58 protein-coding genes and 1 tRNA gene (1 of these 59 running past the window's edge) are annotated in these 54872 nt (G+C 64.1%); 24 read left to right on the top strand and 35 right to left on the bottom strand.

Features of this window, described 5'->3' with window-relative positions; all coding sequences use genetic code 11:
• Positions 1 to 235, bottom strand: the 5' portion of a protein-coding gene (locus tag IVA98_RS06090; protein ID WP_247275741.1) for a hypothetical protein. Its footprint begins 140 nt before the window's first position; the window shows 235 of its 375 coding nt (coding positions 1-235); the start codon lies at positions 233 to 235; the stop codon falls past the left edge of the window.
• A gap of 284 nt (positions 236 to 519) precedes the next feature.
• On the opposite strand from IVA98_RS06090, the gene IVA98_RS06085 reads away from it, so the two are divergent.
• The gene (locus tag IVA98_RS06085) at positions 520 to 777 is read left to right on the top strand and encodes a hypothetical protein (protein WP_164940018.1); all 258 of its coding nucleotides are present in this window, start codon (positions 520 to 522) and stop codon (positions 775 to 777) included.
• A 20-nt stretch (positions 778 to 797) separates the two neighbouring features.
• Here IVA98_RS06085 and IVA98_RS06080 read toward each other — a convergent pair whose 3' ends face one another.
• The 6 genes from IVA98_RS06080 to IVA98_RS06055 form a co-directional block, all read right to left on the bottom strand.
• The gene (locus IVA98_RS06080) at positions 798 to 986 is read right to left on the bottom strand and encodes a hypothetical protein (RefSeq protein ID WP_247300725.1); all 189 of its coding nucleotides are present in this window, start codon (positions 984 to 986) and stop codon (positions 798 to 800) included.
• Positions 987 to 999: 13 nt separating this feature from the next.
• Complete coding sequence (locus IVA98_RS06075; RefSeq protein WP_247300724.1) at positions 1000 to 1329, bottom strand: four-helix bundle copper-binding protein; 330 nt, start codon at positions 1327 to 1329, stop codon at positions 1000 to 1002.
• A gap of 103 nt (positions 1330 to 1432) precedes the next feature.
• Positions 1433 to 2332 (bottom strand): NAD(P)/FAD-dependent oxidoreductase, encoded by a 900-nt coding sequence (locus IVA98_RS06070; protein ID WP_247300723.1) that lies wholly within the window; start codon positions 2330 to 2332, stop codon positions 1433 to 1435.
• On the bottom strand, positions 2329 to 3405 hold the full coding sequence (locus tag IVA98_RS06065) for a flavodoxin family protein (protein ID WP_247354458.1): 1077 nt from the start codon (positions 3403 to 3405) through the stop codon (positions 2329 to 2331). The genes IVA98_RS06070 and IVA98_RS06065 overlap by 4 nt, the downstream gene beginning before the upstream one ends.
• A 65-nt stretch (positions 3406 to 3470) precedes the next feature.
• A complete protein-coding gene (locus IVA98_RS06060; RefSeq protein WP_247300721.1) occupies positions 3471 to 3677 on the bottom strand; it encodes a hypothetical protein in 207 nt (68 codons plus the stop codon).
• Positions 3674 to 3880: a hypothetical protein gene (locus IVA98_RS06055; protein ID WP_247275735.1), complete on the bottom strand. Its 207-nt coding sequence runs from the start codon at positions 3878 to 3880 to the stop codon at positions 3674 to 3676. Before IVA98_RS06055 ends, IVA98_RS06060 begins: the two co-directional genes overlap by 4 nt.
• A gap of 270 nt (positions 3881 to 4150) precedes the next feature.
• On the opposite strand from IVA98_RS06055, the gene IVA98_RS06050 reads away from it, so the two are divergent.
• Together IVA98_RS06050 and IVA98_RS06040 are read left to right on the top strand one after the other, a co-directional pair.
• Positions 4151 to 4435, top strand: coding sequence for a hypothetical protein (locus tag IVA98_RS06050; protein WP_247300720.1), 285 nt, complete (start codon positions 4151 to 4153; stop codon positions 4433 to 4435).
• A gap of 588 nt (positions 4436 to 5023) precedes the next feature.
• Positions 5024 to 5266, top strand: coding sequence for a hypothetical protein (locus IVA98_RS06040; protein ID WP_247354457.1), 243 nt, complete (start codon positions 5024 to 5026; stop codon positions 5264 to 5266).
• Positions 5267 to 5400: 134 nt separating this feature from the next.
• Here IVA98_RS06040 and IVA98_RS06035 read toward each other — a convergent pair whose 3' ends face one another.
• The 5 genes from IVA98_RS06035 to IVA98_RS06015 all read right to left on the bottom strand — a co-directional run bounded on the left by IVA98_RS06035 (position 5401) and on the right by IVA98_RS06015 (position 11252).
• Positions 5401 to 5571: a hypothetical protein gene (locus IVA98_RS06035; RefSeq protein WP_247300717.1), complete on the bottom strand. Its 171-nt coding sequence runs from the start codon at positions 5569 to 5571 to the stop codon at positions 5401 to 5403.
• Positions 5572 to 5793: 222 nt separating this feature from the next.
• A complete protein-coding gene (locus IVA98_RS06030; RefSeq protein WP_247354456.1) occupies positions 5794 to 6540 on the bottom strand; it encodes a Crp/Fnr family transcriptional regulator in 747 nt (248 codons plus the stop codon).
• A complete protein-coding gene (locus tag IVA98_RS06025) occupies positions 6540 to 9707 on the bottom strand; it encodes a CheR family methyltransferase (protein ID WP_247354455.1) in 3168 nt (1055 codons plus the stop codon). The genes IVA98_RS06030 and IVA98_RS06025 overlap by 1 nt, the downstream gene beginning before the upstream one ends.
• A 269-nt stretch (positions 9708 to 9976) precedes the next feature.
• The gene (locus IVA98_RS06020; RefSeq protein ID WP_247300714.1) at positions 9977 to 10234 is read right to left on the bottom strand and encodes a hypothetical protein; all 258 of its coding nucleotides are present in this window, start codon (positions 10232 to 10234) and stop codon (positions 9977 to 9979) included.
• 10 nt (positions 10235 to 10244) lie between these two features.
• The gene (locus IVA98_RS06015; protein WP_247300713.1) at positions 10245 to 11252 is read right to left on the bottom strand and encodes a chemotaxis protein CheB; all 1008 of its coding nucleotides are present in this window, start codon (positions 11250 to 11252) and stop codon (positions 10245 to 10247) included.
• A gap of 86 nt (positions 11253 to 11338) precedes the next feature.
• Here IVA98_RS06015 and IVA98_RS06010 point away from each other — a divergent pair, with 86 nt between their 5' ends.
• The gene (locus tag IVA98_RS06010; protein WP_247300712.1) at positions 11339 to 11743 is read left to right on the top strand and encodes a response regulator; all 405 of its coding nucleotides are present in this window, start codon (positions 11339 to 11341) and stop codon (positions 11741 to 11743) included.
• 308 nt (positions 11744 to 12051) lie between these two features.
• Here the strand turns inward: IVA98_RS06010 and IVA98_RS06005 are convergent, their stop codons facing one another.
• The 8 genes from IVA98_RS06005 to IVA98_RS05970 all read right to left on the bottom strand — a co-directional run bounded on the left by IVA98_RS06005 (position 12052) and on the right by IVA98_RS05970 (position 18468).
• The gene (locus IVA98_RS06005) at positions 12052 to 12660 is read right to left on the bottom strand and encodes a cysteine hydrolase family protein (protein ID WP_247300711.1); all 609 of its coding nucleotides are present in this window, start codon (positions 12658 to 12660) and stop codon (positions 12052 to 12054) included.
• A 162-nt stretch (positions 12661 to 12822) separates the two neighbouring features.
• Positions 12823 to 13032: a hypothetical protein gene (locus IVA98_RS06000; protein ID WP_247300710.1), complete on the bottom strand. Its 210-nt coding sequence runs from the start codon at positions 13030 to 13032 to the stop codon at positions 12823 to 12825.
• A gap of 159 nt (positions 13033 to 13191) precedes the next feature.
• A complete protein-coding gene (locus tag IVA98_RS05995; RefSeq protein WP_247300709.1) occupies positions 13192 to 15072 on the bottom strand; it encodes a response regulator in 1881 nt (626 codons plus the stop codon).
• Between the two features lie 39 nt (positions 15073 to 15111).
• Positions 15112 to 16602, bottom strand: coding sequence for a circadian clock protein KaiC (gene kaiC, locus IVA98_RS05990; RefSeq protein WP_247300708.1), 1491 nt, complete (start codon positions 16600 to 16602; stop codon positions 15112 to 15114).
• Entirely contained in the window at positions 16599 to 16883 is a 285-nt protein-coding gene (locus IVA98_RS05985) for a circadian clock KaiB family protein (RefSeq protein ID WP_247354454.1), read from the bottom strand. Before IVA98_RS05985 ends, kaiC begins: the two co-directional genes overlap by 4 nt.
• Positions 16884 to 17047: 164 nt before the next feature.
• Positions 17048 to 17695, bottom strand: coding sequence for a response regulator transcription factor (locus IVA98_RS05980; protein ID WP_247300706.1), 648 nt, complete (start codon positions 17693 to 17695; stop codon positions 17048 to 17050).
• Between the two features lie 269 nt (positions 17696 to 17964).
• Positions 17965 to 18049: transfer RNA gene (locus IVA98_RS05975), tRNA-Leu, on the bottom strand.
• Positions 18050 to 18225: 176 nt separating this feature from the next.
• Positions 18226 to 18468, bottom strand: coding sequence for a FliM/FliN family flagellar motor switch protein (locus tag IVA98_RS05970; RefSeq protein ID WP_011088012.1), 243 nt, complete (start codon positions 18466 to 18468; stop codon positions 18226 to 18228).
• 97 nt (positions 18469 to 18565) lie between these two features.
• Here IVA98_RS05970 and lipB point away from each other — a divergent pair, with 97 nt between their 5' ends.
• Both lipB and IVA98_RS05960 read left to right on the top strand, forming a co-directional pair.
• Positions 18566 to 19315, top strand: a complete 750-nt coding sequence (gene lipB / locus IVA98_RS05965; RefSeq protein ID WP_247354453.1) for a lipoyl(octanoyl) transferase LipB — start codon at positions 18566 to 18568, stop codon at positions 19313 to 19315.
• A 169-nt stretch (positions 19316 to 19484) separates the two neighbouring features.
• Entirely contained in the window at positions 19485 to 20198 is a 714-nt protein-coding gene (locus IVA98_RS05960; RefSeq protein WP_247300704.1) for a DNA helicase, read from the top strand.
• 57 nt (positions 20199 to 20255) lie between these two features.
• Here the strand turns inward: IVA98_RS05960 and IVA98_RS05955 are convergent, their stop codons facing one another.
• Positions 20256 to 20678: a tautomerase family protein gene (locus IVA98_RS05955; protein WP_247300703.1), complete on the bottom strand. Its 423-nt coding sequence runs from the start codon at positions 20676 to 20678 to the stop codon at positions 20256 to 20258.
• Between the two features lie 110 nt (positions 20679 to 20788).
• On the opposite strand from IVA98_RS05955, the gene IVA98_RS05950 reads away from it, so the two are divergent.
• A complete protein-coding gene (locus IVA98_RS05950; RefSeq protein ID WP_247300702.1) occupies positions 20789 to 21643 on the top strand; it encodes a LysR family transcriptional regulator in 855 nt (284 codons plus the stop codon).
• A 157-nt stretch (positions 21644 to 21800) separates the two neighbouring features.
• Complete coding sequence (locus IVA98_RS05945; protein ID WP_247354452.1) at positions 21801 to 23321, top strand: PAS domain-containing hybrid sensor histidine kinase/response regulator family protein; 1521 nt, start codon at positions 21801 to 21803, stop codon at positions 23319 to 23321.
• Between the two features lie 259 nt (positions 23322 to 23580).
• On the opposite strand, the gene IVA98_RS05940 is transcribed toward IVA98_RS05945, so the two are convergent.
• The 4 genes from IVA98_RS05940 to IVA98_RS05925 all read right to left on the bottom strand — a co-directional run bounded on the left by IVA98_RS05940 (position 23581) and on the right by IVA98_RS05925 (position 28077).
• On the bottom strand, positions 23581 to 23880 hold the full coding sequence (locus IVA98_RS05940; RefSeq protein ID WP_247300700.1) for an acylphosphatase: 300 nt from the start codon (positions 23878 to 23880) through the stop codon (positions 23581 to 23583).
• A complete protein-coding gene (locus IVA98_RS05935) occupies positions 23877 to 24743 on the bottom strand; it encodes an isocitrate lyase/PEP mutase family protein (RefSeq protein ID WP_247300699.1) in 867 nt (288 codons plus the stop codon). Before IVA98_RS05935 ends, IVA98_RS05940 begins: the two co-directional genes overlap by 4 nt.
• A gap of 60 nt (positions 24744 to 24803) precedes the next feature.
• Positions 24804 to 26819 (bottom strand): acetyl-CoA carboxylase biotin carboxylase subunit, encoded by a 2016-nt coding sequence (locus IVA98_RS05930; RefSeq protein WP_247334197.1) that lies wholly within the window; start codon positions 26817 to 26819, stop codon positions 24804 to 24806.
• A gap of 187 nt (positions 26820 to 27006) precedes the next feature.
• Positions 27007 to 28077, bottom strand: a complete 1071-nt coding sequence (locus IVA98_RS05925; protein ID WP_247300697.1) for a zinc-binding metallopeptidase family protein — start codon at positions 28075 to 28077, stop codon at positions 27007 to 27009.
• 208 nt (positions 28078 to 28285) lie between these two features.
• Between IVA98_RS05925 and IVA98_RS05920 the strand changes: the two genes are divergently transcribed.
• From IVA98_RS05920 to IVA98_RS05905, 4 genes are all read left to right on the top strand, one after another.
• Positions 28286 to 30763, top strand: coding sequence for a PAS domain-containing hybrid sensor histidine kinase/response regulator (locus IVA98_RS05920; protein ID WP_247354451.1), 2478 nt, complete (start codon positions 28286 to 28288; stop codon positions 30761 to 30763).
• Between the two features lie 188 nt (positions 30764 to 30951).
• Positions 30952 to 31392, top strand: coding sequence for an EamA family transporter (locus IVA98_RS05915; protein ID WP_247300695.1), 441 nt, complete (start codon positions 30952 to 30954; stop codon positions 31390 to 31392).
• Between the two features lie 83 nt (positions 31393 to 31475).
• Positions 31476 to 32759 carry an MFS transporter gene (locus IVA98_RS05910; protein ID WP_247300694.1) on the top strand — a complete coding sequence of 428 codons (1284 nt, stop codon included), beginning with the start codon at positions 31476 to 31478 and terminating at the stop codon, positions 32757 to 32759.
• 26 nt (positions 32760 to 32785) lie between these two features.
• The gene (locus tag IVA98_RS05905; RefSeq protein WP_247300693.1) at positions 32786 to 34036 is read left to right on the top strand and encodes an arsenic transporter; all 1251 of its coding nucleotides are present in this window, start codon (positions 32786 to 32788) and stop codon (positions 34034 to 34036) included.
• Positions 34037 to 34217: 181 nt separating this feature from the next.
• On the opposite strand, the gene IVA98_RS05900 is transcribed toward IVA98_RS05905, so the two are convergent.
• Positions 34218 to 35582 (bottom strand): MFS transporter, encoded by a 1365-nt coding sequence (locus IVA98_RS05900; protein WP_247300692.1) that lies wholly within the window; start codon positions 35580 to 35582, stop codon positions 34218 to 34220.
• Positions 35583 to 35606: 24 nt separating this feature from the next.
• Positions 35607 to 36374 (bottom strand): GntR family transcriptional regulator, encoded by a 768-nt coding sequence (locus tag IVA98_RS05895; protein ID WP_247300797.1) that lies wholly within the window; start codon positions 36372 to 36374, stop codon positions 35607 to 35609.
• 172 nt (positions 36375 to 36546) lie between these two features.
• On the opposite strand from IVA98_RS05895, the gene IVA98_RS05890 reads away from it, so the two are divergent.
• Genes IVA98_RS05890 through IVA98_RS05880 form a run of 3 tightly spaced genes read left to right on the top strand, consistent with a single transcriptional unit; the run spans position 36547 to position 39583 of the window.
• Positions 36547 to 37746, top strand: coding sequence for a mandelate racemase/muconate lactonizing enzyme family protein (locus tag IVA98_RS05890; RefSeq protein WP_247300691.1), 1200 nt, complete (start codon positions 36547 to 36549; stop codon positions 37744 to 37746).
• Positions 37747 to 37757: 11 nt separating this feature from the next.
• A complete protein-coding gene (locus tag IVA98_RS05885; RefSeq protein WP_247300690.1) occupies positions 37758 to 38525 on the top strand; it encodes an SDR family oxidoreductase in 768 nt (255 codons plus the stop codon).
• A gap of 26 nt (positions 38526 to 38551) precedes the next feature.
• Positions 38552 to 39583, top strand: a complete 1032-nt coding sequence (locus IVA98_RS05880) for an L-idonate 5-dehydrogenase (protein ID WP_247300689.1) — start codon at positions 38552 to 38554, stop codon at positions 39581 to 39583.
• Here IVA98_RS05880 and IVA98_RS05875 read toward each other — a convergent pair.
• The gene (locus tag IVA98_RS05875; RefSeq protein WP_247354450.1) at positions 39573 to 40457 is read right to left on the bottom strand and encodes a DUF3280 domain-containing protein; all 885 of its coding nucleotides are present in this window, start codon (positions 40455 to 40457) and stop codon (positions 39573 to 39575) included. The two genes, IVA98_RS05880 and IVA98_RS05875, sit on opposite strands and share 11 nt — an antisense overlap.
• A 195-nt stretch (positions 40458 to 40652) precedes the next feature.
• Here IVA98_RS05875 and IVA98_RS05870 point away from each other — a divergent pair, with 195 nt between their 5' ends.
• Both IVA98_RS05870 and IVA98_RS05865 read left to right on the top strand, forming a co-directional pair.
• Complete coding sequence (locus tag IVA98_RS05870; RefSeq protein WP_247300687.1) at positions 40653 to 42035, top strand: histidine kinase; 1383 nt, start codon at positions 40653 to 40655, stop codon at positions 42033 to 42035.
• Positions 42032 to 42694 (top strand): response regulator, encoded by a 663-nt coding sequence (locus IVA98_RS05865; RefSeq protein ID WP_247300686.1) that lies wholly within the window; start codon positions 42032 to 42034, stop codon positions 42692 to 42694. Before IVA98_RS05870 ends, IVA98_RS05865 begins: the two co-directional genes overlap by 4 nt.
• A gap of 4 nt (positions 42695 to 42698) precedes the next feature.
• On the opposite strand, the gene IVA98_RS05860 is transcribed toward IVA98_RS05865, so the two are convergent.
• On the bottom strand, positions 42699 to 43541 hold the full coding sequence (locus IVA98_RS05860; RefSeq protein WP_247334189.1) for a hypothetical protein: 843 nt from the start codon (positions 43539 to 43541) through the stop codon (positions 42699 to 42701).
• A gap of 211 nt (positions 43542 to 43752) precedes the next feature.
• Here IVA98_RS05860 and IVA98_RS05855 point away from each other — a divergent pair, with 211 nt between their 5' ends.
• Positions 43753 to 44634, top strand: a complete 882-nt coding sequence (locus tag IVA98_RS05855; protein ID WP_247300684.1) for an IclR family transcriptional regulator — start codon at positions 43753 to 43755, stop codon at positions 44632 to 44634.
• Positions 44635 to 44671: 37 nt separating this feature from the next.
• Complete coding sequence (locus IVA98_RS05850) at positions 44672 to 45646, top strand: Bug family tripartite tricarboxylate transporter substrate binding protein (RefSeq protein ID WP_247354449.1); 975 nt, start codon at positions 44672 to 44674, stop codon at positions 45644 to 45646.
• Between the two features lie 3 nt (positions 45647 to 45649).
• On the opposite strand, the gene IVA98_RS05845 is transcribed toward IVA98_RS05850, so the two are convergent.
• A complete protein-coding gene (locus IVA98_RS05845; RefSeq protein WP_247300682.1) occupies positions 45650 to 45919 on the bottom strand; it encodes a hypothetical protein in 270 nt (89 codons plus the stop codon).
• A gap of 123 nt (positions 45920 to 46042) precedes the next feature.
• On the bottom strand, positions 46043 to 46540 hold the full coding sequence (locus tag IVA98_RS05840; RefSeq protein ID WP_247300681.1) for a ferritin-like domain-containing protein: 498 nt from the start codon (positions 46538 to 46540) through the stop codon (positions 46043 to 46045).
• 208 nt (positions 46541 to 46748) lie between these two features.
• On the opposite strand from IVA98_RS05840, the gene IVA98_RS05835 reads away from it, so the two are divergent.
• A complete protein-coding gene (locus IVA98_RS05835; protein WP_247300680.1) occupies positions 46749 to 47084 on the top strand; it encodes a hypothetical protein in 336 nt (111 codons plus the stop codon).
• A gap of 195 nt (positions 47085 to 47279) precedes the next feature.
• Here IVA98_RS05835 and IVA98_RS05830 read toward each other — a convergent pair whose 3' ends face one another.
• On the bottom strand, positions 47280 to 47771 hold the full coding sequence (locus tag IVA98_RS05830; RefSeq protein ID WP_247300679.1) for an SRPBCC family protein: 492 nt from the start codon (positions 47769 to 47771) through the stop codon (positions 47280 to 47282).
• On the bottom strand, positions 47771 to 48160 hold the full coding sequence (locus IVA98_RS05825) for an ArsR/SmtB family transcription factor (protein WP_247300678.1): 390 nt from the start codon (positions 48158 to 48160) through the stop codon (positions 47771 to 47773). The genes IVA98_RS05830 and IVA98_RS05825 overlap by 1 nt, the downstream gene beginning before the upstream one ends.
• A gap of 284 nt (positions 48161 to 48444) precedes the next feature.
• Here IVA98_RS05825 and IVA98_RS05820 point away from each other — a divergent pair, with 284 nt between their 5' ends.
• The gene (locus IVA98_RS05820; RefSeq protein ID WP_247334185.1) at positions 48445 to 49500 is read left to right on the top strand and encodes a serine hydrolase; all 1056 of its coding nucleotides are present in this window, start codon (positions 48445 to 48447) and stop codon (positions 49498 to 49500) included.
• An 8-nt stretch (positions 49501 to 49508) separates the two neighbouring features.
• Here the strand turns inward: IVA98_RS05820 and IVA98_RS05815 are convergent, their stop codons facing one another.
• Positions 49509 to 50210, bottom strand: a complete 702-nt coding sequence (locus tag IVA98_RS05815) for an SDR family oxidoreductase (RefSeq protein ID WP_247300675.1) — start codon at positions 50208 to 50210, stop codon at positions 49509 to 49511.
• A 108-nt stretch (positions 50211 to 50318) separates the two neighbouring features.
• On the opposite strand from IVA98_RS05815, the gene IVA98_RS05810 reads away from it, so the two are divergent.
• Together IVA98_RS05810 and IVA98_RS05805 are read left to right on the top strand one after the other, a co-directional pair.
• Positions 50319 to 51161, top strand: coding sequence for a GNAT family N-acetyltransferase (locus IVA98_RS05810; protein WP_247354448.1), 843 nt, complete (start codon positions 50319 to 50321; stop codon positions 51159 to 51161).
• Between the two features lie 555 nt (positions 51162 to 51716).
• The gene (locus IVA98_RS05805) at positions 51717 to 53225 is read left to right on the top strand and encodes an amidohydrolase family protein (protein ID WP_247300671.1); all 1509 of its coding nucleotides are present in this window, start codon (positions 51717 to 51719) and stop codon (positions 53223 to 53225) included.
• 186 nt (positions 53226 to 53411) lie between these two features.
• Here IVA98_RS05805 and IVA98_RS05800 read toward each other — a convergent pair whose 3' ends face one another.
• Entirely contained in the window at positions 53412 to 53858 is a 447-nt protein-coding gene (locus tag IVA98_RS05800; RefSeq protein WP_247300796.1) for a hypothetical protein, read from the bottom strand.
• Positions 53859 to 54144: 286 nt separating this feature from the next.
• Here IVA98_RS05800 and IVA98_RS05795 point away from each other — a divergent pair, with 286 nt between their 5' ends.
• A complete protein-coding gene (locus IVA98_RS05795; protein WP_247275622.1) occupies positions 54145 to 54429 on the top strand; it encodes a hypothetical protein in 285 nt (94 codons plus the stop codon).
• Positions 54430 to 54872: the final 443 nt, after the last annotated feature.

The following is a 54872-nucleotide window of genomic DNA, read 5'->3' as shown; positions in this document are numbered from 1 at the left end:
AGCCATCATTGATGGGAGCCTGAAGGCGCCGCGTCTCGGCTTCCAGCTTCTCGATCTTCTGGAAGAAGTAGAACGCGCGCAGCGTCGAGGCCGCGCGCATGGCGGCATAGACCAGCACCAGGATCGCCAGGATGGCCCGGTTCGGATACTTCTCCATGAAGTTCAGGCTGAAATAGACCACCGCCAGGAAAGCGAAATTGGTGATGAAGCGGTAGACGAAGCTAAGAAAGACCATGCTGGCTCAAGCCTTGAGGGATGCGCAACCGGATCGTCGCGCATACGGAATCAGGGGCCAGATGGAGCAGCCGGCCTGGATGCCGTGCAGTCCCGTCTACGCCAAATTTGTTTCAACAAAGATACTATCGCCTCGCAACTCGCCGCCATTTAGCCACACGCGCCTATAATGCAAGCCGGAGCATGCCGTCGGCCCATTGCACGACGGTAGCCCGCAACGGTTCAATGGCGATTTGGCGGAAGTCGCGATAGACTATCGACCGCCACCAGATGTGGGGTCTGCCGATGTCGAAGAAGGGAATCACGGGCCACGACGACTGGGTTCTGACCGAGGCCCTCGCGACCGCGCTGGTCGCACTGGAGCAGCTCGAGCCCAAGCACCGGCCGAACGCACATATGGACGACATCCGCAAGATGCTCTCGAATGGCAAGGAGCCGGCGGCGGTGAGCCTGCACCTCGCCCAAGCCAAGTGCCGCCTATTCCCCGACCTCGATCCGCTGGAGATCTACCGGGAATACGGCATCGGGGAGGAATACGGCTAAGGGGGCGGTCGACGATCGAGCTAAGGGCCGCCGGCAACCGATCCCGCGATCACCATGACCAGCGCGCCAAGGTCGACCTTGCCGTTGACGCTCAGCTCCTCTGAGCGTTCGGCATCGTCCGGGCCTTGAACCCTAAGCGCTTGCGGCCGGTCGGCGGCCTGTCTTTGCAGCTCGCCGATGATGGCTTCCTTGAGTTTCTCTTCCAGCATGGGGCTTCGTCCTTCAGGCCGCCATCGCGCGGCAGGATTGGGCGCAGGAGCGGCACATCGCGACGCATTCGTCCATGCCGCCGATCCGCTCGCAATCCTCGGCGCATTCGGCGCAGATTTCAGCGCATTCGCTGCAGGTGTGCCTGTGATGCGGCGTGTTGATCAGCATGAAATGCGCCGCCGTCCGGCACATCTCGGCACAAGCCATCATCAGGCGGAAGTGCTTTGGCTCCACGTGCTTGCCGCCGGTCTCGAGGCAGTGGTTCATCGCCGTGCCGAGGCATGTCTGATAGCAGCTCATGCAGAGCCCGATGCAGCGGGTCATGTCTTCGGATTGGGCCATCCGTTCTCTCCCATCGCGCCCCTCACTCCGCTCGACCAAAGCGGGGCAACGCGCTTCGTTCCAGGTTCCGCTCGATTGTGTGGCTCAGCCACGCGCGGCCGCCTCAAGCCAGGAGCCGCGGCAGGCTGTTATGGATCGTGCAAGCGGCAATTGCGGCGTGGCCGAAGGCGACCGAGATCTGGTGCAGGTCGGTGACGATGTCGCCGATGCCGTAGAGCCCATCGATCGACGTGCGCTGATGGTCGTCGACCTTCAAATAGCCTTCGGCGGTATGTTCGGCGCCCAGCACCATCGCGAGCTGCGAGCGGACCTCCGCGCCCATCGCGGGATAGACGATGTCGAATTGCGCCGTCCGGCCGTCCGCGAAGGCGGCTTCGACGCCATTGTCGCGTCGCCGCAAGTGCAGGTCGGGCGCGAACACGAACTTCACACCCGCTTCACACAGCTCTGACGTTGCTGCCTTGCCGTCGTTCGGCCCGGTTGCGAGCAGCGTCACGTCGCGCGAGTAGCCGCGCAGGAACAACGCCTTGCCGGCAGCGCGGTGAAGCGGGCCGACGACGCCGGTGCGGCGGCCGGCGGCCTCGAAGGCGTCGCAGACGGGACAATAGCGCAACAGCCCGTCCGCGACCGCCGCGCGCCATTCCACGAACGGCGGATGGGTGTCGACGATGCCGCAGGCGAGAACGACGGTGCCGGCCTGATGTGCGCGACCGTTCCAGCTCGCCTCAAAGCCATGCGCGTGCCGCTGCAATGCGGTGACCTCGGCGTCGACCCGCGTCACGGCGAGCTCGTCCAGTTGCGCCGACATGCGCGCGATCAATTCGCTGCCGGACAGACCGTGGACGAAGCCGGGGACGTTGTGACTGCGCGGGATCAGCGCCGCCCGGCTTGCGCCGGCGTCCACGACGCAGACGCTGCGGCGAAATCGCGCCAGATAGATCGCGGCCATCAGTCCGGCCGGGCCGCCGCCGACGATCAGGCAATCGAGTGGCGCGCTGGTCATTTGGGGTTTGGGTCCTGAACACCAGTACCGGGGTCCTGGAGCCGGCCGCTCCGCGCCAGCCGAACGGCGTTGCCAAGCGCGCGCGCCGCATTCCGCACCTGCTGCTGGAATTCGTCGTCTTCGTCGAGCTCGCGATGCGAATTGGCGTATGGCTCCATATAGCCGACATAACCATCGAGCTCGGCGTAACGGCCCGCCGAGATCAGCTGCATGTCGGTCAGCCAGTCCGACAAGGCGCGGCGCACGCCCTCGGCGCCGACCGCATCGCCGTGAACGACGATGCCGAAATGACGGCCGGCGAGGTGACGCGGATACGGCCAGCCCTTCAGCTCGATCGCCTTGGCTTCAGCGGCCTTCTTGCCATGGGTCGAGCTCGGATCGGGATTGCCGCCGTCAGCGCAGACCATCCGATCCATCATCGCTTTCAGTCCGGCGGGCACGTGATACCAGTTCACCGGCGCCACGATCAGGATGCCGTGGGCGGCGACCCAGAGCGGATAGATCTCGTTCATCCAGTCGCCCACCTGCCCCAGCGAATAATTCGGATAGCAGCTGCATGGCCAGTGGCAGAGCGGCATCGCGGTTGCGACGCAGGATTTGCAAGGATGGATATTCTTGCCAAATTCCGAAGCGAGGCGCGAGAGATCGAGGATATCGCCGGCAAATCCCATCTCGATGAAGACCGGCTCGGCCAACTTGACCAGGCGCCAGGTCTTGGACATCTCGCCGGGACAGGTGTGCTCGCTGCGGGCCGAGCCGTTGATGATCAGGATCCGCGGCGTCTCACTGGCATCGTCATGCCGGCGCTGCGCCGCAAGCACGGCGGCACGCGCCTCCAGCCAATCGACGGCGATGTCGTAATCGGGATCGGCGAAGCCTGCTCCCGCCTTGCGCGTCAGCGGCGCCTTGCGCGAATGACTGTAAGCGTCCCAGGCGGCGCCGACGATGGCATCAAGCTCGCGTTGCAGGGGGGCAAAGGCAGGATCGACGAACCGGCTCCTGTAACGGCTCTCGAATTCTTCGCGCGACAGCCTGACGGGCGGCATCCCCTTGCGAATGTCGGCTTCCGTCATGCTGGCTCCTGGCAAAGTCGGACGCGTTCGACCAACCCAGGGCGCAGCGGGTGGTTCCCGAATGCCTATTGCCGAACGACTTCCTCAGGCAAATCGAATTGCGCGATCCGCTGGTCCAGCCGCCATAGCTCGATGCGGTGGACCAGCACGAGCGCGGCGGCCTCGCGTTTGGCCTGCTCGTCATCGCCGCAGACGAGATTGATACATCCGAACACATGACCGTCGCGATCGATCTGGAAAGCGCGATAGTGCTTCATGCCCGGCACCGTCATCGATCTCGCCTGGGATGGGCGGGCGCGCTCAGCCAGTCCGTCAGGTTCGAGGTCACCTCGTTCTGCTTGGCGCGTTGCAGCAGCATCTCGCGCTCCCTGCCGGGCGGCAGGCTGCGCGCACGCGCGCGGGCGTTTTCGGCGAATGCAGCCAGCCTCTCCTGGAGCGATTGGGTCTGTTTCCTGCGATTGCGTTTGGCGGTCATTGTCGTTTCACAAATCATTTGGTTGGAAGGAAATTGGCCCCGGCGGGAGGTCGGGCACCGGGGCCGAGGTTTCGTGCCGGCTGGGGCGGCCCAGCCCGGCAGTGTTTGTAGCTTCCGCCGCATCAGCCGGTTCCGGCATTTCAATAAGTTAACACTGCGTGATTTTGCGCGCCGCCGGATGCCGGCAGGTCTGCGTGCCGGCAGAGTTGATTGCGCCGGAACCGAAATGCTGATTCGCATGTTCATGGGGGGACTTGAAGGAGGATCATCATGGCGAAAGCAGCATGGAAGCGGCCGGGCTCACCGATCGGCCGCAAAGGACCACGCAAGGCGAATCCCGCCTACAAGCGCCGCGCGCGCGAGCCGTGGACGCCTGCGGACGTGAGCAAGCTGAAGCAGCTCGCGAAAGGCAACACGCCGACCGGCGTCATGAGCATTAAGCTTCAGCGTCCGGTCGCGGCCATCCGCAGCAAGGCGCAACGTGAAGGGATTTCGCTGAGGCCAACGAATCGCTCGCCGTACAACAGGCGAACCAAAGCCGCGAAGCGGCGTTGACGGAAGGCACCGCCGGGTGACAACCGGACACAACGGGGACGATGGACGTGGTGCTCATTTTTCCGGTTTCTGCCCACGACACGAGCGCATCGGTACGCGCCGACATCTAACCCGTTCCTGGCGCGTGCAGCCCGGACGCGCGTCGCATCATTTGCGCCGCGGCCTTGCGCGCCAGTCTGCGCATGCCTCTGCGTGGTTCTAGTCGGGCGGCTGCAAGCCTGGTGATCGAAGCCATTCGCTCATCTGAGAGCCGGTCTCCGCCTGCCTCGCCTTGCGCAACATCTCATCCCGTGCCGCTCCCGGCGGCAGCGCGTTGGCTTCTTCGCGCAGCCGCTGCGCTTCAGCGGCGAGGCGTATCTCCAGCGGATCCGCTTGCTTCGATCGATGCCGCATTAACATGAAGCGTTCTCCCTGATGATCGGGCAGAGCGCGCCGTTGCGTTCCCCAGGGTCAAGCGTTGGCCACACCCAAACGGCGTGGGCGAACCATCAACGCTCCAGGAGCGGAGCGGTTGCCGGGTTCCGCAAAAAACTGGCAGCAGATCGCCTAACCGGCACTCGATGTGAACTCATCTTCGCGATTGTCACGATGAGCCTTCACTTCGATGAGGACCATGGCGCTCTCCATGACTGCAAGGCGCAATTCAACCGCGGCCTGGCGGTGCTGGGTCGCAAGCAGTCGATGCTGCTCCCGCAGAGCGCGGCTGATGTCTATCGTGCCGGCTGCGCGGCAAAGGAGGGCATCCCGCATCGGTCCATCGCCAGCGTGAAAGTGCCTTTTACGCAAGTTACTCAAAATGAGCCGCCGGCTCAAAATTCATGCAGGCACTAACTTGGATTAAGATCTTAACGGCGTTGCCGTGCCTGTCGAAATGAGCCGCTCGGAAGCGGGACGATCGGCCGCTTGGTTCGTGGAAGTTTGCGAAAGCCCGCGCGCTCACCAGTCGCAGAGAGGCGGACGGCGCCCTACTTCTTGAGGACCGCCCCGGCGAGCTGCCATTCCAATTGATCACGGGATAGATGTAGCTGCTTCCTGATCTCAGCGTTCAGAGCCCGCAGTCGGACACTCTCCTCAATTACTCGATCAGCGCGCTCCAGCAGGTCTTGCGTTTCAAAGCCGAGAGGATCGTCGTCCATAGCATGCTCCCGATCTATGCAGGCGGGAGCACGCGATCTCTCAGCCACCGGCGCCTACGGGCAGAGCCTCGGCCGGTGATGCAGGGACAATACTCCAGATTACTCCCACTTCATAGTGAGATAGATCGCAGCGAATCCAGCGGTACCACACGGACCAAGCTGACCCTCGGCAGAGAAACGACTCTGGAACTGGCTCAGCGGCTCGCCGGCCTCGTCCGAATTTCAGCCGCGCCGATAGAGCTGCAGATAGCTCGGCGAGAATAGCGCTGCGTTCTTGAGCGCCCCGAGATCGTTGATGGTCAGCGTGCGCTCGCGCAGCACGATGAGGCCGGAGGCGCGCAGCTCCTGGAGCGTACGATTGAGATGCACCACCGAGAGCCCGGTGGCGTCCGCAAGGTCCGTCTGCGTGATCGGCATGACACAAGAATTGCCCTCGACCATCCCGACGGGGCGAAGCCGCTCGATGATCTCGCAGAACAGATGCGCGACGCGCTCGAGGGCGACGCGACGGCCGAGATTGATGGCCCATTCGCGCTGAATCGCGGCGTTGACGAGGGTCTCGCACAGGAACGCTTCGGCGAGCGAGCGGTCGTTGGCCACCAGGCTCTCGAAGCGTGTGCGCTTGATCTCGGCGTAAACGACGGGCGTCATCGTCGCGATGGAATGGTCGATGACCGGCATCAGGAATGCGTGCGCGTCGCAGCTCTCGCCCGGAAAAATGAAGTTGACGATCTGGCGCCGGCCATCCTCGAGGGTCTTGTAGCGGCAGAGCCAGCCCGACAGCACGAGACGGACGCTATCGACGACATCGCCCTCGGAGATCAGGTCCTCGCCCGATCCGGTGCGCTGCAATGCCTCTAGCAGAGCGTATTCGAGTGATTGTCGCGCCTCAGCCGATATCGGCCTCAGCACGTTCAATCGGCGAATGACCGGTTCAGCGAGGCTGCGGTCGGATGTTGAAAGCGGCATCAGTCAGCCACCGCCGGCGTATGGAAAGTGCGTTTGCTCAGGGGGATCGTGATCGTGCATTGCAGGCCGGCAGGATCGAATGCCATCGTAGTCTGCCCCTTGAAGTCAAACGCAAGTGTGCGCTCCAGGAGCTCGGTGCCAAAACCTTTGCGCGGCGGCGGTGCGACCCGCGGCCCGCCCCGTTCCCGCCATTGGAACATCAGCACCGCCGGCTCGGTGCTCTCCTCGATTCGCCATGAGATCTCGATGCGCCCGGTCGGCTGGCTCAGGGCGCCGTATTTCAGCGCGTTAGTCGCGAGTTCGTGAAGAGCCAGCGCAAAGGTTTCCGCGGCCTTCGACTGAAAACGCACCTTCGGACCGGTCAAACGCACCTGCTCGCCTTCCCTGGCATTATAGGCCAGCAGCTCCTCGACGGCGAGGTATTCGAGATCGACGCCGCTTTCGGGATCGCGGGTCACCATTGCCTGGGTGCGGGCGAATGCGCTCAGCCGGCCATCGAGATGGGAAGCAAAATCCTCGACGCTCTGGCTTGTGTCGGCCGTGCGGCGAGCGATCGAGCGCACGACGCCCAGCGTGTTGCGGACGCGGTGCTGGAGCTCGGCCAGCAGCAGCCGCTGCCGCTCCTCCGCGCGGGTGATGGCGGTGACGTCGATGAAGGTGATGACGACACCGGCGATGAAATTGTCGATGCTGCGGTAGGGCAGGACGCGCGCAATGTAGCGCGTACCGTTGTCGGGCGCGCTCAGCTCGCGCTCCGCGCTGGCCAGCGTGCGCAGCACGCGGCGGACGTCGTCATAGAGCTCCTCGATCGGGACGCGCGCCTTGATATGACTGATGGGACGACCCGTGTCGGTTTCGACCAGATGCAGAACCTGCGTAATCGCGGGCGTGAAGGTCATCACCCGCAAGTCATTGTCGAGAAATACGGTTGCGATCTGCGTGCTTTCGAGGAAATTCTTGAGGTCGCTAGTGGCGCGGGTCAATTCCTGAACGCGATGAGCCAGCTCGCCGTTGACGGTGGTCAGCTCCTCGTTGACCGACTGCAATTCCTCACGCGAGGTTTCGAGCTCCTCGTTGGCCGATTGCAGCTCTTCGTTGAGCGACTGGTACTCCTCATTGGAGGACTTCAGCTCCTCGTTCGTACTTTCGAGCTCCTCGATGGTAGCCTGGAGGCGCTCCCGCGTGGCACGCAGCTCGTTTTCGAGCCGCTCGACGTGCTCGGTCCTGACCAGCGCATTTGGATTGGCCTGGCCGGCCTCGATCGTGCGGAGTGGACCATCCTTGAACAGGACGACGAAGCTGCGATGGCCGCCGGCGCCGTCGTGGATCGGCTCGACCGTGACGTCAACGAGGATACGATGGCCATGCACCCCGAGTTGCACTTGCTCGGCATGGGCCGGCTCGTTAGTCTCTGCCGCGCGGCCCAGCGCTGTGCGTACTTCCAGGCGGAGATCGCGGTGTACGAGCTGGAGCAGGTCGAGCGTGGCGGCGCCCGCCGTCGGCTCGATGTAGCGGCCGGTGCGCCCAGAGAAGTGCAGGACCTGAAAATTGTCGTCGGTGATAACGTAAGCGGGCGCATAGCGCTCCGCGATGCGCTGTGCGCGGCGCTCGAGGCCGACGTCGGGGCCGAACGAACGCACCGGCGGCAGCTCGACGGGGACCCTTCCCGCCGCGGTCGTGATCGGAAACTCCGGCGGCAGCCGCGTTCCTGTCTCGAGCCTCTTGAAGATGCGGGCGCGGCGGTCCACCGGCGCGAACAATTTTGGATGCCGTGTCACGTTCTCGGAATTGCCAAGAAAAAGGAAGCGATCGGGGAGCAGCGCGAAGTGGAACAGCGGGATCACCCGGCTCTGCAACTCGGCATTGAGATAGATGAGCAGGTTGCGGCAGGAGACGAGGTCGAGCTTGGAGAACGGCGCATCCTTGATGACGTTATGCTGGGAGAAGATGCACATCTCGCGCAGTTCCTTCACCACGCAATAAGTGTCGCCTTCCCGGACGAACCAGCGCGCCAGGCGCTCGCTGGTCATATCGGCCTCGATATTGGTGCGATAGCGGCCGACGCGCGCCGTTGCGAGCGCCCGGCCATCGATGTCGGTGGCGAAGATCTGCACCTGCGGCGGGGACTCCATCCGCGCCATCTGCTCGCGGAGGAGGATGCCGATGGAATAAGCTTCTTCGCCAGTTGCGCAACCCAGCACCCAGACGCGCACCTGCTGGCCCGCGCCCTTGCCTTCGAATATTTTCGGGATGATTTGGGTCTCCAGGACCTCGAATTCGCGCTTGTCCCGGAAAAATTCGGTGACGCCGATCAGAAGGTCGTTGAAGAGGTGCTGGACTTCGTCCTTGTCGTTGCGCAGGAAATCGACATAGGCGGCGATCTCGTCGATCTGGACCACCTGCATGCGCCGCTGCACACGGCGCAAGAAGGTATTCTGCTTGTAACCGTGGAAATCGTTTCCGGTCTTGTTGCGCAGAATGTCGGCGATGCGCGACAGCGAGGTCGCGGCCGCGGCCAGCACCTCATCAAACCCCTGCTTCTCGTCCAACCGTCGCAGATGGCGGGCATAAACCCGGATGTGCTCCGGAATGTCTTGCGGCGGCAGCACGTAGTCCGCGATGGCCGCCGGCGTGTTGGCGTCCTCGAGATGATCCGGCTCCTCGCTCGCGACCTTTTCGGCGATGGCAAGACCGCCATGATCCTTCAGCGTCGCTGCGCCGAGCGTGCCGTTGCCGCCGGTGCCGGCCAATATCACACCGATCGATTGTTCGGCGCGTTCTTCCGCCAGCGACACCAGGAAGCTGTCGATCGTCGCCCGCTCACCGGGCGCCTGCTCGGCCTCGCGCATCGCAAAACGGCCGCCATGGATCGTGGTGATCATCGCCGGTGGACAAAGATAGATCGTGCCGCCCTCGATGGTTTGGCCGTCGCCAATGCCGGAGACCACGGCAGCGCTCGCATTTTGCAGGATTTCGCGCAGTCGCGGCTCGTCCAACGCCTCATGATGCTGAAGCGCCAGCACGACAGCCTGATCAGGCTCAACGGTGAGCTTGGCAAAGAAGCGCTCGATACTGTCCAGGGCGGTCGGCGAGGCACCCACACCGACGATCAGCGGGGACTTGATCTGGCGCTCTCTTTCGACCGGCTGGTCGCCGACTTCGTGCATGTTCTTGCTAGCTTTCATTGGCTGGCGGGGCGAACCGCTCCCCGCCAAGCACATAGCAGAAATGGATGTTATCCCAATAGATGAAGGGCAGAAATGGTTAGAACCAATACTGGCACCGACGGCGGGTCGGCCCGGATGCCGACCTTGTCCCCATTTTGAACCCGCCGAAAAACAGAGGCTGCGCCGCAACTCGCACCGGCAGCGCGACGGTCGGGCCGCGATCGTGTGGAATTGAGCGTACATCGTCAGCCTTATCTCGCAGCGCAGGATCAATCTCCGTGCTGGAGATAAGCGACACGCTGCTCGATCAGGACGCGGTGGCGCTCCCACTCGATCAGCGTCCGTTTGAGAAGGGCGACGAGCCGCTCGGCCTCACCCGTGTCATGGCCACCAGCCATGAGCTCTCGAACCCGATCCTCCTGGTCACGGATACGTTTCGAGCCCTCTTCGATGTCCTGATTGGCCCTGGTTAGATGGCGGCGCTCGGAATCGAGCTGCTCGGACCGTTCGATAACGGAGATGGCCATGACGGCGCCCTCAACCTTCCCGCTTGCGCAACGGAGGATCCAGCGACCTTAGCACCACGCGGCGGATCATGTCGGCATATTCGCGATATTCGGCCGCCCTCGCCTCATACATCTCGGCAACGGCGGACCGGCCGCTCCGACGCCCGTCCGCGGCCATGCGCTGCACCAGTTCCGCGCGTTCCTCGATGATGCGCAAGGCAACCCGCAGGGCTTCGTCGACCCGCCCTTCCTGCTCCTTGGCAAGGATATCGGCACCGAAAGCATGGCCGACCTGACAGCGGAAACGCATCGGGCGCGATTCCTTGACCTCGGACAGCACGCCGCCGCAGGCCGGACAGGTCAACGCGACAGGATCGGCCATCGAGACGAGATTGTCACTGCCGATCCGGTCGCCGGCTGCGATCTCCACCTCAAGCCTGATCTCGGGCGGGATCGGCAGAATGGCTCCGGCCTGCTCTCTTACGAGTTCAGAGAGAACGTCGCCCATACCCGCGCTCGGAACACAGAGATCGACAGTGGTCGCCTCCATCGCGCGTAGCGGCATCTCGTCGGCAATGGCATCCGAGGGGTCCTGGACCACGGTCATCCCGCCGCAGCGCTTGATGGCATTGAGGCCAGCTGCCCCGTCCGACAACAGGCCGCTCAAGAGCACTCCGATCACGCGCGGCCCGTGATAGAGGGCTGCGGAGCGGAACAAGGCATCGATCGCCGGCCGGACCATGTTCTCCCGCGGGCCGCACCCGAGGAACACGTGATCTTCCGCCAGCAGCAGATGGTGGTCAGGTGCAGCCAGATAGATCCGGCCGGGCTCGATCTTCATGCCGTTTTCCGCCTGCCGGACTGGCATGTCGGCCACGCTGCTGGCGACGGTCGAGAGAATTCCGATCCCTTGCGCCGGGATGTGCAGGACGATGAAGACGGCTGCCGGCAGATCGGGCGGCAAGCGGCCGAGGATCTGCTTCAGGGGCTGGGTCGCTCCCGCCGAGCCCCCGATGACGATGATGTCGCGGTTAGCCATGGAACTCGCCTCGGCTTGCTTCGTTTTTACCAAGGCGGGTCCCCCCTGTATGTTCCAAGGGGCTGGAAGCGGAGGCTGGAGGCACCATGGCAACATCGCCCAACCCGTCGCATCAGCGCGGGCCTCTCACCGGGCGTCGCATCTTCATTGTTGAGGACGAGTATTTTCTTGCTGACGATATCGGCAAGATGTTTCGCGCGCTGGGCGCGGAGATTGCGGGTCCGGCCGGTCATTTCGAGGATGCCGTCAAAATCCTGCACGACGGCAGCATCCTGCATGGCGCGGTGCTGGACGTGAACATCCGCAGCCAGATGATTTTTCCGATCGCGCGCGAACTGAAGGCGCGCAACATCCCGTTCGTGTTCACCACAGGGTATGACAAGATCACCATCGGTCCGGAATTCGAGGACGTGCCGCTTCTGGAAAAGCCAATCGATCTCGCCGCGATGGCGCGGAAGCTGGCCGCACTCATCACCGATCCGCGCAGTTGATGACGGGCGGGCGATCAGAACAGATGTGCGAAAGGGAGCCAGACGGTGACCGCTAGGCAAAGCAGAACCGCGACATAGGGCAGCGCGACGCGCAAGACAGGAAGCCTCCCGCAGTCACTCCATCATCATCCAAACGATTGCCGCCATCATCACGAGAAACCCCGTGATTGCGGTGGCGATAAAAGCCTGTTCGATGCGGTCCATCGCCATCGCAGCCCCCTTTTCCAGCCCGCACAATGTGACCACCTTCGGGGCGCCGCGCATTAGGCTATGTGAATCGGGCGCCGCGCTTCATCGGCCCGACGCATCTACTCCCGCCAGAACTCCTCCAGTTCCTCCGCGGTCACGAGGTCGACCTGGCCATGAAAACGGGTGCGGTACATCGTCATGAGCGCATCATGCCCGACATCGGACGAACTGCACAGCGCGTCCTCGACGATGACGACCCTGAAGCCGAGGTCGACGGCGCTCAAGACCGTCGACAGCACGCAGACATCGGTCTCTGCGCCGGTGACCACGACCGCACCGACATTCTTTTCGATCAGCAGCCTCGCGAGTCCGGGATTGCTGAACGCGGAATAGGCCGGCTTATCGATGACGACCGCCGGAGGAACGAACTCGCTGAGGGCCGGCACCAGTTCGAGACCGGATGGCGGAAGATACCTGCGGGTCGCCTGGCGCCAGCGATGGAAATAGCTCTGCCATTGGCCGGGACGGTCTTCCGGATCCTGCGGCGTGATGAAGCGCGTGAAGATCGTTCTGGCCGGATGGCGGGAAACGATTGAGGCGATCCTCGGCAGCACCCGCTCCATCCAGGGCGTCGCCCAGAGCCCGCTCGGCGCAAAGATGTTCTGCATGTCGATGCAGAGGTGAACGGCTTCCCTGATCTCGGCAATCTCCGAGCTACTATCCCTCATCGTTCTCCACCGTCAGGCGCTCGGCCGCACGCCGTCAGCTGGCATCCCGGCGGCGAGTTCAGCGAGGGCAATACGAACGCAAAGGCTTTGGTTCCGCAACCATGCCGCCGTCCAAGCGGGTGCTGACGAAGCGCGGCCGGGGCGCTGCGCTCGCGGTCCCGATCAACGCCATGCCTTCTCGTTCTTTTGTTGGTAGTCCTTGAAAGCCTTCTCGAGGCCGCCCAAAACCTCGGCGGACGTTTCGAACATCGCCTTCAACTGCGGTTCGTCGACTTTCTCGATGTCCTCGCGCAGATGGCTCCGGATATCGTGGAGAGCCTTCTGCATCTTCTGCGTATGGTGTCGGGGATCACGATCTGCCGCACTTGCCATCGCCACTCTCCTCGTTGCGAATATTGCCGGCCGAAGTGCAGGAGCGTCCGGCAAGTCGGCGCGTTAACGGCCCGAGGGAAGCCTGGTTCCAATTACGAAATCCGATAAGCCGGCATGAAATACAGGGATTTGCTCACGGAGTCGCTGCACCTTCTGCATCTACGAGTGAACCCCCATTCCCTCAAGCGCGGCGATCAGCTGATCCACATCGAAGGGCTTGGTGAGAATTTCGAGTCGCGCGGCAGGCGCGAAGCGTTGCCGCATCTCATCATCGGCGTAGCCCGTTGTCAGGACGATGGGCAGGTCTGACCGCAGGGCCCGAAGCTCCTCAACCAGTCCATCTCCGGGTCGGTCGGGAAGCCCGAGATCCACCACGGCGGCCGCCAGCTCGTGGTGCGTGCTTCTCGCTTTCAGGACTGCCTCCTCGAAGCTTGTCGCGGCCTCGGTGACGAAGCCCCTCTCCGAGAGCATGTCCGTGAGCAGCAGGCTCAGGAGGAATTCGTCTTCGACGACGAGGACGCGCCGCGTGGGGGCGTTTCCCTGGTTCAAGAGGTCGCGCACCCTGCCACCAAGCTCCGCTGAGGAGAACGGCTTGCTGAGCAGTCTGGTGCCGGCCTCGAGGCGGCCTTCGCGAATGAGGACGTCACCGGCGTAGCCGGTGGTGATGAGAACCTTCAACCCGGGGCGATGCGCACGAGCACACTCGGCGAGGTCCTTGCCGGTGAGCTGGCCGGGAAGGCCAAGATCCGTGAACAGAAGGTCGACCCTTGCGCCGCGCTCGAGTATCTTCAGCGCCGAATGCGCGTCGCTCGCTTCGATCACCACATATCCGAACTCGCGGAGGCTGTTGCTCGTGAAAGCCCGCACATCCTCGTTGTCTTCAACGACAAGGATGGTTTCGCCCTCTCGGGAGTGGAGGACAAACGGACTGTCTTGCTTTGAGGCTTGCGGCGGCGGCAGAGCGTCCGATTGCGCCGCCGCCTTCGGAAGCAGGATCTCGATCCTTGTTCCACCATTTGGCTTGCTCGACAGCGTGATGTGGCCCCCACTCTGCCTCACAAAGCCGTAGACCTGACTGAGGCCCAGCCCCGTTCCTCTTCCATCCGGCTTTGTCGTGAAGAAAGGCTCGAACACGCGACTGAGCACGTCAGGAGTCATTCCACAGCCTGAATCGGTCACGGCGATGAGGACGTGAGGGCCTGGCCGTCCTTCATCCTCGCGGGTTTCATCGGCGAGCTTTCGATCGATATTCGCCACTTCAATTGCGATACTTCCGCCCTCCGGCATCGCGTCTCGCGCGTTCACGGCCAAGTTCAGGATCGCCGATTCCAGCTCCGTCGGATCCACCTCGACCGGCCAAAGATCCTCTGCGACCGTCGTTCTGACGACGATCGTCTCTCCGAGCGTCCGTTGCAGCAGATCGGACAAGCTCGAGATCAGCTCCTTGAGATCGACGATCCGGGCCTCCAGCGGCTTCTGGCGGGCAAAACTCAGCAGCTTCGCCGTCAGCTGCGCAGCCTGCCGGGCACCCCGCGCGGCATTTTCGAGCGCATTGGCAATCCGGCTGTCGGTTGCTGCCGTCACGCGCATGGCGCTTTCCAGATTTCCGAGCACGACCGTTAGCAGATTGTTGAAGTCATGTGCGATGCCGGCGGTCAGCCGACCCACTGCCTCCATCTTGGCGGCATGGCGCAGACGCTCCTCGGTGGCCCTGCGGCTCGAAATGTCGCGAATGCTCGCAAGGCGCGCAGGCCGGCCATCCCAAGTCGTCTCGACCGTGCGGATTTCCGCATCGATGACGCGAGCGCCCGGCTGATGAACCGAGATCTCGGTCATATCGTCCACGACAAAGGGAATGCCGATGGGTGATCCGATCAACGATCCGATCGGGCGGCCGAAGATCGTTTCCGAGGCCGGGTTGGCAAACAGCACGACGCCAGATTCGTCGACGACAATGATGCCGTCGGCATTCTTCTCGATCAGAAACCGGACCTCGGACTGATCGATCGCCGGCTTTGTGGACGGACCCGCAATGCTCATGATTCACCTGAAGCGGCCATGTGGAATGCGTCGGCGAGCTCATTCCCTGAAAACGTTCGGAGCACGACTGAACGGCTCACCCAAATGCATGCCGGCGCCGTCTATCGTGAAACGCCGGATTTCCTTGGCATGCTCGCTGCCGCGCATCTTCAATACCATCAGCCCGCGATGCATGATCTCCTGCTCCTGGATGTATCGCAGCAGAATGATGGAATCGGTCATGGTGGAAATGTGCTGCTCGCTTGCGCTTTCGCCGCCCACCAGAGACTTGCTGGTCGCCGTGCACAAACCGGCGATCTCCCGCTTCTTGATGAAGGATGTCAGACTGATCAGGAACTCGCGGAAGCCGGTCTCGGGGGCAATTCGCTCAAGGGCCGAAAGGCTGTCGACCGCAATTCGGTTGGGCTTGAATTCGTCAACCAACGCCTGGATCGTCAACAGGTGATCGGGCAGCCCCTGGGCTTCGGGGTACAGGCAAACGATCTTCAATTTTCCTTCCGCCTCCATCCGCGCGAAATCGGCGCCCCAGCCCGTGGCATTTCGGAAGAGCTGGCCCTTGCTCTCTTCGTATCCGAACAGAATCGCTCTTTCCCCGGCCTCGACGCCGCCCGCGAGAAAATTCGTGACCAGCAGCGTCTTTCCGGTGCCTGTGGCTCCGCTCACGAGCGTCACGCTGTCTCGGAAGAAGCCTCCGCCGCACATCTCGTCGATTGCCGAATTTCCGCTGGTGACCCGCACGGTGCTGGACTGTTGCTCGAGCCGGAGAGACGACAGCGGAATCGCGACGACCCCGCGGCCTGCCAACAGCGTGAATGGCGCCTCGCCCTCCGCGTGATGGCTGCCTCGCATCTTGAGCACCTCGATGGTCCGCCGGCGCTTCTCTCGGTAGAGGAGATTACGCAGGATGACGACATTGTCGGCGACGAATTCCTCGAGCCGATGCCGCGTGATCTCTCCATATTCGCTGTTTCGCTCCGCCGTCATCAGCACGGTCAGGCCTGCCTTCTTCAAGGCCGTGCTGATGCGAAACAGCTCGCGCCTGAGTATCTTGGGGTCGCTGATGAAATGATCGAAAAGCTGGGTCAGCGAGTCCAGCACCACGCGCTTGGCGTTGACGCTCCTGACTGCATGCATGATTCGGGACAGCAGACCCTCCAGGTCGAAGTCGCCGATGACCAGTTCGTCCGTGATCGGCGGGCTCGCGTCGACGAACGCGAGCCGACCGGCCTTCCGCCACTTGGCCAGTTCCCAGCCGAACCCGCTCATATTGGCCTCGATATCGGCGGGCGGCTCCTCGAACGTGACCAGCACGCCATTCTCGTTGAACGTCTCGATGCCGTGAGCGAGAAATTGGGTGGCGAACACCGTCTTGCCGCTTCCAGGCGTGCCGCCGACGACCGTCGTTCGGGCGCGCGGGAGCCCACCCATCACCAATTCATCGAACGCATCGACGCCGGTCCTGACCCGCTCCAGTACGCCGGAGATCTCGGTCTCCTGGTCGCCGTCTTGGCCGCTATCCTGGGCGGTCATGCGTGATCTCCTTCGATTCCCATGAATTCAAGGATGCGTTTGGTGTCGCTGAGGTCTCCGACGATGCGACGGGAGCGATGGCCGTCCTCGTACGAAAGAGTCGGCGTGGCAATGATGCCGGCGCGGTCGGCGAGATCAGGACGCGTGAGCACGTCGATGATCTCGATGTCCCAGCCTTTGCTGCTCACCGAGGCGCGAAGGCGCTCAAGATTCTGCTGGGCGCGGCGGGAGCTCACCGAGTTACCCGCGATGTAGAGTCGTAGCACGAGCGGAGCAGCCACCGGACATCGCCTTACTTTTTTGATCGTCGGGCCAATGCCGAACCAAAGCTGCCACTGCTCGCCCCTACGGCGGTCTTCGGTCGCTCAACAAGCCTGCGCTCCGAAGGAACAACATGGTTCCCCGGAGCGCAAGAGAGAGAGAAATACTAGGCGACTAGTAGCGGCTAACGTTCGGCTCGATCCGCACGCGGTCGCCGCCGTCTTGTCTCCGCCAATGCCTCGTTGGTGATCCCGCGCTCGCGCGCCCAAAGGATTGCAGCGCTTCGCCTGTTGACGCCGATCTTGCGATAGAGCGATGCAACGTGGTTGCGGATCGTGTTCTGGGACAGGCGCAGCTGCTCGCTCATGTGCAGGTCGCTCTTGCCCTGACAGATCAGTCCAAGAATCTCCCGCTCGCGATCAGTGAGCAGTTCGATATCCGCCACAGAAGGATTCGGTTGGGCGGTACGGACACCTTTCAGCTTCTCGATAATGGTTCGGGCAAAGGACGTTGTATCTGCCAGGACTGACTCGATCGCCGACATGGTGTCCTGGTTTGCCTCTTCCGTTTCCTGAATGATGCAGATGGCGGTCGGCGCATCCGACAGCATCAGGGTTCGAATCGAAACGAAGCAATCGATGCTTTGACCTGCCGGCCTACGAAGGGGCAGCTCAAGGTTTTTGAGGCTTCCATCCAGCCGACTCCGGGTCTTCTCATCGACCCAAACGACGTTTCCATTCCTGTCGACCACGATGGCGCCGTTCTCGAGAGCAGACAAAATCGCGGTCCAAGGTTCGTTTTCGCGCGCATCATCGCTCGCCATTCGGCCCATGGCCTGGCTCCTCTGGGTTGCGGAATTCGATTTGCCTGGATTTGCCTGGATAACGCCCGCCCCCGGAACTAGTTCCTTCGTACCAAATGACTGGTAATTCTGCGCTAAGGCGACTTGATGCGAGCGGGTTCGATCGCGGACCCGCGTCAATGGCGCTTTTGGTGGGGGCATCCGGCCTAAATTCAGTGGGGCCGGACAAAGGGGATGGAATATTCGAGCAGCCATCCGCAGGCGAAGCGATCGCTCCGGACGCTCCGAATATGCGAGTGTGGTGCGCTCGGAGGGACTCGAACCCCCACGGTGTTACCCACTGCCACCTCAAGGCAGCGCGTCTACCAGTTCCGCCACGAGCGCTAGGAGATGCCGGCCTGAGGTCTTAGGCTGGCCGGATCAGCGGCCGCCGATCTAACAAATCCATCAGGGGGATACAAGCCTGCAAAGGCCCCGAATTCCACAAGGCAGGAAAGTTCATGCCCCCCTGGGATCTGGCTTCAGCCCGTGCCCAGGCCTTTACCGCGTCCCCCGGGGCGCTACCGCGTCCCCGGCGTGCGCGGCAGCATCTGCTTGACCTCGACCGCGATCCGGTTGCGATCGACCAGCACGACGCCGGAGGCGACCGGCAAATTATTGGCCAAAACCTTGACCTCGTCGGCCTCGGTTGCGTCCAGTTCGATGATGGCGCCGCGGGAAAGACGTAATACCTGATGGATCGGCATGGTGGTCGTCCCGAGGACGACCATGAGATCCACGGTGACTTTATCGAGAGTGGGCACTGTCAGGACCGCCGCAACTTGGGACTGTGAACCAAGGACTTTGAACCAAAAGACTTGGCATTTGCTCCCGTCATGATCACCACGTTATGGTTAGCCAATGGTTAATTCGCCCGAAAACCCCGGCCAAAGCCCGCGTCACGAGCTCGATTTGACGTCGTTTTCCGCCGCCGGCGGCGAGCCCGTCACGTGGCTTATCTCGGACGCTCCGGTGCCCTATCCGGACGCGGTAGCCGCCATGGAGGCCCGAGTCGCGGCGATCGCCGCGGGCGAGGCTGCCGAGTTGGTCTGGCTGCTCGAACATCCCCCGCTCTACACCTCCGGCACTTCAGGCAAAGAATCCGACCTGCTCGATCCACGATTCCCGACTTTTGCGACCGGACGCGGCGGCCAGCTCACCTACCACGGCCCCGGCCAGCGGGTGGCCTATGTCATGCTCGACCTCAAGCGCCGCCGGCCCGACGTCCGGGCCTATGTCGCGAGCCTGGAGGAGTTGATTCTGCGCACGCTGGCCGCCTTCAACGTGCGCGGCGAGCGGCGCGGGGACCGGGTCGGGGTCTGGGTGAGGCGACCAGACAAGGGGCCGGAGCAGGAGGACAAGATCGCGGCGATCGGCGTCCGGCTGAAACGCTGGGTGTCATTCCATGGCATTGCGATCAACGTCGAGCCGGAGCTGTCGCATTTCGCCGGCATCGTCCCCTGCGGCGTCGCCGATCCCCGCTATGGCGTCACCTCGCTGGTCGATCTCGGCCAGCTCGTGACGATGGCCGACGTCGACATCGCGCTGCGCCAGGCGTTCGAGCAATTGTTCGGGCCGACCCGCGCGCTGGTGCCGGAAGCGGCGGTCTGACGCTTCCGTGGTCTTCGCGGAATCAGCTATGCTGGTTTTGGTGTCGCCCACGCCTCCCCCCTCCGCCGGGAAAGTAGACTTCATACTGGGCGAATTGATCATCGACCGACTGTTCGAGCGCTAGGCATAAGGAGGGGTTGCGATCATGCTCGCAATGGGAGGTCTCGCGATGAAACTATCTGCGCCGGTCTATCATCTGAAGCGCAAGGCGAAACGCATGTCCCGCGAGCGAGGCATTCCGCTTCACGAGGCGCTTGACCGCATCGCTGCGACGGAGGGGTTTTCGGCCTGGAGCATGCTCGCTGCGAAGGCGGCGGCGGTGACGCCAGCCAACAGGCTATTTGCGCAACTACGGCCGGGCGACCTGGTGCTGGTCGGCGCCCGTCCTGGTCACGGCAAAACCCTGATGAGCCTCGAGCTTGCGGTGGAGGCAATGCGGTCCGGCCATCGCGCTGCGTTCTTCTCGCTCGAATATACCGAGCAAGAGGTTCTGGACCGCCTCCGCGCGATCGGCGTGGACCCCGCACAGTTCGACAGGCTGTTCGAGATCGATTGCTCCGACGCCATCAGCGCCGACCACGTCGTCAAGCAAATGGCCGCAGCTCCCTGCGGCACGGTCGTGGTGATAGACTATCTGCAATTGCTCGATCAGAGGCGGGACAACCCGGACCTCTCCGTTCAGGTGCGCGCACTGAAATCGTTCGCACGCGACAGGGGATTGGCCGTCATCTTCATTTCGCAGATCAATCGATCCTATGACCCCTCAGCCAAGCCATGCCCCGATCTTGGCGATGTCAGGCTGCCGAATCCGCTGGACCTGAATCTGTTCGACAAGTTGTGCTTTCTGAACAATTCCGAAGTTCAGCTCCGGCTCGCGAACTGATCATCCTCCATGTCCGATCCGGGCCGCGGGTGAGATCGTCACCCGCGGCCTCCGGCATCACGCCGCCTTGAGCGGGACCTCGAGCTTGCCGGCGATGTAGCGGCGCTCCTGAGTGAGGCCGCCGAAGCCGTAGGCATCGCCCTTCACCTCGTCGACGTGCAGATAGGTCTCGGGATGCAGCGGGCCCAAAAGCTCGACCATGCACTTGAACATGGCAGCGAGATAGGCCGCCTTCTCGTCCTTGGTGTTGGTGCCTTCGCTGACGTGGATGTCGATCCAGTAACTCGCAAGCTTCTGCTCGGCCAGCGACTTGCCGCCGGCGAACCAGTCGCTTGCATCGACCGATTTCACGATGATGGCAGTCACCTTGGGATCCTTGTGCAGGATCTTTGCGGTGAGCTCGGATACGGCGTTCGCAATGTCGGCCTTCAGCGAGGGCGACTGGCGGGACGTGGTGTAGGACACGGTGATCAGGGGCATGGATGTTCTCCTTCGGAGCCGCGCAGGTCGCGCGGCGTTAAGGAGAAGCTAGACCTCCCCTCGTCATGTTGGTAGCTTATCCGTGATGATATCAATGATAATGAATTGTGATGACAACCGTCCTCGACATCGCCACCGTCCGGGCCTTCCTGCTGGTCGCCGAGCTCCAGAGCTTCACCCGCGCCGCGGAGGCGCTCGGCACGACACAGGCGGCCGTCAGCCTGAAGCTGCAGCGGCTGGAGACGCTGCTCGGAAAGCGCCTCGTCGAACGCTCGCCGCGCGCGGTCCGGCTCACCGCCGACGGCGCCGCGTTCCGCGATCGTGCCCGCGCGCTGATGGAGGCGCATGACCGGGCGCTGTCAGGTGAGGCTTCAGTCGCACAGACGCTCTCGCTCGGCATCTCCGACCATGCGGCGGGGCCCGAACTCGTCCCGCTGCTCGAACGCCTGCACGCGATGTCTGCGAATCTCACCCTCGCCGTCACCATCGGCTTCTCGCGCGAGATGCAGGATGCCTATGACGCGGGGCGCCTCGATGCGGTGATCGTGCGCCAGGAGGGCAGCCGTCGCGGCGGCGAAAAATTGACCGAGGACGAGTTCGGCTGGTTCGCCGCAAGACGCTTCACGCTGCCGAAGGGTGAGCCGTTGCCGCTTGCGACGCTCGCCCCGCCCTGCGGCGTCCGCGCCGTTGCCGTGCGCGCACTCGACAAGGCCGGCATCGCTTGGCGCGAGCGCTTCGTCGGCGGTGGCGTCACGGCGGCCGTCGCGGCCGCCCTTGCCGGCCTTGCGGTCGCGCCATTGGCGCGGCGGATTGCGCCTCCCGGGCTGGTCGACATCGGGCCGGCACACAAATTGCCGAAACTCGGCAGCTCGAAGGTGATGCTGCATTCGAAGGTCAGCGATCCCGCCAAGCTTACGGCGCTGCGTGCAGTGGCGGCGACGTTCCGGAGCGGCACAACGGCTTGAGGCCGAACGCTCACAAGATCGCCTCGAACGCGCTGCGCCGCGTCTCGTAAGCGGCTGCCGATCTGCATACGGCCCGCGATGTTTGCCTAAAAATGTCCCAGATTGGGGGAACCATCCGGCGGCTGCGGCGTTTGCCCCCGTCGAGGCGGGGTCCGGAATGGTTAAAAAGTCTGGTCAGCAGAGAGACTTGTTCGAGAGCGAACGCAGTTTCCGGCTGTTGGTTGAAGGCGTTGCCGACTACGCCCTTTACATGCTCGACCCCAGCGGGATCATCACGAGCTGGAATATCGGCGGCGAGCGCATCAAGGGCTACTCGCCCGGGGAGATCCTCGGCCAGCATTTTTCGCGCTTCTACACCGAGACCGACCGCGCCAACGGCAAACCGGCGCGGGCACTGGGCATCGCGCGGGAAAAGGGCCGCTACGAGGAGGAAGGCTGGCGTGTCCGCAAAGACGGCACGTTCTTCTGGGCGAGCGTCGTGATCGATCCGATCTATGAGGACGGCGAGCTGGTCGGCTTCGCCAAGATCACGCGCGACATCACCGAACGCCGCAATACGCAGCTCAAGCTCGAGGTGATGCAGAAGCAGCTCGCCGAATCCCAGAAGTTCGATGCGCTCGGCCAGCTCACCGGAGGGGTGGCTCACGATTTCAACAATCTCCTGATGATCATCAGCGGCAGCCTCCACATGTTGAAGAGGGGCACTGACGACAAGGCCAAGGTTCAGCGCGCGATCTCGGCCATCGAGACCGCCACCAAGCGCGGCGCGGCGCTGACCAACCAGCTTCTCACCTTCGCACGGCGACAGAGCGTCAATCCGCAGGCGGTCGACTTCGCCGAGCGTATCGCGGCGATCCGCGAGGTGCTCGATGCCGGCGTCGGCAGCTCCGTGCGTCTGGTCTTCGACATCAGCGGCGAAGTGTGGCCGATCAAGACCGACGTCTCCGAACTCGAGACCGCGCTGCTCAACCTCGTCATCAATGCCCGCGACGCGATGCCGGACGGGGGCACGGTGACGATCGGTGCGCACAATGTCGTACTCCATGAGCCCCCGCTCGCCGGCAACTTTGTTGCGATCGACGTCAGCGATACCGGGTTCGGCATTCCCGATGACGTCCTCGACAAGATCTTCGAGCCGTTCTTCACGACCAAGCCGATCGGAAAAGGCACCGGGCTCGGCCTATCCCAGGTGCACGGCTTTGCCCACCAGGCGGGCGGCACGATCAAGGTCGCCAGCGAGCTTGGCAAGGGGACCACTTTCACCATCCTGCTGCCGCGCGCGGACGACGCGCCATCGCGCGAGCCGGCGGGAGCATCATCGTTCCGCGGCAGCGGCACGGTGCTGCTGGTCGAGGACAATCCGGACGTCGCTTCCGTCAGCGTTGGCCTGCTGGAACAGCTCGGCTACAGCGTGCGCAGGGTCGCCGATGCCGAAGCTGCGCTGCTCGAGATCGAGAAGAACGGCGTCGACTTCGTCTTCTCGGACATCGTCATGCCCGGCAAGATGGACGGGCTCGGCCTCGCCCAGCACCTGCGCCAGATCCGGCCCGGCCTGCCGATCCTGCTCGCCACCGGCTATAGCGAGGTCGCCGCCGGCGTGCGCGGCGATTTCCCGATCCTGCGCAAGCCCTACGAGATCCACGAGCTCAGCGAGGCGATCGCCAAGCTGCCGCGGTGATTGCTCACCTCTCCCGCTTGCGGCAGGGCAATCGCATTCACGCTTGGCGGCGTTCTGAGCGCGCGCCTCGTCCTTCGAGAGGACCGCTGCGCAGTCTCCTCCCAGGATGAGGCTAATCGGCTTCGGTACTCGTTGAAACTGCTGCCGCGCACTCCGTCCTCATCCTGAAGGAGCCCGCCTAAGCGGGCGTCTCGAAGGATGCCGCAGGGAAACGCTCTCCAATGCGAAAGCCTGCCGCAACCAGGGAGCCGGAGCACACCTACACCGTCGGCAACACCGAAAACGCCTCCCCTGCGCGGCGCAGGTTCAGCTCATCGGCACCGGCGGTCTCGCTGGTGACGCTGTCGACGCGCGAGGACGGCGGGCCGTGGCGGCACAGCGCGACCATGTCGGCGACGTGCTTGGGCGTGCCCGCGAACAGCGCTTCGACGCTGCCGTCACGGCGGTTGCGCACCCAGCCTTCGAGACCGCATGCAGCCGCCTGGGATTCGATCCAGGCGCGGTAGCCGACGCCCTGGACGCGGCCACGGACCACCACCTGGAGGATCGCCCGGTTCATTTTCTCAGTCCAAGAAAGTCGGCGCTGCGTGCCTTCACATCGGCCTCGCGCATGACGCGGCTGGTCAGTTCCGATGTGGGCAATCCCTTCAGCGCTTTCGGTGCCGTGCCCTCACGCAACGCCTTCTGAGTCTCGTACACTGCCTGCGTTGCAGCCGCGATCGGCGCATGGCCCTGCAGCGCGATGCGCACGCGTTGGCTCTCGAGATAGTGGGTTGCGTTCAATTCCTCCGGCGCGCCGCCGAGCACGAGCGGCAGGTGCGTGGCGGATGCGATGGCCGCAAGTTCCGCGCGCGACCTGATGCCGGTGAAGAACAGCGCGTCAACGCCGGCGGCTTCATAGGCCATTGCGCGCCGGATCGCATCTTCGATGGACGTGATCGAGGCAGCTCCCGTGCGACCCATGATGACGAGCGAGGGATCGCTGCGGCCGTCGAGCGCCGCCTTCATCTTGCCGACGCCTTCCTCGAGCGGGATCAGTTGCGTCTTCGCCTCGCCGAACGCCGCCGGCAGCAGCGTGTCCTCGATGGTGAGGCCGGCAGCCCCCGCCGTCTCCAACTCCTGCACCGTGCGGCGCACGTTCAGCGCGTTGCCATAGCCGTGATCGGCATCGACGAGAACGGGGAGCGCGGAGGCGCGCGAAATCCGCCGCGTCTGTTCGGCAAGCTCGGTCAGCGTGATCAGCGTGACGTCGGGATCGCCGAGCACGGCGAGCGAGGCCACCGAACCGCCGAACATGCCGAGCGGAAAGCCGAGGTCCTCGGCAATGCGGATCGAGATGGCGTCGTAGACCGAGCCGGGATGGACGCAAGCCGAGCCCGACAGGATCGATCGCAGTTTCTCGCGGCGGGAACGAAAGGCCATGGTTGCCTCACTCTCAATTCCTCATCTTGAAGAGCGTCTGGCGTTGCGCTCCGGCGCGCTTCACGCAAACTCCAAAATCAGCGCGTCCACCGCGAGTGTCGCGCCGGCGCTGGCGTGGATCTTCTTCACGGTGCCGTCCTGCTCGGCGCGCAGCACGTTCTGCATCTTCATGGCTTCGACGACGGCGAGCGTCTCGCCGGCCTTGACCTCCTGTCCTTCGTTCACGGCGATCGAGACCACGAGGCCCGGCATCGGACAGAGCAGCTTCTTGCCGCTGTCGGAAGCAGTCGTCACCGGCATCAGCCGGGCGGAAGCGGCTTCCGCTTCGGTCCAGACATAGACCGGCACCTCGACGCCTTGATGCGCGAGGCGGATGCCGTTCGCAATCGGCCTCGCCTGCACCGCAACGACCTGTCCATCGATGGTGCCCTGCCAGACCGGATCGCCGGGCTTCCACGGCGATTGCAGCAGATGCGCATTGCCGGCCTTGCCGTCGGCATCGACAAAACGCACCGCGATTGCTTCGCCCTCGCGCGCGACCTCCAGCAGGATCTCCTGGCGATCGAGCCAGACTGCGCGACGCCGCTCGCGCTGCACGATGCGGCCGCCCATCTGGCCCGAGATCTGCCGCTTGCGCTCCCCTAACACGTGATCGATGGCGGCGCCGACCGCAGCGATCCGCCGCGCGACCTCGCCTTCGGGCACGCGCACCGCAAAGCCCTTGGGAAACTCCTCGGCGATGAAGCCGGTGGAGAGCCGTCCTTCGCGCCAGCGCGGATGGTGCATCAGCGCGGACAGGAACGGGATGTTGTGCCTGATACCGTCGACATAGAAGGAATCCAGCGCTGTCGCCTGCGCCTCGATCGCGGCCGCGCGCGAGGGCGCATGGGTGACCAGCTTGGCGATCATCGGATCGTAATGGATCGATATCTCGCCGCCCTCCTGGACGCCGGTGTCGTTGCGCACGGTGATACCATCTTTGCTGGCTTCCGCCGGCGGGCGATATTTCACCAGGCGCCCGATCGAAGGCAGGAAGTTGCGAAACGGATCTTCGGCATAGAGGCGCGATTCAACCGCCCAGCCGGTCAGCGTGACGTCCTTCTGCGCAATGGCGAGCTTCTCGCCGGCGGCAACGCGGATCATCTGCTCGACGAGATCGATTCCGGTCACGAGTTCGGTAACGGGATGCTCGACCTGGAGGCGCGTGTTCATCTCCAGGAAGTAGAAGCTCTTGTCCTGCCCTGCGACGAACTCGACGGTGCCGGCGGAATCGTAGTTCACGGCTTTCGCCAGCGCGACGGCCTGCTCGCCCATCTTGCGGCGGGTTTCCTCGTCCAGCAGCGGCGACGGTGCTTCCTCGATGACCTTCTGGTTGCGGCGCTGGATCGAGCATTCACGCTCGCCGAGATAGATCACGTTGCCGTGCTTGTCGCCCAGCACCTGGATCTCGATGTGGCGGGGATCAACGATGAATTTTTCGACGAAGACGCGGTCGTCGCCGAACGAGGCCTTGGCCTCGGCCTTGGCGAGATTGAAGCCCTCGGCGACCTCGCTCCTGGAGTGCGCGATGCGCATGCCCTTGCCGCCGCCGCCGGCGGAGGCCTTGATCATGACGGGATAGCCGATCTCGTCGGCAATGCGGACCGCGTGCTTGTCGTCCTCGATGACGCCGAGATAGCCCGGCACGGTCGATACCTTGGCCTTGGCCGCCGCCTTCTTGGATTCGATCTTGTCACCCATCGCCGCGATCGCGCCGGGGTTCGGGCCGATGAAGACGATGCCGGCCGCCTCCAGTGCGCGCGGAAACGCCTCGCGCTCGGACAGGAAGCCGTAGCCGGGATGCACCGCCTCCGCGCCGGTCTTGCGGCAGGCGTCCACGATCTTCTCGATCACCAAATAGCTCTCGGCCGCAGCGGGTGGGCCGATCAGCACGGCCTCGTCGGCCATCTCAACATGGAGGGCATCGCGGTCGGCCTCCGAATAGACCGCAACCGTCTGAATTCCCATCCGGCGGGCAGTCTTGATGACCCGGCAGGCGATTTCGCCGCGATTGGCGATCAGAATGCGTTTGAACATGCTTTTCTTGAGTCTCGACCTTGGGCGGGGACCCCTTTCCTGGCCGTTGGCCTATGGGAAACGGGCCGTGTGGCTCCCGTGGTACATCAAAATGGGCCGGAGGCAACGGTCTAAATCCCTCCCCTCTGGCGTACCAGCGCAAGACCGCAATGGGCTTGCGCAACGAGCCGGCTGGCCCTGGCACCACCTACGGCTTCCCGGCCTTGGCCGCGTCCCGCACGAGGCTGTGAACCAAGCCAAGCTTGGCGACCACCGCGGGCGACAGGATGAAGGGATAGAGGTCGCGCAGGCCCATGGCGCGGTTGACGCTGTTCATGGCGAAGGTGAAGGGCAGCCATGCGTTGACCAGCGCTTCCACATCCCGGGCCTCGTAGGGGTCGAAACGGATGCGCGCCGTCAGCTCCCCGTCGCGGTCGACCTTGGGGCGTACCTCCATGCCGAACTCGGCGGCCATCTCCAGCGTGTCGACGATGTGGAGATAGTGCGCCCAGGTCTCCGCGAAGTCCTCCCACGGATGCATCGTCGCATAAGCCGAGACGTAGTTCTGCTGCCAATTCGGCGGCGCGCCTTCGGCATAATGACGTTGCAGGGCCTGGCCGTAATCGGCCGAATCGTCGCCGAACATGGCGCGGAATTGGTCTAGCTTGCCGCCGTCGCGCACCAGCACGTCCCAGAAATAATGCCCGACCTCGTGGCGGAAATGCCCGAGCAGCGTCCGGTAGGGCTCGCCCATCTCGAGCCTGCGCCGCTCGCGCGCGAGGTCGTCGGCCTCGGTGAGCGCGATCGTGATCAGCCCGTTGTCATGGCCGGTCATGATCTTCTCTCCGCTGTGCGGATCGTCGGCGAGGAAATTGAAGATCAGCCCATGCGCGGGATTGTCCTGCCGGGTCTGAAGTGGCAGCTTCCAGCGGATCAGGGAATAAAACAGCCGGTGCTTCGCCACCTCCAGCTCGCGCCAGCCGGCGAGCTGTGCCGGATCCGCCAGATCCGGCACGATGCCGTTGTGACGGCAGGCGCGGCAATAGCCCGTGCCGTCACCCGTATCCGTCAGCCAGTTGCAGGAATCGTATTCGGCATTACGGCACAGCATGCGGCTTTCGCCCTTATCGGCCAGCGTCCTCCAGGCCTCCCCGTCGGGCTCCATCGCCGACATCGTCTCCTTCTCCGGCAGGAAGGCGACGCGGTGGCCGCAGCGCTCGCAAGCGCGGTTCTCGAAATACAGGACGTTGCCGCAGGCCTGGCAGACAAAGAGCTTCAAGATTTAGCCTCTTCGGAAAGAAAGGCTTGTGAATGAGTTGTGGCGCCTCGCAGATAGGCGCGCAGAGGACCCATCGTTCCAACCTCAGGAACAAATAGCCGGCGGAGGCGTTCGTTGATATCCTCCGTCATCCTGCGCCCGCCTTACCTGCATATTCCGTCTAGGCGATGGCCATCACGCTCCGTCTGTGTGAATATCGGTCCGGCACGTGCGCACCCGCATGACAACGGCCGACGCCTTGACCGATCCTTTGCCCGAGACCCTCGCTGCCGAGAGGCTGCGCCAGCACCTCGAGGACGTCGCGCGCGAGCGCGACAACGCCTATCGCGCGCTTCAGGAGCGCGAGGCCGAGCTCGCACGCATCCAGCGCATCGGCAAGGTCGGAGGCGTCGAGGTCGACTTCCGCGAAGGGTTCAAGAACCGCCGTTCGCCCGAATATCTGATGATCCACGGGCTGCCTCCGGAAGCCACGGACGAAACGCACGAGGACTGGGTCAACCGCATCCATCCCGAGGACCGCGACGCGACCGTCAGCCATTTCTTCGAGGCTCTCGCCGGAACGAGCCAAGACTACACCGCCGAATACCGCATCATCCGTCCCAGCGACGGCGAGACCCGCTGGATCCGGGTCGTCGCCAAGATCGAGCGCGACAGGGACGGCCGCGCCATTCGGCTCGTCGGCGCCCATATCGACATCACCGACCAGATACTCGCGCGCGAGACGCTGCGCGAGAGCGAGGAGCGCTTTCGGCTGATTGCCGACAGCGCGCCAGTGCCGATCTGGGTGACCAAGCTCGACCGCAAGCGGTCCTTCGCCAACCAGGCCTATGTCGATTTCGTCGGCCTGCCCTACGATCAGGCCATTGATTTCGACTGGCGCAAGGTGCTGCATCCGGACGACCTGCCGCACGTGCTGCAGCAATCCGTCCAGGGCGAAGCTTCGCTAAAACCGTTCGTGCTGGAAGCGCGCTACAAGAACGCCAAGGGCGAATGGCGCTGGCTGCGCTCGGAATCGCAGCCGCGCTGGGATCCGACCGGCAAGCATATCGGCTTCATCGGCGTCGCCCACGACATCACCGCGGCCAAGCAGGCCGAGATCGAGCTCCGGCAGCTCAACGAGACGCTGGAAGAGCGCATCGCCCAGCGCACCGCGGAGCTCGAAGCCAACGAGGCGCGGCTGCGTGCGATCCTGGAGACCAGCAACCAATATCAGGGCCTCGTCAATCTCAGGGGCGAATTGCTTTACGCCAACAAGACCGCGCTCGCCGGCATCAAGGCGAATTCATCGGACGTGATCGGAAAGCCGTTGTGGGAGACGCCCTGGTTCACCGGCACGAGCGGCATGAGTGCTGCGGTGCGAGAGGCCTTCGACAGGGTACTCAAGGGCGAAGCCGTGCGGCTAGAGATGCGCCTGCATCTTCCCATCGGCGAGCGCGATTTCGACTTCGGCATGCGTCCGGTGCTCGATCGCCATGGCAACATCACCGGTGCCGTGCCAGAGGCCGTCGACATCACCGAGCGCCGGCGCGGCGAGGAAGCGCTAAGGCAGTCGCAGAAGATGGAGGCGATCGGCCAGCTTACCGGCGGCGTCGCGCACGACTTCAACAATCTCCTCACCATCATCCGTTCGGCGACCGACTTCCTGCGACGCCGCGAGCTGCCGGAGGAGCGCCGCCGCCGCTATGTCGACGCCATTTCCGAGACGGTCGAGCGCGCCTCCAAACTGACGGCGCAGCTGCTGGCATTCGCGCGGCGGCAGCCGCTCAAGCCGCAGATCTTCGATGTCGGCAGCCAGGTCGAGAGCATCGCGCAACTGATCCGGCCGCTGGTCGGGGGCCGCATCGACATCGCGGTCGAGATTGAGGATGCCGGCTGCTTCACCCTGGCCGACATCGCCCAGTTCGAGACCGCGCTGATCAATCTCGCCGTCAACGCCCGCGACGCCATGGATGGCGAAGGCCGCCTCATCATCGCGGTGCGCAAGGTCGAGGGCATTCCAAGCCTGCGCGCACAATCGCCGCGCGGCGGCGACTACATCGCCATCTCGGTCAGCGACACCGGCCGCGGCATCGCGCCGGAACATCTCGACTCGATCTTTGAGCCCTTCTTCACCACCAAGGAGGTCGGCAAGGGCACGGGACTCGGCCTCAGCCAAGCCTTCGGCTTCGCAAAACAATCCAAGGGCGACATCGCGGTGACGAGCGCGCAAGGCAAAGGCGCGACCTTCACCATCTATCTGCCGCGGGCGCAAAGCCCTGTAACGGACAAGGAAGCAGCCGCACTGACCTATGAGGCGGCGGCCACCGGGCGCGGCTATCGCGTCCTCGTGGTCGAGGACGACGACGAAGTCGGCCGCTTCTCCACCGAGTTGCTGGAGGATCTCGGCTATGTCGTCCGCCGCATCGCCAACGCCAATGCGGCGCTGACCATCCTCGGCGAGAACGAATTCGCCGTGGACCTCGTCTTCTCCGACGTCATCATGCCCGGCATGAACGGCGTCGAGCTTGCCGGCATCATCCGCGAGCACTATCCGGGTCTGCCCGTCGTGCTCACTTCTGGCTACAGCAACGTACTCGCCGAGAACGCCCATCGCGGCTTCGAGCTGATCCAGAAGCCGTATTCGGTGGAATCGCTCTCGCGCATCCTGCGCAAGGCGATCACGGAGAAGCTGTCGATGGCAAGGTGAGTCTCTCTCGTCGTCCAACGAAAGCCGGCATCCATACCGCGCAATTTCCCTTGTGGCGCACGCAATTTCGCTCTTCGCCCAAACACCTTTTCGTGCTTATGGGTCGCGGCCTTCGCCGAGACGACATTTGAGTGTTAGGCTGCAATTGCCCGCACACCGATGATCAGCCGCCACACGTAAAGACCCTCATGAAACCCGCGCTCCTCTCCGCCTGGCAGACCTGGGCGATCCTCTCCGCCTGCTTTGCCGCGCTGACCGCGATCTTTGCCAAGGTCGGCGTCGAGAACATCAATCCGGACCTCGCCACTCTCATCCGCACCATCGTGGTCCTGCTCGCTTTATCGGTGCTGCTGCTCTGCACCGGCCAGTTCGCCACGCCCTCAGCGGTCTCGTCGAGAACCTGGTTATTCCTGGTGCTCTCCGGGCTTGCGACCGGCGCGTCCTGGCTGTGCTATTTCCGTGCGTTGAAGCTCGGGCCCGCAACGCTGGTCGCGCCGATCGACAAGCTCAGCGTCGTCTTGGTCGCGCTGTTCGCCTTCGCTTTTCTCGGCGAGCGCCCGACGGCGCAGGGCTGGCTTGGCATTGCCATGATCGGCGGCGGCGCGGTGCTGCTCGCGGTCAAGTTTTGAGGAGCCCGGCGTGATCCGCGGAACCCGGCCGACAACACGAAGGTTGCTGCCGGGGCCACTTTGAGCTTCGGCCGAGAGATCCGATGTCGAGCGCAAACTCCGATCAAACGAGGCGAGCTGGCCGCGCGCTCGATGCGGCCAATTTCTTCCTCGCCGACGTCCGCGACGGGCTCGGGCCCTATCTCGCCATCTATCTCCTCACCGAGCAGCGCTGGGACGAGGCGCGCATCGGGCTCGTGATGTCGATTGCAACGATGGCCGGCATCGTAGCGCAGACGCCGGCAGGTGCGCTGGTCGATGCAACGCGGAAGAAGCGGCTCGCGATGGTGATAGCCGCCATTATGGTGACCCTTGCCTCGCTATCGCTGCCGTTGTTTCCGGACTTCGGGCCGGTCGCGATCTCGCAGGGGATTGCCCAGGCCGCCGCTGTCATCTTTCCGCCCGCAATCGCCGCCGTCTCGCTCGGCATCTTCGGCCATGCCGCTTTTACTCGGCGGATCGGTCGTAACGAGACCTTCAACCATGCCGGCAACGCTGTCGCTGCGGGTCTGGCAGGCGTACTCGCCTACTGGTTCGGCCCGACCGTCGTGTTCTACCTGCTCGGCGCCATGGCGATTGCGAGCCTCGCCAGCATTGTCGCAATCCCCGAACGAGCCATCGACCACGATCTTGCTCGCGGGCTGCACGACGCTCACGCGAACGATCAGCCCGACCACCCCTCGGGCCTCGGCGTGCTCCTGACTTGCCGCCCCCTGCTCGTCTTCGCGCTCTGCGTCGCGCTGTTTCACCTCTCGAACGCGGCCATGCTGCCTCTGGTCGGGCAGAAGCTCGCACTGCAGGACAAGAAGATGGGCACCAGCCTGATGTCAGCCTGCATCGTCGCCGCGCAACTCGTGATGGTGCCGTTCGCAATGCTGGTGGGCGCCAAGGCTGATAGCTGGGGCCACAAGCGCTTCTTCCTTGCCGCATTAATGATCCTGCCGATCCGCGGCGTCCTCTATGCGCTCTCGGATAATCCGTTCTGGCTGCTCGGCGTGCAGCTTCTGGACGGCGTGGGCGCCGGCATCTTCGGCGCAATCTTTCCAGTTATCGTCGCCGACCTCATGCGCAACACCGGCCGCTTCAACGTCGCGCAGGGCGCGGTCATCACCGCCCAGAGCATTGGAGCTGCACTGTCGACGACACTGGCAGGCCTGGTCGTGGTCGGCGCGGGGTACCACGCAGCGTTCATCTCTCTTGGCGCTGTGGCGGCGATCGGCGCCGTGATCTGCTTCTTCGCTCTACCGCAGACGCGGCAAGGCGCAGACGGCGATCTGTGCCCGCGGGGGAAGACAGCTGCGTCCGCATCGGCTATCGCTGCCGAATAGATCTGGTTCACCTTGAGGACTGAAACGTGCCGTCTGACGCCATCTGGGCCTGGAGCATCATCGTCGCTGCGATCGCTGGCGTCATCATCCGCCCTTTTCGCCTGCCGGAGGCGATCTGGGCAGCGATCGGTGCCGCCGCGCTCGTGCTGCTCGGCTTCCTGCCGTGGCGCGATGCGCTCACCGGCATCGAGAAGGGTGTCGACGTCTATCTGTTCCTGATCGGCATGATGCTGATCGCCGAGCTGGCACGGCTCGAAGGCCTGTTCGACTATCTGGCCGCCTTTGCGGTCGAGCATGCACGCGGCTCTCCGCAGCGGCTGTTCCTGCTGATCTATCTCGTCGGCACGCTGGTGACGGTGCTGCTCTCGAACGACGCGACCGCGATCGTGCTGACGCCGGCCGTTTACGCCGCCACCCGCGCGGCCGGCGCCAAGCCGCTGCCCTATCTGTTCGTCTGCGCCTTCATTGCCAATGCCGCGAGCTTCGTGCTGCCGATTTCCAATCCGGCCAATCTCGTGGTCTTCGGCAAGCACATGCCGCATCTTGGAGCATGGCTGCATCAGTTCGCGCTGCCATCACTCGCCTCGATCGGCTTCACCTATGTCGCATTGCGCCTTGCGCTGCACCGCGAGTTGAAGGAGGAAACGATCGAAACCAGGGTCCCTCACCCGAAACTCGGACGCGGCGGCCGATTGACCGCCTATGGCATCGGCGCCATCGGCATCGTGCTGATCTGGGCTTCTGCGCTCGATCTGCAATTGGGCTTGCCGACGTTCGTCTGCGGGACGGCGACGGCGGCCGCCGTGCTGTTGATCAACCGTCAATCGCCTATGCCGGTGCTGCGCGGCGTCTCCTGGAGCGTGCTGCCGCTGGTCGGCGGGCTCTTTGTCATGGTGGAGGCGCTGGTGAAGACCGGCGTGATCGCGCAGCTCAGCGCGCTGCTGCACCAAGCGGTGGCGCAATCCGTCCCGCAGGCCGCCTGGAGCGTCGGTGTTGCCACCGCGCTCGCCGACAACATCGCCAACAATCTTCCGGTCGGCCTTGTCGCCGGCTCCGTCGCGGCCAGTGATCATCTGCCCGCGCCCGTCGTCAGCGCCATCCTGATCGGCGTCGACCTCGGCCCCAATCTGTCGGTGACCGGCTCGCTCGCCACCATCCTCTGGCTGGTTGCGCTCCGGCGCGAGAAGATCGAGGTCGGCGCCTGGCCATTCCTCAAGCTCGGTCTGCTGGTGACACCGCCCGCACTGATCGCAGCATTGGCGGCGGCAATCTGGTAAGCAAGGTCAGACGCAGCTTTCGAAATAAGGCGCGAGCTATTTGCGGTAGATCAATGCCGCCGGCGACGCTGCGGCAGACGATCGGCCCGCTCGGCCACAAGGTGGGATCGATCCCGTCTTCTTGAGCCCGTGACCGTCCGGCCCGATCGCGGCGATGACGCCGCGACCGGGTCGCGCTTCGTCAGTCGTTCTCGTAGCCGTAGACTTCCGGCAGGATGAAGATCGCAGCCAGCAATCCGATCACCGGGAAGATTGCGACGAACAGGGTGGCATTGGCTTGCCCGATCGCCGCGAACAGCGATGGGAATAGGAAGATCGCCAGGAACGACGGCAGCTTCACGAACATATAGGCGAAGCCGCTGGCGGTGCCGCGGTATCGCGGCCGGGCGACCATGGTCGGGATGGTCATGCAGTTCGACGCGTCCCAATAATGGCCCCAGAGCATGCCGGCCGCGGCGAACGGCAGCAGCATCTTGTTGTCCGTGTAGAGCGCAAACGCAGCGACCAGCAGTGACACCAGCACGATGGAGAAGCCCGCGATCGCGATGCCGCGATGGCCGATCTTCGGCGTCAGCAGCGGCCCGACCCACCCCGACAGAGCGGCGAAGCTGAATAGCCCCATCGTCACCAGATTGTTGCCGAGCACGCTCGACACGCCGACCATGACGAACAGCACCGGCAGGTAGAACGCGAAGGTCGAGAACTCGCTCGCCTGCGCGAAACAGGCGATCCAGCCATACAGCGTGGCACGCCAGCGGATCGGATCCTTCTTGAGATCGGCTAGGAACGCGCGGGTCGAGACCTTCGGCACCTCGACGTCCCGGTCGGGCAGCATGTCGAGATTGTCGTTGAACATTTCGCGCGCGACCTGCTTGGCCTCGCGGTAGCGTCCCTTCTGCACCAGCCACACCGCCGTCTCCGGCACGTCGTGGCGCATGATCAGGATGATCAGCGCCGGCACCGCGCCGAGGCCGAGCGTGACGCGCCACAGCATCTCGTGGTTCATGTCGATCAGCAGGAAGATCACGATGACGCCGATGGTCAGGACCTCGCCGACCGCGAACATGAACTGCCAGCGGTTGCCCATCACCTCGCGCTCACCCTTGGCCATGGATTCCATGATGTAGGTGTAGCCGGTCGAGATGTCTGAGCCGAGCGGGATGCCGAGCAGGAAGCGGATCACCACGAGCCAGGCAACGTTGGGCACGAAGGCCTGCGCCAGCGCCAGCACGATGAACATCACCATCGTGACCAGGAACATGACACGGCGGCCGATCTTGTCAGACAGCCAGCCGCCGAGCAGCGCACCGATCAGGGCGCCACCTTGCGTGCCGGCCGCGGCGAGGCCCAGCATCAGCGGATCGGGATTGTACTGCTCCTTGATGAAGATCAGCACGAAGGCGATCGAATAGAGATCCCAGGCTTCGACCAGGATCGAGGCCATCATCAGCCAGCCGACCTTGTTGCCTTTGGGACTGTAGTTCGTGATGAGGTAGCGGACCGCGGCCTCGCTCGCGCTCGGTTGTGGCATCGCCATCGTCGACATGTGTGGTCCTTTCTTCAAACTTTCTCACGCGCCGAGCAGCGGCTCGATGCTGCAATCGAGCAGACGCGGATCGATCCCCGCCTCCATGCCGGTGAATATCGCATCCATGTAATCGATCAGGGCATCGCTCGCTTTCACCGCATCCTCGACGCGGCGATTGGCGACCGCAGCGAGAACGGCGAGATGGCAATCGATCGTGCCCGACAGCTCGGTCTGCCCCGGCATGAAGCGGTGGTGGATGTAGCCGATGCGCCGGTACAGCGTGTGCAGCGGCCGCAGCGTGTGCACCAGGAACGGCTCGCCCGCGGCCTCCAGCACCAGTGCGTCGATCCGACGGTCGATGCTGTTGAATTCGTCGAGGCTCAGGCTGGCGCGGCGCTCGCGCAGCAGGCGCTCGATGTGCAGCGCCTGATTGCGATGCGACAGGCTGGCGCGATCGGCCGCAAGACGGATCACGAAGCGCTCCATGTCGCGGCGTAAGCCCAGCAGCATGCGCTCACGCGCCAGATCGATCGGGGCGATGTGCAGCCCGTGCCGCGGACGAATGATGATGAGCGTGTCGGCTGAGAGACGATTGACGGCGTGATGCACCGGCGTGCGGCCGAAACCAGTGATCTGCTGCAATTCCAGCATGGTCATGAACTGGCCCGGCTTGAGCTCGCAGTGGACGAGGAGCTCCTCGATCCGCTGATAGGCCAGCTCGAAGAAGTTGAGGCGGTTGCGCCGGGAGGGCCTGCCCTCGCCGCCATCGTCGCTTCTCACCACCTCGAGCGCGCGCTTGCGCCGTGCCATGTCGTCCTCCGTCAACCTGCGCTCTCGTTGCGAGCTGGCGCCTTGTTTGTGACTTAAAACATGTTGTGAAATATTACAAGCAGGCGTAGGACTGCCCATCGGCCCGCCGGCAAACGGCGGCGCAGAGATGACAAACAAAGCGGCGCTATGGCCCGATGGGAGGATTATTGCCGTGAAGATCACGTCGATCGAGACCCTGCGCACCGAAGAATTCTCCAACGTCATCTGGGTGCGCGTCCACACCGATGCGGGCATGATCGGGCTCGGCGAGACCTTCTACGGCGCGGGCGCGGTCGAGGCGCAGATTCACGACACCTTTGCCGGCCGGCTGCTCGGCCGCAATCCCCTGCACATCGAAGCCATCCACCGCGACATGCTGAACCTGCCGATGGCGCAGTCATCGACCGGCGTCGAATACCGCGCGGCCTCGGCGATCGACATCGCGCTGTGGGACCTGTTCGGCAAGGTCTGCGGCCAGCCGGTGCACCAGATGCTCGGCGGCCTCTGCCGTGACAAGCAGCGCATCTACAACACCTGCGCCGGCACCCAATATGTCCGCTCGACCAATATCAGCCCGGTCGCGAACTGGAATCTCGGCGCCTCCAAGGGACCTTACGAAGATCTCGACGGCTTCATGCATCGCGCCGACGCGCTCGCCGAAAATCTCCTGGAAAGCGGCATCTCCGCGATGAAGATCTGGCCGTTCGATCCCGCCGCCCAGGAAAACAAAGGTCTCTACATCACCGCCGCTCAGATGAAGCAGGCGATCGAGCCGTTCGAGAAGATCCGCAAAGCTGTCGGCGACAAGATGGAGATCATGGTCGAACTGCACTCGCTATGGAATCTGCCGACTGCCAAGCAGATCGCGCGCGCGCTCGAGCCCTACAAGCCGACGTGGTACGAGGACCCGATCCGGATGAACTCGCCGCAGGCGCTGGCCGAATATGCGCGCTCGACCGATGTCTGGGTCTGCGCCAGCGAGACGCTGGGCTCGCGCTTCCCCTACAAGGACATGCTCGACCGCGACGCCATGCACGTGGTGATGGCCGATCTGTGCTGGACCGGCGGCCTTACCGAGGGGCGCAAGATCGCAGCGATGGCCGAAACCTATCACCGGCCTTTCGCACCGCATGACTGCATTGGCCCGATCGGCTTCATCGCCGCCATCCACATGTCGTTCAGCCAGCCCAATACGCTGATTCAGGAATCGGTGCGCGCCTTCTACAAGGGCTGGTACAATGAGCTCGTCACCACCATGCCCATGATCAAGGACGGTTTTGTCTATCCGATGGAAGGCCCCGGCCTCGGCGTCGACCTCCTGCCCGCCGTCTTCGACCGCTCCGATCTGACCGTGCGCCGCTCCAACGTCTAAGGATTCCTGAGATGAGCACCGCCCTCTTCGACCTTTCCGGCCGTACCGCGCTCGTGACCGGCTCCTCTCGCGGCCTCGGCCGCGCCATTGCCGAAGGCATGGCCGGGGCCGGCGCCAAGCTGATCATCAACGGCGTCGATCCCAAGCGCGTCGAGCAGGCCGTCGCCGAGTTTCGCAGCGCCGGACATCAGGCCGAAGGCGCCGCATTCAACGTCACCGACGAGCCCGCGATCGTCGCTGCCTTCAACGACTTCGACAGACAAGGCCTCGCCGTCGACATCGTCGTCAACAATGCCGGTATCCAGCACCGCAAGCCGCTGGTCGAGTTCACTACCGACGAATGGCGCAAGGTGATCGAGACCAATCTCACCAGCGCCTTCGTGATCGGCCGCGAGGCGGCCAAGCGCATGATCCCACGCAAGCGCGGCAAGATCATCAACATCGGCTCGCTCGGGAGCGAGCTCGCGCGCCCGACCATCGCGCCCTACACCGCGGCCAAGGGCGGTATCAAAAATCTGACCCGCTCGATGGCGGTGGAATGGGCCCAGCACGGTATCCAGGCCAATGCAATCGGCCCCGGCTACATGCTGACCGACATGAATGAGGCGCTGGTCAACAACAGCGATTTCAACACCTGGCTGATGGGCCGCATCCCGTCGAAACGTTGGGGCAAGCCGGACGAGCTGGTCGGCGCGGCGATCTTCCTGGCCTCCGACGCCTCCACTTACGTCAACGGCCAGATCATCTATGTCGACGGCGGCATGATTGCCGCGATGTGACCCGCGAACCGCTGAAGGAACAAGCCATGCGCGCCGTCGTCATTCACGCCCCGAAAGACCTGCGGATCGACCTCTATCCGGATGTGGAGCCCGGACCGGGCGAAGTCCGCGTCAAGATTGCCAATGGCGGCATCTGCGGCTCCGATCTGCACTACTACCATCACGGCGGCTTCGGCGTGGTCCGCATCCAGCAGCCGATGGCGCTAGGGCATGAGATCGCCGGCGTGGTCGCTTCCGTCGGTGACGGCGTCACCCAGGTGAGGCCGGGCACGCGCGTTGCGGTCAATCCGAGCAACCCGTGCGGCCAGTGCCTGCATTGCCGGGAAGGCATGCGCAACCAGTGCCTTGACATGCGCTTCCTCGGCAGCGCGATGCGCGTCCCCCATGTGCAAGGCGGCTTTCGTGAATTCATTACGGTCGACGCCACGCAGGCCGTACCGATCGCTGACAGACTGTCGCTCGCCGAAGCTGCGGTCGCCGAACCGCTGGCCGTATGTCTGCATGCCGGCAAGCAGGCCGGTCCTCTCCTCGGCAAACGCGTGCTGATCACCGGCTGCGGCCCGATCGGCGCGCTGATGATCTTGGTTTCGCGCTTCGGCGGCGCCGCCGAGATCGTCGTGACCGATGTCGCGGACGCTCCGCTCGCGGTCGCGAAGAAGCTCGGCGCCACGCACGCGATCAATGTCGTCACCAATGCCACTGCGCTCGATTCCTGGCGCGCGGGCAAGGGGGTGTTCGACACGCTGTTCGAAGCCTCGGGCAACCAGGCTGCACTTCGTACCGCGCTGGACATATTGCGGCCCGGAGCCACGCTCGTTCAGCTCGGCCTCGGCGGCGAGATGACGCTGCCGATCAACTCCATCGTCGCCAAGGAATTGCAGCTCCGCGGGACCTTCCGCTTCGATTCCGAGTTCGAGCTCGCGGTGCGGCTGATGGGCGAAGGCCTGATCGACGTCAAGCCGCTGATCACGGCCACCATGCCATTCGAGAGCGCGGTCGCCGCCTTCGAGCTCGCCAGCGACCGCTCACAATCGATGAAGGTGCAGCTTACTTTCTAGCGGCGTCGGTGGCCTGCTGACTCTCGATCAGCCGGTCGCTGACCAGCCGCACAGCGCCGCGCTTCCAGGAATAGTCCGCGCCGAGGCGCAGGCCGCTGTCGCCGCGCGCCACCACGGCGCCGGTCCTGGCATCGCGAAGCTGGAAGCCGAGCGTGTATTCGGTGCGGCTGACACGCCGCACCACACCGATCAGCGACTGGTCCGCCCCGAGCTTCTGCGCGATCGCAGCCTCGCAGCCGCCGCAATCCCGCAAGGCGCCCGCCCTCGCCGCCCCTCCGCCGACATCGATGATCCGGTAACGGCCGGACTGGCCGAGCGCCTCGCGCACGGCGGCGCTGACCTCGGCCAGATGCGAGGCGTCCGAAGCGGCCGAGACGGTCGCGGAAGCGGCTGTCATGTCCTCGAGCTCGAAGTCGAACACGGCAAGCGCGACCGGCGCTGGCATGGCGAGCGCAGCCATGACCTCGCGGGACACGAAGATCTCGGCGCGCTCCCACGATTCATCATTGTCGCCGCGGAAGGTGTAGAGCTTGTCCATCACGAGCCTTTTGGCGCCGACGTCTATCACGGCGACCTTGGCCCATTGCACCAGCGTGCTGGTCTTCTGGATGCCGCCGACGACCTTGAACGCCGCACCGTCCTCGGCAGACCGCAGCAGCCGATAGCGCCGGTCCGTGCCGATATCCCGCCTCAGCGCGGCCATGAACGCCGATAGCCGCCGCTCGTGGGCGGCGGTCTGGTTGGCTGGCTCGCCCGAGGTATCGGTATAGCTGAAATCGTCCATGGCAACGCCAATGGCAGCCTCGGCATCGGCCCGCGACGAAGAGAGCCCAAAGAGGAAGAAAGCAGAGAGAATCAGCCGGAAGGAGTGCATGAAGGAGCCTCGTGGGATGGAGCGGCCCCGCAAATCTGGACGGGTCGCCTGAGGCCACGCAGCCGTAATTGTCCCGACGAGCGCCGGGAAAATTTCACGACGTTGCACTGCGGAAGGTCGCGAACGCTTCCCGCGGGTTGCGTTCTGCCGTTTAATGGACGAGCGACAAAACCCGTTCGCACCAGGTGCCCGCCGATGTGGAATCGCCCGAGGTTCGATCTCAAGGTCCGTCTGACGCTCCACGTGGCCGCAATATCGGCCGCCTGCTTCGCCGCGATCTCCGCCTATTTCCTTGTTGCGGCCGAACGCGCAGCGCATGCCCGCATCGACGGTATCGCCGCCATCGTGGCGAAGACACTGGAGTTGCAACAGGGCAAGGTCCAGTGGGTGGCTAGCCCCCGCTCCGACTTTCCGAACCTTGATCCGGTTTCGGCCCATGTGATGACTCCCGGTCTGTGTCTTGGATTCCGGAGCGCCAGCGGCGAGATGCTTCAGCGCTTCTGCAGTGGCGCGCCTGCCCCGGCGAGCCCGCCGCCGCAAGCCTTCGCCGCCTTCTATCGCAGCCTGTTCGACCCCGGCCGCGAGGCGGCACGGCCAGTGATCGTGCGCGGAACGACGCTCGGCGAGACCGTGGTCTCGGTCGATCCCACCGTACAGACGGCGGAGGCCTGGCACGAGGCTGGTCGCCTGATGATCGCGCTGGCGATCGCGTTGCCGCTGCTTTGTGCGCTGGTCTATGCCACACTCGCTCGCGCCCTGCGTCCTACCCGGATGATCGGCAGCGGCCTCGAGCGGATCGCCGCTGGCGATCTCACGACCCGGCTGCCGCCGTTCGATCTCGCCGAGCTCTCCGCCATCCGCGACGTCTTCAACCACCTCGCCGAGAGCCTCGATATCGCGCTTGCGGAACGCAACGAGCTGACGCGGAAGCTGATCGCGCTGCAGGACGAGGAGCGCCGCCATCTCGCGCGCGAGCTGCATGACGAGTTCGGCCAGTCGCTCGCCGCAATCCGCGCGCTTGCCGCGTCCGCCCGCCAGACGGCAGCGCAGGACTGCCCCGGGCTGCTGGGAGAGTGCGACTGCATTGCCCGGACCGCGACCGGCATGATGGAGACGCTGCGCGGCGCGCTGTTCCGGTTGCGGCCACCCGATGTCGACGAGCTCGGCCTCGTCGCGAGCCTCGAAGGCCTGGTGTCGGGGTGGAACGGCCGCAGCCGCGGCCAGACCCGCATCGATATCCGGTTCGACGGCGCCTTCGAGAGCGTGCCCGCCTCCGTCAGCGCCAATCTCTACCGCATCGTGCAGGAAGCGCTCACCAACGCGGCCAAGCACGCCGGGGCCAGGAAGGTCAGTCTGCATCTGACCATGGCGGAAAATGAGATCGCGCTCGCGATCGAGGACGACGGCCGGCCGAACGAGGCGGCCGTCAAATCCGGCATGGGCCTGCTCGGCATGCGCGAGCGCGTCGCCGCGCTTCGCGGCCGGCTGAGCTTCGAGACCGGCCCCAATGGCTCCGCGCTGCGCGTGTTCATTCCGCTCGCGGCCGGCGATCGGCAGGCGCTGGAGCACGCGGCATGAGCGCGACTGAAGCGACCATCTTGCTGGTCGACGACCATTCCGTCGTCCGTGAGGGGTATCGCTCCGTGCTCCAGAAACAGCCGGGTTTGCGCGTCGTCGCCGAGGCGGCCGACGGCGCGGAAGCCTACCGGCTGTACAAATCCGAGGCACCCGACCTCGTCATCATGGATCTCAGCATGCCCGGCATCGGCGGCATCGAGGCCGTCAGGCGGATCCGGCAATGGGACAAGGCCGCAAGGATCCTGGTCTTCACCATGCACGAGAATGCCGGCTTTGCCGTGCAGGCGATCCGCGCCGGTGCCAGGGGTTACGTCACCAAGACCAGTCCGCCCGAGACCTTGGTGCGCGCGGTGAAGGACGTGCTCGCCGGCAAGATCGCCATCAGCCCCGACATCGACCATGAGCTTGCGCTCAGCCGCATCGGCGGCGAGAGCTCGGCCGCCGACGTGCTCACGCCGCGCGAATTCGAGGTGCTCCGCCTGCTGCTCGCCGAGAACACGACTGAGCAGATCGCCGCAACGCTGCATGTCAGCCCGAAGACGGTGGCGAACCTGCACTCGCTGATCAAGGACAAGCTCGGCGTCGGCTCCGACATCGAGCTGGTCCGGCTGGCGCTGCGCCAGGGAATCTTGACCGAGGTCGATCTCGGCGAGGCCTGAGCGCTCAGGCGAGGTAGCGCGTGAGATAGCCTTCCATGGCGTAGAGTGCGCAGAGCGCGAGGCTCGACCACACCGCGGCGCTGAAATACAGGAACATCCAGGTCAGCTCGCCCTTCCAATGCGCGATGTCGTGAGTCACGACCCAGCGCGTCGCGACATCGTGCAGGCCTTCGAGGAAGCCCAGGAACCTGCCGCCCTCGGCGTGCCCTGCCCGCCAGCGGCTGAGATACATCGGCACGTCGACGGTGACGAGGAAGGCGAGGAAGCAGGCGATGCCGACGATTCCCGCGATCAGCGCCCAGCGCACCACGCCCTGGAATTCCGGCATCAGTCGGCACAGTGCGATGCCGGCGAGGAAGAAGGTCACCGCCCACAGCGAATTCTCGATCGCGTTGTAGAGGAAGTTGGTGGTCACCACCGCGTACCAGGAGAAGCACTCCGCGATGATGATGATCGGCACGATCACGAGCGCGATGTTCACCGCGGTCTGCGCGCCGGTCATGGTCCCGAGCTGATGCAGAATGATCGCCCATTGCGCCGCGAAGCAGACTTCGGCGACGGTTGCGACCGTACGGCCGACGAACACGCTCGACAGCCAGGTGTCGAAAAGGCAGATACGCTGCACATCGGCGCGTGGCAGCACTGAGCGAAACGCGCAGCCGAACACATAGGCCGCGCACAGCAGGAACATCAGGCCGATATCCGAGCCGCCACTGAGGCTGCCCGCAACGGTCGGGTAGAACTCGCGGTACAGCATGAACCAGACGAGGATATTGGCAGCGCTGACCAGCGTCAGGGATCCCCACCACCACGCAAGGGGATTTGACCGTGCCTGCCAGTGCAACATGAATCGCTCCGCTGTAATCGACGTGACATGTGTTCGTAATAATCCTGTCACAAGACGCCGTGGGATCACGACAAAAATCTGTGTGTAGCGGCGCCTTCCGCGCGTTCCCTGAGCAGGCGGGGGAATTTAGCTTTGTCCGCATATTGGACAGAAACCGGCGCATTCCTGAATTTATTGGACAACCATCCTCCTGCGGTTCATTAAAGCCCGCATGGCCCGCTCCCCATCCAAACCGCTCCTCGCCTCTTCGTCGGCCGCCGCGGTGCTCGCCGACAGCGCAGACGACGCTGCGTTTGCGACGACATTGGCAAAGGGCTTGGTGGTGCTCGAAGCCTTCAGGGCCGGAGCAACGGAGCTCGGCAACATGGAGCTGTCGACGCTGACCGGGATTCCGCGACCGACGGTGGCGCGACTTACGCACACGCTCGCCGAGCTCGGCTATCTCCGCTACGCCCCCGGGCGCGCCAAATATCGCGTTGGCGCACGGGCCTTGCGCATGGCGCATCCGCTGCTCGCGGACATGCAATTCCGCCAGCTTGCACGGCCCATGATGCAGGAGCTGGCGCAGAGTGTCCGCGGCACCGTCTCGATCGGCCTGCTGGATGCGACCTCCATGATCTATGTCGAGACTGCGCGCGCCGGCGACGTCGGCCCGCACGTCCCTGACATCGGCATGCCGATTCCGGTTGTGATGACCGCCATGGGCCGCGCCGCGGCAGCGATCTTGCCGCCGGCCGAAGCGGCCCAACTGGAGCGGCGCATCGTTGCCGAAGATTCCGAGTTGTGGGCCGCCTTCCAGGGCAAATACCGAGCGGGCCTCGCTCAATGCGTCAGCCGCGGCTTCTGCACCTGCTGGGGCGAGTATATGGCTTCGATCCACGCCGTCGCCGCGCCGCTGTTTCACGCGAGCGAAGCGAAGCAGTCGTTCTCGATCAATTGCGGCATCCCGGCATTCCGACTCCAGCCGGGGCAGCTGGAGGGCGAGATCGGCCCGCGCATCGCGGCGCTCGCCGACAGCATCCGCGCGATCGTCAAGGCGGCGGAGCCGGCAGCCGAGACAGGCAAGCAAAATAAGAAGGGCGCCAGGACATGAACAAACAAAGCTGGCGCCCCACGTCCGGGAGGCCATCATGATCATCACACGCCGAACATTGCTGGGCGCCATCGCCGTCTGCCTGGCGAACCCGTCATTTTCCGCTCGCGCTGAGGACGCCTGGCCGTCACGTCTGGTGCGGCTGATCTCACCCTACGGGCCCGGCGGCTCCAACGATATCTCGCTGCGTCTGCTGGCGGAGGAGCTCGGCCGCAGCCTGCGCCAGCAATTCATCGTCGAGAACAAGCCGGGCGCCGGCACGCGCATCGCCAACGATTTGGTCGCGCATGCGCCGGGCGACGGTTACACCATTCTCTATGGCGCAGCCCCCTATGCCACCGCCGAAGCGCTGTTCGGCAAGCTGACCTACGAGCGAAAGGATCTGCAACCGGTGGCAATGGCGGTCATCGCGCCGCTATTCTTGATCATCAGCGCGGACGCGCCGTTCAAGACGCTGCCGGAGATGATCGCCTACGGCAAATCGAAGCCCGACGGCCTCACCTTCGCTTCGCCCGGCGCGGGCTCGCAACCGCACCTTGCCGGCGAGCTCCTGTTCCGGGACGCCGGCGTCAAGGGCCTCAACATCCCGTTCCGCGGCGACGCCGCCTCCTACACCGAGCTGCTCGCCGGCCGTGTCGACGCCACGCTGACGGCGCTGCCGACCGCGCTGCCCTACATCCAGAGCGGCAAGTTCATCGTGCTCGGCGTTGCTTCGCCCGAGCGCAGCGCGCTCTACCCGCAGGCGCCGACCTTGCGCGAACAGGGCTTTCCCAACGTGGCCGCCGCCGGTTGGTACGGCTTCATGGCGCCATCGACGACACCACGCACGATCGTCGACAAGCTCCAGGCTGAGGTGCTGCGCGCGCTCGCCGAACCCGCAATCAAGGACAAGCTGACCGCCCAGGGCCTCGAAGTGCGCCCCGGCACCGCGGCCGAGTTCGGCCAATTCATCGACAACGAGACGCAGAAATGGAGCAAGCTGATCCGCGACGCCGGCCTCAAAGGCGAATGACGGTCAGGAACGTCCCTCGGCACGGCGGCCGCCGCTGCGGATGAGGCTATCGGCTACGTCCACATGATGCTGGTATTCGGAGATCGCGCGATTGGCCATGCGGATCCGGTTCGTCTGCCCCTCGTCCAACATCACGGCGATACGTTGCGCCAGGAACACGCAGGCCTCGAATTCGTCGTGAATGGCGCCGGTCCGCGCGAGAAAATCCCAGGCGATCTCGAAGGCCTGCTCGGCGGCGGGGTTGCGATAGTCACTGAAGATGATGTGCGTCATCACTGCCAAAGCCGGAGTGCAGCGATCGTTCCTCGGCGCCGAACGCACGCCCCCATTGCAAGCGTGAGAAACCACCGGCCGCCCTGGCGCGCCGGTGGTTCGATATCCTGGGAACGCGGAGAGCTACGCGGCCTGGCGCTGATGCGTCAGGTACTCCATGGTCACCTTCTCGACATTTGAATCGATCCAGGCGGCCATACGCTGCTCTTCCTTCAACGAGGCTTCGAGCAGCGGCTTGGCTTCGGGCGCACCGGCGGCGCCGCAGAGCGTCAGGAGCGACTTGTAGGCGGCGATCTCGAAATTCTCGAACGCGTTGTTGGCGAAGGTGTTCTTGAGGATCTCGTCGCCGGCGACCGAATGCGCCATCGCCATCATATTGGCCATGACCGACTGCGCCGTGTCCTTCAGGCCGGACGTGCTCTCGCCGCAGGCCTCAAGGCACTTCTCCAGCCGATTCAGTTGCTCATTGGTTTCTTGAAGGTGCGCGGTGACCTTTGCCTTGACTTCGGGATATTCGTCCAGCCGCTCCGACTGGCGCTCCATCAGTTCTCTCGCTTGAATTTCCATCGCGTGCGCATTGCGTAGTCCGACCACGAACGTATCGCGGGCTGCGTCAGCCATTTTCCTGTCCTCCGTTTGAGTGGCTTCGTGCCGCAACCGGGAAGAAGGGGCGATTGTTCCTAAGGGTACCGGGCTGATTGCCGCAGGCGACCTGCATCGGAGCCGGGCGTTTCGGTCCACCGCCGGAAGGTCCTCCAACATCAATGAACGTAGGAACGGTTGGCGACGCGCGTGATTGGTCCGTGGTAAAACTTCAAGGAGCAAGATCATGCGTAAGACACTTCTGACGATCTTCACGGCCGCGATGCTGGCCGGCGCTTCAGTCGGCGCAGCGTTCGCACAAGCGGGCGGCGGCGGCGCCGGTGGTGGTGCTGGGGGCGCCGGCGGCGGAGCTGGTGCCGGCGCCGGTGCGGGCGCGGGAGCCGGCGCAGGTTCGGGCGATGGAGGCGGTGCGGGCGCAGGCGGTGCGGGCGCAGGCGGTTCCGGAGCCGGCGGCGGTGGCGACATCACGCATGTGGAGCGCGGCGGACAAGGTGCCTCCAGTCCCAAAGGCATGCGCAACGAGACTACCCCACCGTCAGACGGCACCACACCGCGACGTTAGCGGGACAATCGGTCAGGTCCTCCGAAAGCCGAGCACGACCGAGCCACGCGTTAATGCGACCCCGGCGAATTCCCTCCGCTGGGGCCGCACCGACTGTGCCGAGCTGCCGAACTTAGAACCTTCCGAGCTGCTGAACCTAAAACGCGTGCAGCCACCTCAATGCGAAGCATCGATCTCGGAATGACTGCGCCCTTCTCAGCCTTTCATCCCGGCCACATACACCGCCAGCTTGTCCAGCGTCTGGTAGCCGTATTCGACGGCGCCGAATCCGATCATGGCGTCGCGCTGCGCGGTGCTCGAGGCCAATTGGCGCAGCGTCAGCACGGTCTTGCCGTTGCTTTGCTCGGCAAAGGTGACGGTGAAGCGGAACAGGCCGGGATCGTCGTCCTGGTCGGCGCCGTGATCCATCTCCATCAGAGACGGCCGCTCGATGCGGCGGAAGCGCATGCGGTTCGGATAGACGGTGCCGTCGGGGCCGACCATGTTGAAGCGCCACACGCCGCCGACGCGCACGTCGATTTCGAAGGTCTCGACCTTAAACCCCTTCGGTCCGAACCATTGCGGCAGGTGTTTCGGATCGGACCAGGCCTCGAACACGAGATCGCGCGGCGCGTCGATGACGCGCGACATCACGATCTCGCGGTCGAGCGACCATTGCGAAAGGGCGGCATTGGCAGAACTCGTCATCACTCAGAACCTTTCCGTTTGGTTGTCCGGGACGGACGCTTGGCGGCCGCCCTCTCCTTCTCTTTTTTGAGCTTCATCACATAGGCTTCGAACCGGTCGAGCCGCATCTCCCAGACCGCACGCTGCTGCTGGAACCAGTCTTCCGCGCTGATGAGCGCATCCGGGCTGAGGCGGCAGGTACGGACGCGGCCGGATTTCTCCGACAGCACCAGCCCGCTCGTCTCCAGCACATGGATGTGTTTCATGAAACTCGGCAGCGCCATGTCGAAGGGATCGGCGAGCTCGCCGACGGAGGCCTCGCCCGCGCAGAGCCGCATCACGATCGCCCGCCGCGTGGGGTCGGCGAGCGCGGCAAAGATCTGGTCGAGCCGGGACAATTGGTTAGCCATGAAGCTAACTATAGCGCCAGCACCGCCTCGCGTCAATCATTGTTAGCCCACAGGCTAAGTGATTTGGGGTGCAGGCCCCGCCAGGCGGAACCCGCAACGCGCAATCGTGAATTGGGCCGTGCCCGCGGTCACGTTAAGACGGGCCCGGCGGGGGCATCACATCATGCGTCAGAGCCGTGCCGTCAGTTGCCACCTCATCGCACCTCACCCGGCGGTCGCTCTCCCGGGCAGCGCTTGTTCCACTCGCACTGGCCTTGCCCGGCCGCGCCTCGGCGGATTCCGACATGATTGCGCAGATGCGCGACATCGTCGCAAACGGGCTTGCGGCGACCGCGACGCCGGATCATGCGGGCGGACTTGCCGCCGCCCTCTATGCCGGCCGCCATGTCGAGTTCTTCACCTACGGCTTTGCCGATGATGCGGCAAAACGGCCGGTGACGCCGGACACGCTGTTCAATGTCGCCTCCTTGCGAAAACCCTTCGAGGCGACTCTCGTGGCGCTCGGTGCGCTGCGCGGCGAGCTGCGGCTCGACGACCGCTTGCCGAAATACCTTCCCGAGCTGAACGGCGACTACGTCCGCCGCGTCACCATCGGCGAGCTGGTCACGCACAGCTCGGGGCTGTTGCTGCCGACCGATCATCCGCCCTGGCCGGACGAGCAGTTTACGCGCGACCAGTTCATCGCCATGCTGAACGCCTTCGCACCGCCGCCCGGCGTCGCACCCGGACGGCAGCGCATCTACACCCATGCCGGCTACGTCCTGCTTCAGCTCGTGCTCGAGCGCCGCTACGGCGCTCCGATCGCGGCCCTGTTCGAACAGCGCATCCTTGGACCACTCGGCATGACCGCGACCTGTGTCCCCGAGCGCGGCGAAGACAACCGCGCTGTCATGGACGAGGCCTGGATACGGCGCGTGGTCCAGGGCTATTCGGACCAGGGCATGGCAATCGGCCCGATTGGCAACCAGCAGAGCTATTTTGACTTTTCCGGCACGGGCCAGATGTTCTCTTCGGCGCGGGATCTCGCGCGCTTCGTTGCCGCCTGCATCGATGGCCGCTCGCTCGATCCTCATCTGCGCGAGGCGTTGCGGATGACCCAGCATGAGGCCCACCGCATCGACGAGAAATTCGGACAGGGCATGGCCTGGGAGAGCGTGCATCTGCCCGGCGTCACCGTCGTGGACAAGCCGGGCGGTCTCAACAACGCCTCCGGCTATATCGGTCTCGTGCCGGCGCGACGGCTCGGCCTGATCCTGCTCGCCAATCGCGGCGAATATCCGCACGAGATTGCGCGCTACAAGATCCTGCCGGAACTGGCGCGGCTCCTCGCCTCACATTGAGGCGCCGCTCAAACCGAGCGCGTCAGTCCGCCGTCGACGCGGATATTCTGACCGGTGATGTAGGCCGCGCCGTCGGAGGCCAGAAACGAGACCGTCGCCGCGATCTCCTCGACCTTGCCGTAGCGCTTCATCGGCACGCTGTCGCGCCGCGCCTCGGTCTGCGGCAGGCTGTCGATCCAGCCCGGCAGCACGTTGTTCATGCGGATGTTGTCGGCCGCATGCGCGTCGGTGAAGATTTTCGTGAAGGCAGCAAGCCCTGCCCGGAATACGGCCGAAGTCGGAAACATCGCGCTCGGCTCGAACGCCCAGGCGGTCGAGATGTTGATGATGGCGCCGCTCCTCTGCGACTGCATCACTGGCGTGACCAGCCGGGTGGGACGGATCACGTTGAGAAGGTACGTATCGAGCCCGGCATGCCATTGCTCGTCGGTGATCTCCGTGATTGGCGCGCGCGGTCCGTGGCCGGCGCTGTTGACGAGCACGTCGATCCGCCCCCATCTGGTCATCGCGCCCTCAACGAGGTGCTTCAGATCGTCATTGGACTTGTTCGAACCGGTGACGCCGAAGCCGCCGAGCTCGGCGGCGAGGGCCTCGCCTTTGCCGGAGGACGACAGGATCGCGACGCGAAACCCATCTGTTGCCAGCCGCCGTGCCGCCCCAGCCCCCATGCCGCTGCCGCCCGCGGTGACGAGTGCAACCTTCTCCGCCATGACCGATCATCCCTTGTGAATATCGTTGAGGCGAGCCGCATGCCCGACCTATCATGAGGCCTTCTACCTCCAGACCCGCCGGCAGGTCCATCGTCGAGAGCATTCGTCATGAGCGATTTGCAGATCCGCAATTTGCGTCCGGAGGAGATCGCCGTCCCCATCGACTGGGCCGCGGCCGAGGGCTGGAATCCGGGCCTTGCCGACGCCGCCTGCTTCGCGATCCCCGATGCGCAAGGCTTCTTTCTCGGCGAGATCAACGGCGAGCCGGTCGCGACCGTCTCCTGCGTCAATTACAATGACCGCTTCGCCTTCCTCGGCTTCTATATCGTGCGCGAGAGTTTTCGCGGCAAAGGCCATGGCCTGCGCATCTGGAACGCGGCGATCGCGCATGCGGGCACTCGCGTGATCGGGCTCGATGGCGTGGTCGCGCAGCAGGACAATTACAGAAAATCGGGCTTCCAGCTCGCCTACGCCAATATCCGCTATGGCGGCACCGTGGCCGCGCCACCGAAACCGCCTGCCGATGTCGTCGCCCTCGATAACATCCCGTTTGCACGTGTTGAAGCCGATGACGCCACCGTCTTCCCTGCCGCGCGTAGCGCGTTCCTGCACGCCTGGATCAACACATCAGGCCATGTCGGCCGCGCGCTGCTGCGCGACGGCAAGCTGTCCGCATGGGGCGTGATCCGGCCGTGCCAAACGGGTCACAAGATCGCTCCGCTCGTTGCCGACGATCGCGCGGCGGCGGAAGCGATCGTTCAGGCCCTGCTTGCAGGTGTGGCCGGCGGCGAGGTCTTCCTCGATGTCCCCGCCGTCAATCGCGAGGCCATCGCGCTCGCGGGCGAGCTCGGGCTCAAACCAGTGTTCGAGACGGCGCGGATGTACACGGGACCGATCCGGCCGCTGCGGATCGACCGCGTCTTCGGCGTGACCAGCTTCGAGCTGGGCTAGGGCGTGTACTCATAGATCACGCGCTTAGTTTGGGTGCTCCAGATGTCCGCTCATCCCTCAAAAGCGGCACAAACAGCACGGCCAGCCAGCTGAGCCACCGCACGCTTTTGCGAATCGAGCAGCACCTTAGTAGCCGCTGTGAACTCCCGCCGCTTCATTCGATCCTCATCGCACCTTGAGGAGGATGGAAACAGCTTATCACGTTCGATGGTTGCACGAACTGCGATGGCTGGGCCGAAAATCAGATGAAAGAATAAAGAATGATGCGGCGTTGGGACAGCGTGACTGCCGAATCACATCGCTTGCGCGAGTAGAAGTTTGAGCATTGAATCAGCGATGATACCCATAACCGCAAGTGGTTTCTCGGGTATGCCTGCCGCTCTCGCAGGATGAAGCGATGCAGAGATTCGCCTAGGCTTTGGGCGCGTGATGGCTTCATGCGTAGCTGAACCGGAGAGGTACGACTACTCGGTCCTGCCAACTGATTGGGAGTAGCCACACGCGCCTCATGCGCGCACCTAGCGCGGTCGACGGCCAACAAACGGGAGGACAACAATGAGCACCTGGCTTAGTGAGCGAGAACAGCGTCTCGTCGCGGGCGCGGAGGCGGCATCGGCGGCAACGCCTATCCCTACCCAGATTGTCTCCAATGGCGAGTATCTCCCGCCCCCGCAGAGCGATACGCAAAAGAAAGTCGAGGCACGGATCAACGAGCTCGCTGATGTCAACGGCAGGCACCTCGGCTTGAGCCGCAGGCAGTTCTTGCACACGAGCTGCGGCATGGCGGCAGCGTTCCTCGCCATGAACGACATCTACGGCAATGTTTTCCAGGTCGCGCCCGCTGAAGCCCGCGAGCCTGAGCTGATGCTGGCCCGCGCGCAGAGCCTTGCAGGCCAATTCATCTTCGATGTCCAGACTCATTTCGTGCGGGACGACTTCGACCACAAGGAGCTGTTGGGGCTGGCGGACTTTGCGAGCCAGCACTGGAATCCGAAGATGAAGGAGGAAGGCGTCTCCTCGCTCGCCCGCTACAAGTTCCAGAACTATGTGAAAGAGATCTACTACGACAGCGACACAAACATGGCGCTCCTGAGCGGCGCGCCCTTCGACGACCCGAGTTGGTGGCTGCTGTCCAATGAGCAGATCGTCAAGGCGCGAGAACTGATCAACGACTTCGCCGGTTCGCGCCGCCTGCTGGCGCATAGCGTCATCACCCCCAAGCAACCCGGCTGGATGGACGAGGTGGACAAGGCGATCGAGATCTACAAACCGGATTCCTGGAAGTCCTATACGATTGGTGATCCGCTGGCGCCCTCGAAGTTCCCATGGCGGCTCGACGACGAGCAGGTGATGTATCCGTTCTACGAGAAAGCAGTGAAAGCCGGCATCAACACGCTGTGTATCCACAAGGGGTTGCTGCCGCCCGATTACGAGAAGTCGTTCGCCGGCGTCTGGGAATATGCAACGGCGTGGGACATCGGAAAAGCCGCGAAAGATTGGCCGCAGATGAACTTCGTGATCTATCATTCGGCGCTGCGGCCGTTCCTCGAGCTGCCCGATCGTGCGTGGGCGGATTTCGAGCAGACCGGCCGTATCCAGTGGGCAACCGATCTCGCGGAAATCCCTCAGAAGTTCGGCGTCACCAACGTCTATGCCGAGCTCGGCACGTCCTTTGCCAACTCGGCGGTGGCGCATCCGAAGTTCTGCGCCGCGCTCATTGGCACGCTGATAAAGGGAATGGGTGTTGACCACGTCATGTGGGGCACCGACTCGGTCTGGTACGGTTCACCACAGTGGCAGATCGAGGCGCTGCGCCGGCTCGAAATCCCGGAGGATATGCAGAAGAAGTACGGCTTTGCACCGCTTGGCGACGCCAACAGCGCTACCAAGCAGCTGATCTTCGCGGGCAACGCAACCAGATTCTACAAGATCAAGCTGAAGGCGGCCGAGAATACCAGGATGCCAGCCTTTTCCGAGGACCGCCTCGCGGCGCTCAAGAACGAGTACACGCAAGCTTCCAAGCAACCATCGAACCTGCGCTACGGCTACGTTCGCGCCGCATAGGAACGGTCCAAGAGCGTGGGCAAGCTCCGCTGGCAATGGACGCGCGGCTGCCGCAAATCCGACCCCGGCTCGGGGTCAAGAAGCGGAGAACTCGGGGTGAGCGAATCTAGTCCGCTATGTCTCACCGAGCGGACCTTCCGCTCGGCCCTCGGGAGCCCACATTGCTTTATGAGTACACGGTCTCGCTCAGTAGCAGCGCATGATGTTGACGGTGTGCTCGCCGCCGCCGCGGCCGGGCACCGTCACCTGCTCCGTCGGGCAGCTCGGCACATAGGGCCGGTCGGACGGCACGACATTCGGCGGGAATCGGTGCGCCCAATCCCAGGGAACGTCATACGTATAGGTATAGCGCACATCGCTGGAGAACGACTGAGCCGCCTCGCCGAAAGGCTGGCTATACGTCGCACCGTCGTAGAAGAACCCGCCACCGCCGGGCCAATAGACCCAGGGATTGCTGCGCCGGTGGAATCGGGCGCCAGGCCCGATCGGCGCACGCGCCATTGCATTCGGAGGCGCGGCGGCCAGCCCGTGGGGCGCGGCGCCACCAGGTCTGGCAAAACTATCGCTGGGGCTAAGGAGCAGCGCGGCTGCGCTGAGCGAGGCGAATAGCGCCCCTTGTGATCTCGATATCATCATACGCACCAACTCGTTTGGCTTCGCGGGTGGCGGCTCCCCCACCACACGCTAGGCCGGGCTGTCGCCCGCCCGCAAACGTATAATTAATTTTTGGTTAAGGCACGGGATTAACGGGGAACATGGGCGGCAGAACGCCCGGAATTTCCGTCCCCCTTGCAGCCATTTCGTTCCGCGGCACGCGATTCATAACCAGTTGATCGGAGTTGATCGCACCCCGGCCAATACGTCCGGAACGCTCCCGCATTGCAACCGTTGGCCCCCACACAAGCAAGGAGCATCTTCAATGCAGAACAAGTCAAAACTCCTCTGCCTGGTCACGGCATCGCTCGTCGCAGGCGCAACAGCCGCATCGGCGCAGGGCTACGACTGGAACGGGCCGCGCGTGGGTTGGGACCGCACGGCACCCGCCTACGAACCGGTTCAGCCGCGCGCGTACTATCCGGATGTCGCCGGACCGTATGGCGCGTACAACGGCACCCGCCATCCGACCCCGAGCTCAACGCAGGGCGATGTCGGTCCTGACGGCAACAACAACGGCACGCTGACCGGCAGCTATCGCAACTGGTAGCGAGCCGGGCTTCGTTGCAAGGACCCGCCGCTTCATCGAGCGGCGGGTCGTTCTTTTGCGGCATACATTGTGAGCTGAAGATCGCCGTTGTCGCCGCCTGCGCCATTGCAAGCGCAAGGACGATGTTGAAGCAGTCACGCGCGATAACGGGCGCAGCCCGGACGGAGCAAACCGTAATCCGGGAGCGCTGTCTCCGCACGGATGGGATTACGCTGCACTCCGTCCAGGCTACATGATATCGCGTTTCCGGCGGGGCGAAACACCAAGCCGTGGGTCAACCCGCGCCATCCAAAATATTCCGCTTTACCGAAATTCGGAAATAGCGTATGCGTCCGACAACCCGACCCAAGCAAGAAGGGCGTATCGCGATCGTCACGACACGCGGGCCGGGCGGCGGTGGATGCTAGGTCACATCGGCGCGAAGAGCTTCGCAGGGCGGACAG

The organism is Bradyrhizobium sp. 160 (assembly GCF_023073735.1).
GTDB lineage: Bacteria > Pseudomonadota > Alphaproteobacteria > Rhizobiales > Xanthobacteraceae > Bradyrhizobium.
The sequence above is the reverse complement of the archived record's forward strand: the minus strand, read 5'-3'. Positions and strand labels throughout refer to the sequence as shown.

Excerpts from the sequence above, each read along its gene's own strand:
- IVA98_RS06085 (WP_164940018.1), top strand. The coding sequence starts at position 520 with ATGTCGAAGAAGGGAATCACGGGCCACGACGACTGGGTTCTGACCGAG.
- IVA98_RS06080 (WP_247300725.1), bottom strand. The coding sequence starts at position 986 with ATGCTGGAAGAGAAACTCAAGGAAGCCATCATCGGCGAGCTGCAAAGA.
- IVA98_RS06075 (WP_247300724.1), bottom strand. The coding sequence starts at position 1,329 with ATGGCCCAATCCGAAGACATGACCCGCTGCATCGGGCTCTGCATGAGC.
- IVA98_RS06070 (WP_247300723.1), bottom strand. The coding sequence starts at position 2,332 with ATGACCAGCGCGCCACTCGATTGCCTGATCGTCGGCGGCGGCCCGGCC.
- IVA98_RS06065 (WP_247354458.1), bottom strand. The coding sequence starts at position 3,405 with ATGACGGAAGCCGACATTCGCAAGGGGATGCCGCCCGTCAGGCTGTCG.
- IVA98_RS06060 (WP_247300721.1), bottom strand. The coding sequence starts at position 3,677 with ATGACGGTGCCGGGCATGAAGCACTATCGCGCTTTCCAGATCGATCGC.
- IVA98_RS06055 (WP_247275735.1), bottom strand. The coding sequence starts at position 3,880 with ATGACCGCCAAACGCAATCGCAGGAAACAGACCCAATCGCTCCAGGAG.
- IVA98_RS06050 (WP_247300720.1), top strand. The coding sequence starts at position 4,151 with ATGGCGAAAGCAGCATGGAAGCGGCCGGGCTCACCGATCGGCCGCAAA.
- IVA98_RS06040 (WP_247354457.1), top strand. The coding sequence starts at position 5,024 with ATGAGCCTTCACTTCGATGAGGACCATGGCGCTCTCCATGACTGCAAG.
- IVA98_RS06035 (WP_247300717.1), bottom strand. The coding sequence starts at position 5,571 with ATGGACGACGATCCTCTCGGCTTTGAAACGCAAGACCTGCTGGAGCGC.
- IVA98_RS06030 (WP_247354456.1), bottom strand. The coding sequence starts at position 6,540 with ATGCCGCTTTCAACATCCGACCGCAGCCTCGCTGAACCGGTCATTCGC.
- IVA98_RS06025 (WP_247354455.1), bottom strand. The coding sequence starts at position 9,707 with ATGCACGAAGTCGGCGACCAGCCGGTCGAAAGAGAGCGCCAGATCAAG.
- IVA98_RS06020 (WP_247300714.1), bottom strand. The coding sequence starts at position 10,234 with ATGGCCATCTCCGTTATCGAACGGTCCGAGCAGCTCGATTCCGAGCGC.
- IVA98_RS06015 (WP_247300713.1), bottom strand. The coding sequence starts at position 11,252 with ATGGCTAACCGCGACATCATCGTCATCGGGGGCTCGGCGGGAGCGACC.
- IVA98_RS06010 (WP_247300712.1), top strand. The coding sequence starts at position 11,339 with ATGGCAACATCGCCCAACCCGTCGCATCAGCGCGGGCCTCTCACCGGG.
- IVA98_RS06005 (WP_247300711.1), bottom strand. The coding sequence starts at position 12,660 with ATGAGGGATAGTAGCTCGGAGATTGCCGAGATCAGGGAAGCCGTTCAC.
- IVA98_RS06000 (WP_247300710.1), bottom strand. The coding sequence starts at position 13,032 with ATGGCAAGTGCGGCAGATCGTGATCCCCGACACCATACGCAGAAGATG.
- IVA98_RS05995 (WP_247300709.1), bottom strand. The coding sequence starts at position 15,072 with ATGAGCATTGCGGGTCCGTCCACAAAGCCGGCGATCGATCAGTCCGAG.
- kaiC (WP_247300708.1), bottom strand. The coding sequence starts at position 16,602 with ATGACCGCCCAGGATAGCGGCCAAGACGGCGACCAGGAGACCGAGATC.
- IVA98_RS05980 (WP_247300706.1), bottom strand. The coding sequence starts at position 17,695 with ATGGGCCGAATGGCGAGCGATGATGCGCGCGAAAACGAACCTTGGACC.
- lipB (WP_247354453.1), top strand. The coding sequence starts at position 18,566 with ATGGTTAATTCGCCCGAAAACCCCGGCCAAAGCCCGCGTCACGAGCTC.
- IVA98_RS05960 (WP_247300704.1), top strand. The coding sequence starts at position 19,485 with ATGAAACTATCTGCGCCGGTCTATCATCTGAAGCGCAAGGCGAAACGC.
- IVA98_RS05955 (WP_247300703.1), bottom strand. The coding sequence starts at position 20,678 with ATGCCCCTGATCACCGTGTCCTACACCACGTCCCGCCAGTCGCCCTCG.
- IVA98_RS05950 (WP_247300702.1), top strand. The coding sequence starts at position 20,789 with ATGACAACCGTCCTCGACATCGCCACCGTCCGGGCCTTCCTGCTGGTC.
- IVA98_RS05945 (WP_247354452.1), top strand. The coding sequence starts at position 21,801 with ATGGTTAAAAAGTCTGGTCAGCAGAGAGACTTGTTCGAGAGCGAACGC.
- IVA98_RS05940 (WP_247300700.1), bottom strand. The coding sequence starts at position 23,880 with ATGAACCGGGCGATCCTCCAGGTGGTGGTCCGTGGCCGCGTCCAGGGC.
- IVA98_RS05935 (WP_247300699.1), bottom strand. The coding sequence starts at position 24,743 with ATGGCCTTTCGTTCCCGCCGCGAGAAACTGCGATCGATCCTGTCGGGC.
- IVA98_RS05930 (WP_247334197.1), bottom strand. The coding sequence starts at position 26,819 with ATGTTCAAACGCATTCTGATCGCCAATCGCGGCGAAATCGCCTGCCGG.
- IVA98_RS05915 (WP_247300695.1), top strand. The coding sequence starts at position 30,952 with ATGAAACCCGCGCTCCTCTCCGCCTGGCAGACCTGGGCGATCCTCTCC.
- IVA98_RS05910 (WP_247300694.1), top strand. The coding sequence starts at position 31,476 with ATGTCGAGCGCAAACTCCGATCAAACGAGGCGAGCTGGCCGCGCGCTC.
- IVA98_RS05900 (WP_247300692.1), bottom strand. The coding sequence starts at position 35,582 with ATGTCGACGATGGCGATGCCACAACCGAGCGCGAGCGAGGCCGCGGTC.
- IVA98_RS05895 (WP_247300797.1), bottom strand. The coding sequence starts at position 36,374 with ATGGCACGGCGCAAGCGCGCGCTCGAGGTGGTGAGAAGCGACGATGGC.
- IVA98_RS05885 (WP_247300690.1), top strand. The coding sequence starts at position 37,758 with ATGAGCACCGCCCTCTTCGACCTTTCCGGCCGTACCGCGCTCGTGACC.
- IVA98_RS05880 (WP_247300689.1), top strand. The coding sequence starts at position 38,552 with ATGCGCGCCGTCGTCATTCACGCCCCGAAAGACCTGCGGATCGACCTC.
- IVA98_RS05875 (WP_247354450.1), bottom strand. The coding sequence starts at position 40,457 with ATGCACTCCTTCCGGCTGATTCTCTCTGCTTTCTTCCTCTTTGGGCTC.
- IVA98_RS05870 (WP_247300687.1), top strand. The coding sequence starts at position 40,653 with ATGTGGAATCGCCCGAGGTTCGATCTCAAGGTCCGTCTGACGCTCCAC.
- IVA98_RS05865 (WP_247300686.1), top strand. The coding sequence starts at position 42,032 with ATGAGCGCGACTGAAGCGACCATCTTGCTGGTCGACGACCATTCCGTC.
- IVA98_RS05860 (WP_247334189.1), bottom strand. The coding sequence starts at position 43,541 with ATGTTGCACTGGCAGGCACGGTCAAATCCCCTTGCGTGGTGGTGGGGA.
- IVA98_RS05855 (WP_247300684.1), top strand. The coding sequence starts at position 43,753 with ATGGCCCGCTCCCCATCCAAACCGCTCCTCGCCTCTTCGTCGGCCGCC.
- IVA98_RS05850 (WP_247354449.1), top strand. The coding sequence starts at position 44,672 with ATGATCATCACACGCCGAACATTGCTGGGCGCCATCGCCGTCTGCCTG.
- IVA98_RS05845 (WP_247300682.1), bottom strand. The coding sequence starts at position 45,919 with ATGACGCACATCATCTTCAGTGACTATCGCAACCCCGCCGCCGAGCAG.
- IVA98_RS05840 (WP_247300681.1), bottom strand. The coding sequence starts at position 46,540 with ATGGCTGACGCAGCCCGCGATACGTTCGTGGTCGGACTACGCAATGCG.
- IVA98_RS05835 (WP_247300680.1), top strand. The coding sequence starts at position 46,749 with ATGCGTAAGACACTTCTGACGATCTTCACGGCCGCGATGCTGGCCGGC.
- IVA98_RS05830 (WP_247300679.1), bottom strand. The coding sequence starts at position 47,771 with ATGACGAGTTCTGCCAATGCCGCCCTTTCGCAATGGTCGCTCGACCGC.
- IVA98_RS05825 (WP_247300678.1), bottom strand. The coding sequence starts at position 48,160 with ATGGCTAACCAATTGTCCCGGCTCGACCAGATCTTTGCCGCGCTCGCC.
- IVA98_RS05820 (WP_247334185.1), top strand. The coding sequence starts at position 48,445 with ATGATTGCGCAGATGCGCGACATCGTCGCAAACGGGCTTGCGGCGACC.
- IVA98_RS05815 (WP_247300675.1), bottom strand. The coding sequence starts at position 50,210 with ATGGCGGAGAAGGTTGCACTCGTCACCGCGGGCGGCAGCGGCATGGGG.
- IVA98_RS05810 (WP_247354448.1), top strand. The coding sequence starts at position 50,319 with ATGAGCGATTTGCAGATCCGCAATTTGCGTCCGGAGGAGATCGCCGTC.
- IVA98_RS05805 (WP_247300671.1), top strand. The coding sequence starts at position 51,717 with ATGAGCACCTGGCTTAGTGAGCGAGAACAGCGTCTCGTCGCGGGCGCG.
- IVA98_RS05800 (WP_247300796.1), bottom strand. The coding sequence starts at position 53,858 with ATGATATCGAGATCACAAGGGGCGCTATTCGCCTCGCTCAGCGCAGCC.
- IVA98_RS05795 (WP_247275622.1), top strand. The coding sequence starts at position 54,145 with ATGCAGAACAAGTCAAAACTCCTCTGCCTGGTCACGGCATCGCTCGTC.